55 protein-coding genes, 1 other RNA gene, 1 pseudogene and 1 riboswitch (2 of these 58 running past the window's edge) are annotated in these 57,671 nt (G+C 48.5%); of the genes and pseudogenes, 4 read left to right on the plus strand and 53 right to left on the minus strand.

The window, feature by feature from the left end; translation table 11 throughout:
• The 25 genes from nusA to B9Y55_RS00730 form a co-directional block, all read right to left on the minus strand.
• Positions 1–937, minus strand: the 5' portion of a protein-coding gene (gene nusA, locus B9Y55_RS00610) for a transcription termination factor NusA (RefSeq protein WP_085543412.1). The gene continues 161 nt to the left of window position 1, outside the view; the window shows 937 of its 1,098 coding nt (coding positions 1–937); its start codon is at positions 935–937; the stop codon falls past the left edge of the window.
• 1 nt (position 938) lies between these two features.
• On the minus strand, positions 939–1,469 hold the full coding sequence (locus B9Y55_RS00615) for a ribosome maturation factor RimP (RefSeq protein ID WP_085543413.1): 531 nt from the start codon (positions 1,467–1,469) through the stop codon (positions 939–941).
• A gap of 130 nt (positions 1,470–1,599) precedes the next feature.
• Positions 1,600–1,794 (minus strand): hypothetical protein, encoded by a 195-nt coding sequence (locus B9Y55_RS00620; RefSeq protein WP_085543414.1) that lies wholly within the window; start codon positions 1,792–1,794, stop codon positions 1,600–1,602.
• Between the two features lie 18 nt (positions 1,795–1,812).
• Positions 1,813–3,282, minus strand: coding sequence for an IMP dehydrogenase (gene guaB / locus B9Y55_RS00625; protein ID WP_200806593.1), 1,470 nt, complete (start codon positions 3,280–3,282; stop codon positions 1,813–1,815).
• Positions 3,283–3,332: 50 nt separating this feature from the next.
• The gene (gene ispF / locus B9Y55_RS00630) at positions 3,333–4,457 is read right to left on the minus strand and encodes a 2-C-methyl-D-erythritol 2,4-cyclodiphosphate synthase (RefSeq protein WP_234986062.1); all 1,125 of its coding nucleotides are present in this window, start codon (positions 4,455–4,457) and stop codon (positions 3,333–3,335) included.
• A gap of 23 nt (positions 4,458–4,480) precedes the next feature.
• Entirely contained in the window at positions 4,481–5,638 is a 1,158-nt protein-coding gene (locus B9Y55_RS00635; RefSeq protein ID WP_085543417.1) for a PIN/TRAM domain-containing protein, read from the minus strand.
• Positions 5,639–5,665: 27 nt separating this feature from the next.
• Complete coding sequence (gene recR / locus B9Y55_RS00640) at positions 5,666–6,268, minus strand: recombination mediator RecR (protein WP_085543418.1); 603 nt, start codon at positions 6,266–6,268, stop codon at positions 5,666–5,668.
• Position 6,269: 1 nt separating this feature from the next.
• Positions 6,270–6,584, minus strand: coding sequence for a YbaB/EbfC family nucleoid-associated protein (locus B9Y55_RS00645; RefSeq protein WP_085543419.1), 315 nt, complete (start codon positions 6,582–6,584; stop codon positions 6,270–6,272).
• A 16-nt stretch (positions 6,585–6,600) separates the two neighbouring features.
• Positions 6,601–7,068 carry a 23S rRNA (pseudouridine(1915)-N(3))-methyltransferase RlmH gene (locus B9Y55_RS13690; RefSeq protein ID WP_085543420.1) on the minus strand — a complete coding sequence of 156 codons (468 nt, stop codon included), beginning with the start codon at positions 7,066–7,068 and terminating at the stop codon, positions 6,601–6,603.
• Positions 7,065–7,688, minus strand: coding sequence for a V-type ATP synthase subunit D (locus B9Y55_RS00655; RefSeq protein WP_085543421.1), 624 nt, complete (start codon positions 7,686–7,688; stop codon positions 7,065–7,067). The genes B9Y55_RS13690 and B9Y55_RS00655 overlap by 4 nt, the downstream gene beginning before the upstream one ends.
• Positions 7,689–9,059, minus strand: a complete 1,371-nt coding sequence (locus B9Y55_RS00660; RefSeq protein WP_085543422.1) for a V-type ATP synthase subunit B — start codon at positions 9,057–9,059, stop codon at positions 7,689–7,691.
• Complete coding sequence (locus B9Y55_RS00665) at positions 9,046–10,812, minus strand: V-type ATP synthase subunit A (protein WP_085543423.1); 1,767 nt, start codon at positions 10,810–10,812, stop codon at positions 9,046–9,048. The genes B9Y55_RS00660 and B9Y55_RS00665 overlap by 14 nt, the downstream gene beginning before the upstream one ends.
• 280 nt (positions 10,813–11,092) lie before the next feature.
• Positions 11,093–12,031 (minus strand): V0D/AC39 family V-type ATPase subunit, encoded by a 939-nt coding sequence (locus tag B9Y55_RS00675; RefSeq protein WP_234986064.1) that lies wholly within the window; start codon positions 12,029–12,031, stop codon positions 11,093–11,095.
• Positions 12,032–12,086: 55 nt separating this feature from the next.
• Complete coding sequence (locus B9Y55_RS13150; protein ID WP_159448173.1) at positions 12,087–12,707, minus strand: V-type ATP synthase subunit E; 621 nt, start codon at positions 12,705–12,707, stop codon at positions 12,087–12,089.
• Positions 12,708–12,714: 7 nt separating this feature from the next.
• The gene (locus B9Y55_RS00680; RefSeq protein ID WP_085543426.1) at positions 12,715–12,933 is read right to left on the minus strand and encodes an ATPase; all 219 of its coding nucleotides are present in this window, start codon (positions 12,931–12,933) and stop codon (positions 12,715–12,717) included.
• Positions 12,933–14,828 carry a V-type ATP synthase subunit I gene (locus tag B9Y55_RS00685; RefSeq protein WP_085543427.1) on the minus strand — a complete coding sequence of 632 codons (1,896 nt, stop codon included), beginning with the start codon at positions 14,826–14,828 and terminating at the stop codon, positions 12,933–12,935. The genes B9Y55_RS00680 and B9Y55_RS00685 overlap by 1 nt, the downstream gene beginning before the upstream one ends.
• Positions 14,825–15,073 (minus strand): hypothetical protein, encoded by a 249-nt coding sequence (locus B9Y55_RS00690; RefSeq protein ID WP_143340758.1) that lies wholly within the window; start codon positions 15,071–15,073, stop codon positions 14,825–14,827. The genes B9Y55_RS00685 and B9Y55_RS00690 overlap by 4 nt, the downstream gene beginning before the upstream one ends.
• A 109-nt stretch (positions 15,074–15,182) precedes the next feature.
• Positions 15,183–15,659, minus strand: coding sequence for a CBS domain-containing protein (locus B9Y55_RS00695; RefSeq protein ID WP_234986066.1), 477 nt, complete (start codon positions 15,657–15,659; stop codon positions 15,183–15,185).
• Positions 15,628–17,364 (minus strand): WecB/TagA/CpsF family glycosyltransferase, encoded by a 1,737-nt coding sequence (locus tag B9Y55_RS00700; RefSeq protein WP_085543430.1) that lies wholly within the window; start codon positions 17,362–17,364, stop codon positions 15,628–15,630. Before B9Y55_RS00700 ends, B9Y55_RS00695 begins: the two co-directional genes overlap by 32 nt.
• A 128-nt stretch (positions 17,365–17,492) precedes the next feature.
• Positions 17,493–18,770, minus strand: a complete 1,278-nt coding sequence (serS, locus tag B9Y55_RS00705) for a serine--tRNA ligase (protein ID WP_085543431.1) — start codon at positions 18,768–18,770, stop codon at positions 17,493–17,495.
• 4 nt (positions 18,771–18,774) lie between these two features.
• Positions 18,775–19,254, minus strand: a complete 480-nt coding sequence (gene ribH, locus B9Y55_RS00710; RefSeq protein WP_085543432.1) for a 6,7-dimethyl-8-ribityllumazine synthase — start codon at positions 19,252–19,254, stop codon at positions 18,775–18,777.
• A 13-nt stretch (positions 19,255–19,267) separates the two neighbouring features.
• Complete coding sequence (locus B9Y55_RS00715) at positions 19,268–20,518, minus strand: bifunctional 3,4-dihydroxy-2-butanone-4-phosphate synthase/GTP cyclohydrolase II (protein WP_085543433.1); 1,251 nt, start codon at positions 20,516–20,518, stop codon at positions 19,268–19,270.
• Positions 20,512–21,162 carry a riboflavin synthase gene (locus tag B9Y55_RS00720; protein ID WP_085543434.1) on the minus strand — a complete coding sequence of 217 codons (651 nt, stop codon included), beginning with the start codon at positions 21,160–21,162 and terminating at the stop codon, positions 20,512–20,514. The genes B9Y55_RS00715 and B9Y55_RS00720 overlap by 7 nt, the downstream gene beginning before the upstream one ends.
• Complete coding sequence (ribD, locus tag B9Y55_RS00725) at positions 21,126–22,166, minus strand: bifunctional diaminohydroxyphosphoribosylaminopyrimidine deaminase/5-amino-6-(5-phosphoribosylamino)uracil reductase RibD (RefSeq protein WP_085543435.1); 1,041 nt, start codon at positions 22,164–22,166, stop codon at positions 21,126–21,128. The genes B9Y55_RS00720 and ribD overlap by 37 nt, the downstream gene beginning before the upstream one ends.
• Positions 22,159–23,616, minus strand: a complete 1,458-nt coding sequence (locus tag B9Y55_RS00730; RefSeq protein WP_085543436.1) for an excinuclease ABC subunit UvrC — start codon at positions 23,614–23,616, stop codon at positions 22,159–22,161. Before B9Y55_RS00730 ends, ribD begins: the two co-directional genes overlap by 8 nt.
• Positions 23,617–23,734: 118 nt before the next feature.
• On the opposite strand from B9Y55_RS00730, the gene cysS reads away from it, so the two are divergent.
• Together cysS and clpB are read left to right on the plus strand one after the other, a co-directional pair.
• Positions 23,735–25,141 carry a cysteine--tRNA ligase gene (gene cysS, locus B9Y55_RS00735; protein WP_085543437.1) on the plus strand — a complete coding sequence of 469 codons (1,407 nt, stop codon included), beginning with the start codon at positions 23,735–23,737 and terminating at the stop codon, positions 25,139–25,141.
• Positions 25,142–25,246: 105 nt separating this feature from the next.
• Positions 25,247–27,844, plus strand: coding sequence for an ATP-dependent chaperone ClpB (clpB, locus tag B9Y55_RS00740; RefSeq protein WP_085543438.1), 2,598 nt, complete (start codon positions 25,247–25,249; stop codon positions 27,842–27,844).
• Between the two features lie 216 nt (positions 27,845–28,060).
• Positions 28,061–28,198, minus strand: a riboswitch (FMN riboswitch).
• 122 nt (positions 28,199–28,320) lie between these two features.
• Here clpB and tpiA read toward each other — a convergent pair.
• From tpiA to rnpB, 21 genes are all read right to left on the minus strand, one after another.
• The gene (tpiA, locus tag B9Y55_RS00745) at positions 28,321–29,064 is read right to left on the minus strand and encodes a triose-phosphate isomerase (RefSeq protein ID WP_085543439.1); all 744 of its coding nucleotides are present in this window, start codon (positions 29,062–29,064) and stop codon (positions 28,321–28,323) included.
• Positions 29,065–29,074: 10 nt separating this feature from the next.
• Positions 29,075–30,265: a phosphoglycerate kinase gene (locus B9Y55_RS00750; protein WP_085543440.1), complete on the minus strand. Its 1,191-nt coding sequence runs from the start codon at positions 30,263–30,265 to the stop codon at positions 29,075–29,077.
• Positions 30,266–30,268: 3 nt separating this feature from the next.
• Positions 30,269–31,288, minus strand: coding sequence for a type I glyceraldehyde-3-phosphate dehydrogenase (gap, locus tag B9Y55_RS00755; protein ID WP_085543441.1), 1,020 nt, complete (start codon positions 31,286–31,288; stop codon positions 30,269–30,271).
• Between the two features lie 33 nt (positions 31,289–31,321).
• Positions 31,322–32,080: a DNA-binding protein WhiA gene (gene whiA, locus B9Y55_RS00760; protein WP_327078424.1), complete on the minus strand. Its 759-nt coding sequence runs from the start codon at positions 32,078–32,080 to the stop codon at positions 31,322–31,324.
• A gap of 135 nt (positions 32,081–32,215) precedes the next feature.
• Positions 32,216–33,316 carry a gluconeogenesis factor YvcK family protein gene (locus B9Y55_RS00765; protein ID WP_085543443.1) on the minus strand — a complete coding sequence of 367 codons (1,101 nt, stop codon included), beginning with the start codon at positions 33,314–33,316 and terminating at the stop codon, positions 32,216–32,218.
• A 13-nt stretch (positions 33,317–33,329) separates the two neighbouring features.
• Entirely contained in the window at positions 33,330–34,205 is an 876-nt protein-coding gene (gene rapZ, locus B9Y55_RS00770) for an RNase adapter RapZ (RefSeq protein WP_085543444.1), read from the minus strand.
• A gap of 12 nt (positions 34,206–34,217) precedes the next feature.
• Entirely contained in the window at positions 34,218–34,715 is a 498-nt protein-coding gene (locus tag B9Y55_RS00775; RefSeq protein WP_159448175.1) for an SPOR domain-containing protein, read from the minus strand.
• A 183-nt stretch (positions 34,716–34,898) separates the two neighbouring features.
• Positions 34,899–36,083 (minus strand): cell division protein FtsZ, encoded by a 1,185-nt coding sequence (gene ftsZ, locus B9Y55_RS00780; protein ID WP_085543446.1) that lies wholly within the window; start codon positions 36,081–36,083, stop codon positions 34,899–34,901.
• A 27-nt stretch (positions 36,084–36,110) separates the two neighbouring features.
• Positions 36,111–37,406: a cell division protein FtsA gene (gene ftsA, locus B9Y55_RS00785; protein ID WP_085543447.1), complete on the minus strand. Its 1,296-nt coding sequence runs from the start codon at positions 37,404–37,406 to the stop codon at positions 36,111–36,113.
• Between the two features lie 31 nt (positions 37,407–37,437).
• Entirely contained in the window at positions 37,438–38,175 is a 738-nt protein-coding gene (locus B9Y55_RS00790) for a hypothetical protein (protein ID WP_143340760.1), read from the minus strand.
• A gap of 56 nt (positions 38,176–38,231) precedes the next feature.
• Positions 38,232–39,626, minus strand: coding sequence for a UDP-N-acetylmuramate--L-alanine ligase (murC, locus tag B9Y55_RS00795; RefSeq protein WP_200806594.1), 1,395 nt, complete (start codon positions 39,624–39,626; stop codon positions 38,232–38,234).
• 63 nt (positions 39,627–39,689) lie between these two features.
• A complete protein-coding gene (locus B9Y55_RS00800) occupies positions 39,690–40,721 on the minus strand; it encodes a UDP-N-acetylglucosamine--N-acetylmuramyl-(pentapeptide) pyrophosphoryl-undecaprenol N-acetylglucosamine transferase (RefSeq protein ID WP_085543450.1) in 1,032 nt (343 codons plus the stop codon).
• Positions 40,718–41,794, minus strand: coding sequence for an FtsW/RodA/SpoVE family cell cycle protein (locus B9Y55_RS00805; RefSeq protein WP_085543451.1), 1,077 nt, complete (start codon positions 41,792–41,794; stop codon positions 40,718–40,720). The genes B9Y55_RS00800 and B9Y55_RS00805 overlap by 4 nt, the downstream gene beginning before the upstream one ends.
• Entirely contained in the window at positions 41,791–43,152 is a 1,362-nt protein-coding gene (gene murD / locus B9Y55_RS00810; RefSeq protein ID WP_085543452.1) for a UDP-N-acetylmuramoyl-L-alanine--D-glutamate ligase, read from the minus strand. Before murD ends, B9Y55_RS00805 begins: the two co-directional genes overlap by 4 nt.
• Positions 43,153–43,164: 12 nt before the next feature.
• Positions 43,165–44,115 carry an MraY family glycosyltransferase gene (locus B9Y55_RS00815; protein ID WP_085543453.1) on the minus strand — a complete coding sequence of 317 codons (951 nt, stop codon included), beginning with the start codon at positions 44,113–44,115 and terminating at the stop codon, positions 43,165–43,167.
• Positions 44,112–45,473: a UDP-N-acetylmuramoyl-tripeptide--D-alanyl-D-alanine ligase gene (locus tag B9Y55_RS00820; RefSeq protein ID WP_085543454.1), complete on the minus strand. Its 1,362-nt coding sequence runs from the start codon at positions 45,471–45,473 to the stop codon at positions 44,112–44,114. Before B9Y55_RS00820 ends, B9Y55_RS00815 begins: the two co-directional genes overlap by 4 nt.
• Positions 45,470–46,957, minus strand: a complete 1,488-nt coding sequence (locus B9Y55_RS00825) for a UDP-N-acetylmuramoyl-L-alanyl-D-glutamate--2,6-diaminopimelate ligase (protein ID WP_085543455.1) — start codon at positions 46,955–46,957, stop codon at positions 45,470–45,472. Before B9Y55_RS00825 ends, B9Y55_RS00820 begins: the two co-directional genes overlap by 4 nt.
• Positions 46,958–46,961: 4 nt before the next feature.
• On the minus strand, positions 46,962–48,590 hold the full coding sequence (locus B9Y55_RS00830) for a peptidoglycan D,D-transpeptidase FtsI family protein (RefSeq protein ID WP_085543456.1): 1,629 nt from the start codon (positions 48,588–48,590) through the stop codon (positions 46,962–46,964).
• A 2-nt stretch (positions 48,591–48,592) separates the two neighbouring features.
• Positions 48,593–49,042, minus strand: coding sequence for an FtsB/FtsL family cell division protein (locus tag B9Y55_RS00835; protein ID WP_085543457.1), 450 nt, complete (start codon positions 49,040–49,042; stop codon positions 48,593–48,595).
• Between the two features lie 15 nt (positions 49,043–49,057).
• Positions 49,058–49,969 (minus strand): 16S rRNA (cytosine(1402)-N(4))-methyltransferase RsmH, encoded by a 912-nt coding sequence (gene rsmH, locus B9Y55_RS00840; protein WP_085543458.1) that lies wholly within the window; start codon positions 49,967–49,969, stop codon positions 49,058–49,060.
• A 195-nt stretch (positions 49,970–50,164) separates the two neighbouring features.
• Positions 50,165–50,498, minus strand: an RNA gene (gene rnpB / locus B9Y55_RS00845) — RNase P RNA component class A.
• Positions 50,499–50,640: 142 nt separating this feature from the next.
• Here rnpB and B9Y55_RS13660 point away from each other — a divergent pair.
• Together B9Y55_RS13660 and B9Y55_RS00850 are read left to right on the plus strand one after the other, a co-directional pair.
• Positions 50,641–50,811 (plus strand): annotated as a pseudogene (locus B9Y55_RS13660) (CheR family methyltransferase); the annotation flags it as partial.
• A 33-nt stretch (positions 50,812–50,844) separates the two neighbouring features.
• A complete protein-coding gene (locus B9Y55_RS00850) occupies positions 50,845–51,447 on the plus strand; it encodes a CheR family methyltransferase (protein WP_327078426.1) in 603 nt (200 codons plus the stop codon).
• A gap of 35 nt (positions 51,448–51,482) precedes the next feature.
• On the opposite strand, the gene B9Y55_RS00855 is transcribed toward B9Y55_RS00850, so the two are convergent.
• The 7 genes in view from B9Y55_RS00855 to B9Y55_RS00885 are tightly spaced (at most 30 nt apart) and all read right to left on the minus strand, a layout consistent with a single transcriptional unit that may run on beyond the window.
• The gene (locus tag B9Y55_RS00855; RefSeq protein WP_085543460.1) at positions 51,483–52,106 is read right to left on the minus strand and encodes a V-type ATP synthase subunit D; all 624 of its coding nucleotides are present in this window, start codon (positions 52,104–52,106) and stop codon (positions 51,483–51,485) included.
• A gap of 12 nt (positions 52,107–52,118) precedes the next feature.
• Positions 52,119–53,537, minus strand: a complete 1,419-nt coding sequence (locus B9Y55_RS00860; RefSeq protein WP_085543461.1) for a V-type ATP synthase subunit B — start codon at positions 53,535–53,537, stop codon at positions 52,119–52,121.
• Complete coding sequence (locus tag B9Y55_RS00865; protein WP_085543462.1) at positions 53,527–55,323, minus strand: V-type ATP synthase subunit A; 1,797 nt, start codon at positions 55,321–55,323, stop codon at positions 53,527–53,529. Before B9Y55_RS00865 ends, B9Y55_RS00860 begins: the two co-directional genes overlap by 11 nt.
• A gap of 22 nt (positions 55,324–55,345) precedes the next feature.
• Positions 55,346–55,681 (minus strand): V-type ATP synthase subunit F, encoded by a 336-nt coding sequence (locus tag B9Y55_RS00870; RefSeq protein ID WP_085543463.1) that lies wholly within the window; start codon positions 55,679–55,681, stop codon positions 55,346–55,348.
• The gene (locus B9Y55_RS00875; RefSeq protein ID WP_085543464.1) at positions 55,671–56,684 is read right to left on the minus strand and encodes a V-type ATPase subunit; all 1,014 of its coding nucleotides are present in this window, start codon (positions 56,682–56,684) and stop codon (positions 55,671–55,673) included. The genes B9Y55_RS00870 and B9Y55_RS00875 overlap by 11 nt, the downstream gene beginning before the upstream one ends.
• Positions 56,685–56,699: 15 nt before the next feature.
• Entirely contained in the window at positions 56,700–57,284 is a 585-nt protein-coding gene (locus B9Y55_RS00880) for a V-type ATP synthase subunit E (RefSeq protein WP_085543465.1), read from the minus strand.
• A 30-nt stretch (positions 57,285–57,314) separates the two neighbouring features.
• On the minus strand, positions 57,315–57,671 hold the 3' portion of the coding sequence (locus B9Y55_RS00885; protein WP_085543466.1) for a V-type ATP synthase subunit K. It continues 120 nt past the right edge of the window; only the last 357 of its 477 coding nucleotides appear in the window; its start codon lies beyond the right edge, outside the window; the stop codon is at positions 57,315–57,317.

Genomic DNA, 57,671 nt, shown 5'->3' on the forward strand with positions numbered 1-57,671 from the left:
CTCTGGCGGATTTTTCCTGCTCTAAGACCGGCTCAACACGAACGACCTTAGCGGGAGATAAGGCATTTCTGATATACAGCAATGGGTCTTCGCTCCATATCACGATGTCTATCTTCTCACCCGCAAGATCGTTGCTTATGTTTTTTATACGTGACCCTCCGTTGCCAACACAAGCACCTACAGGATCGACGTTTACGTCCAATGTATTAACCGCTACTTTAGCTCTAGCTCCAGCTTCTCTGACTATGCCATGAATCTCGACGACACCGTCGTTTATCTCAGGGATCTCCAGTTCCATCAGTCGCCTTAACAGTCCTGGATGGGTCCTGGACACCACTATCCTTGGACCTCTTGTGGTTTGGCGTACATCCAGGAGGTAGAACTTAAACCTACTGCCAAGGTCGTAGGTTTCCCCGGCTATACGCTCTTCTCTAGGCAACATAGCCTCAGTTCTCTCGTTTATCCTTACCAATATTTGATCGTTTTCCGACTTGAAGACGATTCCTGTAACGAGATCGCCGACCTTCTCCGCAAACTCGTTGAAGATAATCTCTCTCTCGGCGTCCTTAAGTCTCTGTATTATAACCTGTCTAGCGGTTTGGGCAGCTATACGTCCAAAACTTTCAGGAGCAGTTTCAATCGACGTCCTTATTACGTCCCCCTCGACCAACCCAAGATAGCCTAAGGCAGTTGCCTCCTCAGGAGATAACTCTGAATCAGGGTTTTTTACCTCATCTACGATTCTGCGAATCTCGAAGATAGAGATCTCCCCAGTCGATCCGTCGATACGTACCTCTGGATCGATATTTTTCTCCTTGAACTTTTTATAGGCAGAGGCAAGGGCCGCTTCTATGCTGGACAGAATAACCGATTCGGATAATTTCCTTTCTTCGGCCATTTGAGTTAGGGCACGAACAAAATCCAGTCCGAGCTGCATTTTACCGCTCCTCCTTTAAATCATTTTTTTTGCTCTTTTTTTGCCTTTGAGATCCACCTTTTTTCGGTTGCTTATCGGGCTTATACACGAGCTTTGCCGATAACAACAGCGAAATAGGGACCTCTAGAGGACCCTCATCAGAAAGGACAATTACCGTATCGCCCTCTACCGAATCTATTTTTCCGGTAACTCTCCTACGTCCCTCCAGAAGCTCTCGAAAGCGAAGAGAAGCGGTCTGGCCTTCAAATCGTCTAAAATCGTCGACAGTACACAGAGGACGTTCCAGACCTGGTGAGCTTACCTCCAGATAGTAACGTTCCTCTAGGAGGTCCTGTCCCCTTTCCTCCAGGGTTTTGTTGATTTTTCTTGCGACGATTTCACAATCCCTGACGGATATCCCGCCTAAAGAGTCAATGTAGACCCTGAAGAACGGAGAACCGGATTCTTTTTTTATCTCAAACCCCACAAATTCGTATCCAAGAGCTTCTACTATGGAACGAATTTCTTCGTGTGAGAAATGCTGTCCCTCCATGAATATACCTCGACTCCTTTAGCTTATGATTACATAAAAAACGAAGAGTGGGGAGCCCCACTCTTCTTTCTCCAGGATGATCGGCCCATTTTCCGACCAAGTATAACACGCATCGATAGACCCTACAACATCACTCCATCAGCTCCGACAGGAAATCTCCCCACCATAGGTCTACGGTGGAGATAAAATCCTCTTCCGGAGGAAGGCGAAGCTCTTGGTCGGACGTAACATCCTCTTCGAGGCTGTCCAAATCATCCAGCCCCATCCAGTAAGAGCATGTCACGTCGTTTAACCTCCTAAAGCACCTCGCTTTTTTGAGCGACATCGTAGGGCCTCCTATCGATCAGTCTACCCAGTAATTAGGGGCTTCCTTGGTGACAACCACATCATGAGGGTGGCTTTCTTTTACCGATGCGGAGGAAATCTTCACGAATCTAGCGTTACTATGGAGTTCCTCTATATCACCAGCCCCAACATAGCCCATACCGGAGCGTATGCCACCTATCATCTGGAAAATCATGTTGCTAGCCGATCCTTTGTAGGCAGCAAGACCTTCAATTCCCTCAGGGACAAGCTTGTTCTCCTTTGCCCCTTCCTGGAAATATCTATCCTTGCTACATCCGCCTTTCATAGCACCGAGAGAACCCATTCCCCGGTAGCTCTTGTAGGAACGACCTTGATAGATAATGACCTCCCCAGGACTCTCCTCTGTTCCAGCCAGGAGCGATCCTATCATCACACAATCCGCGCCCGCTGCCAAGGCTTTAACAGCATCACCGGAATACCTTATTCCCCCGTCTGCGATAACCTTTACTCCTTTAGGTCCTGCGACGGAGGCGACGTTGATAACTGCTGCTAGCTGTGGGACTCCTATCCCAGCGATTATCCTTGTGGTGCATATAGATCCAGGACCAACTCCTACCTTAACGGCATCTACGCCTCTCTCTATCAGAGCGAGGGCAGCGTCGGCGGTAGCTATATTGCCTGCGATCAAGGATAAATCTGGATGCCTTTTTCTTATTATATCCACAGTGTCAAGGACTTTTTTAGAGTGACCATGGGCGGTATCCACCACGATGACGTCGACTGAAGCCTTAACTAGAGCGTCTACCCTATCGAGGACGTCGGTAGACACACCTACAGCAGCGCCGACTCTCAGTCTTCCGTTTCCGTCTTTGGCTGCATCGGGAAAGTCCTTTACTTTTTGAATGTCTTTTATCGTGATAAGTCCCTTTAAGACACCGTTATCATCAACTATAGGTAGCTTCTCTACTTTATGTTTCATCAGTATCTGTTGAGCGTCCTCAAGGGTAGTCCCCTCAGGAGCTATTATAAGGTCTTTAGAGGTCATAACCCCCGATATCGGCTGGCTATAATCGTTGATGAACCTCAGATCTCTGTTGGTTATTATACCCACAAGCCTGTTGCTACCGTCGACTATAGGAACTCCAGATATATGGTAATGGGACATGAGCTCCTGGGCCTGAATCAAATTATCCTCAGGGTGCAGGAAGAAAGGATCGACGATAACTCCCGACTCGGATCTCTTAACCTTATCGACCTCTTTGACCTGCCCTTCTATCGAGGTGTTTCTGTGGACTATGCCAATTCCACCTTCCCGAGCTACTGCGATGGCCAACCTGCCTTCGGTGACCGTGTCCATAGCGGCACTACAGATTGGAATGTTCAACTTTATCTCAGGGGTAAGCCAGGTATCTACCTTGACATCTCCAGGAAGAATCTCGCTGTACCGGGGCTCGAGGAGAACGTCGTCAAAGGTAAATCCTTCGTAAGAAACAAATTTTTCGATCATATCAATAAGGGCCTCCTAACTTTTTTCTGTCCAGACATAAATTGTAAGCATTATAGACGATTTCTCCTGTAACGCAACCTGGATATTTTTTTTGCCGTAACAGATGCGTGACAGGTCATACAGAGACCTTCCCCTACAGCACCGACACCTTCACCAGATTTAATTTTTAAATTTATTTTATAGACATTTTTACCCCAGGCTTCGTTCAGTTTATCTTTTATCTCTTGAACCCTATTGCCTATTCTGGGAAGCTGGGCATTTAGGACAACATCGACCCACTGCACATCCCAGCCTTTATCGAGAGCCATAGCTATAACTTTAAGCAAAAGAGCGTAGCTGTCAGCATTCTTATAAGAGTCGTCGCTGGCGGGAAAAAGTAAACCTATATCGGGCAAACCAGCCGCTCCCAGGATACCGTCGGCGATAGAATGACAGATTAAGTCGGCGTCCGAATGGCCTGCGAGGCCGAGAGGAGAGTCAAACTCAATCCCTCCTAAAATTAGAGGTCTTCCAGGAACTAGTGGATGAACGTCAAACCCCAGCCCTATCCTTAGATCAGGACCAGAAACGATATCTTGAGCTATATTCCAGTCTTCTTCAGTTGTTATCTTAAAATTGCTTTTCTCTCCAGGAACAGTCACTATATTTCCCCCAGACTCAAGCCAAGCCTCTGCCTCATCCCTAAAACCATCTGCATTTTGCTTTAAAATATTTAACAAGGATAATCTATGAAAAACCTGAGGGGTCTGAGTCGCCAAAAGGGAATCTCGATTTACTGCGTCTAGAGAACCGTCGGAGTTTATCTTTTTTACAGCGTCGTCGATAGGCAATACAGGTATGGCCCCTTCGTCAGTAGAGACCGAATCCATCAGCGACCGACATAGATCCGATGATGCAAAAGGTCTTGCTCCATCGTGGATCAAGACCCAATCGGAACTACACGCCTCTAACCCTTTTATTACAGATAGCGCCCTAGTAGATCCACCTGAAGTTATAAAAAAATCTGAATTGTCGCCAGTCAAGATGTCTTCGCTGTCCTCGGGAAGGACGAGAACTATCTGGTCGATCGTAAGGGATCTAGCGAGATCCAACGACCACTCCCATACCTTTTTATGACCTAAAGAACGAAACTGTTTAGGGGTTCCTCCAAGTCTAGTCCCCTTCCCTGCTGCCATTATGAGAAATCCCCATGAACCACTCATTCGTCGACTTCCTTTCGGACCTTTCCAAAAACCATTCGACCGGCAGAGGTCTGAAGCATAGAGGTCACCACGACCTCGACCCTGTGACCTATATAGTCCGCTCCGTCCTCTACGACAAGCATAGTCCCGTTTTCCAGATACCCCACCCCTTGGTGGTATTCCTTGCCCTCCCTTATTACGTCTACAACAGCCACCTCTCCAGGCAGAAGCGAGGGCTTTAGGGAATTAGATAGGTCGTTGACGTTGAGAACGACGATATCCCTGATCTGGGCTACTTTGTTTAAGTTATAATCTGTAGTTAGTATTTTGCCGTCAATTTTTTTAGCCAAAGCGATAAGGCCGTTATCGACCAGATCGACATCAAGCTCCTTTAAACCGATTTCCATTATGGAAATGTCGAGGTGAGGTATTTTCTGGAGGGATTTTACTACGTCCAAGCCTCTTCTACCTCGAGTTCTCTTATTAGGATCCCTCGAATCGGCTACCGCTTGAAGCTCCGCCAGGACAAACCGAGGGAGGATTATAGGGCCCTCGAGGAAACCGGTTCTCGCTATGTCCAAGATCCTTCCGTCTATAATCACGCTTGTGTCTAAAATTTTACCGGACACAAACTCCATAGGAGATTCCTCCATACCATCGTCCGACCCACTGGAGGATCTGTCCTTTTTAAGGTTAAGTCTCTGTCTAAGCCCTATCACCAAGGAGAGAGCACCTCTTATATCGTGCTGACGCTGAACGAAAAGCCTAGCCAGAACGTATCCGATCACTAAGTTAAGGAAGACGGCTATATAGGGGCCAACGGGAAGGCCAGAGAAAGGCATTGCAACCAAATTAGCCAGAATAAGGCCGATAAAAAGTCCGGTCGTAGCAGCTGAAATATCCTGCCAACGGGTGCTTTGAAGGTGCTTTTCAAACAAAGTTCCGATAAGGCCGAGAATTCTCAAGAAGACAGGAGCGATAAGAAATCCCATAGAACCACATAAAAACACAAATACGCCACTTAAAATAAATTTGCTCAGGAGTCGCTCCGTTCCTATCCATTCGGAAAGATGTGGAACCATAGATAGAGCCAGCTGATATCCCGCTATTCCCCCAAGAAGGGCCAGCAAGACACGACATATAAATCTCATTATCTTGATAAGTCCATCGGTCATTTGATCACCCCTTTCCATTCGAAAGAGTTATTTTATATAAACTCGAGATTCCATCGCCGCATGGAGGGTTACTCTGTCGGCAAATTCGATGCTACCGCCGACAGGCAATCCGTAAGAGAGCCTGCTTTTTTTTACATCAGGAAACTCCCCTAAAGAGGACAAAACCGAATGATAAGTCATATCCCCTTCAATCCGTGGGTTTGTGGCTATAATAACCTCCTCTACTTTATTTTTTTTGATGGTAGATATCAACTTAGAGAGACTCTCCTCCGGTATATCAGTCCCGTCAAGCGGGGAAACCGTCCCACCAAGGACATGATATATGCCGTCAAAAATGCCAGCCTGCTCTATGCTGAGCAGGTCCTCTACCACCTCGACTATACAGAGAACCTTTTTATCCCTCATAGGGTCGGAGCATATATTACAAGGCTGTGAATCCGTTAGGTTTCCGCATATCTCGCAACTAAATAGATCTTTTTTTAAGCTCAACAAAGCTCCAGCCAAATCCGACGAGTAGCTTTCAGGGGCCTGAAAAGAGAAGAACGCCATCCTGCGGGCGCTCTTCTCTCCAACTCCTGGAAGTTTCTTTAAAAGGGCAACAAGTCGCTCAAAAGGAACGGGAAGAGACACTTTAAAGACCTAACCCTAAAGCCCCACCTAGTCCACCGGTAACCTGTCCCATCTTACTCTGGGCTAACTCTTGCCCCTTTCGAATAGCGTCTCCTACTGCAGCAAGGACCAAGTCCTCTAACATCTCGACGTCTTTAGGATCAACTACCTCTGGAGATATACGGACGGATATCAATTCCCCTTGACCGTTAGCCACGGCCTTAACCATACCACCACCGGCGTTTCCCTCGACCCTTTCGTCCGCCAAGGATGCCTGAATTTGTTCCATCTGGGCCTGCATCTTCTGAGCCTGCTTCATTATGTTATTTAACTTCATGTTATTTCCTCCAAGTCTATTTATGATGATAGGGAGAATTCTGTTTTATCATCGCTGCCCTATAGATTTGCTCGCACAAAAATAACAGACACATCTCGTGGGTCATAGTCATGCTGGAGAGCGATAGCTTTTCATTTGATCTAAGGTGAACCTCTTCCCCAACCCCGAAGGGACCGCCTATAACGAAAACAATCTTGCCAGGTGTTTCTTTCAGCTGTAAAAATAAGCGATCGGAAAAACTTTCGCTGGACAAACTGACACCCTTTTCGTCGAGAAGGATAACATGGTCTCTCGGGGATATAGCCTTCAAAAGGGATTTACTCTCAAGCTCAATAGCCTTGATGGCCCCTTTGCCTCTCGAGAAATCGGGCAAAAAATCGACGCCAGCGGATAAGCCCATCCCTAACCGCTGAAGATAAGACTCAGATTGCTTTTTAACAAACACATCTTTGGGCTTCCCTACGGCTAAGACCTGTATTTTCATGCTCTTCGCTTCTTCTTTGTTAGTTTTTTTATCGAAAATCGCTCTTGCCTTTCTCGTTCCGATATGGTTTCCATTATACGCCTTCTCTCCTGAATCAAGGAAGGCAACAGCGAATATTCTAACGTATTTATTTTTAAGTTGGTTTTTTTAAGCTCCCGCTCGAAAGCCTGTATTTTGCCTTTTAGGGTCACATATTCCCATAAAACCGATTCGCATTTAGAGATAAAGAACAGCAGTTCTTCCATGTAGATGGACACCAAAGCGGGGTCCATAGCCATCGACAGCTTTGTCCTCTCATCCAAAGATTTAGGAGAAAAGTCCGTATAGCTAAATCCTAAAATTGACTCTTTTACGGCGAAAAGAGTCAACGGGGAACGCTGTAACCCTAAGAGCTGTATCGCCTCCGCCCCATCGTAGGCCCTTACTAGACCGTAAAGGGTGGAGATTTGAGAGCACAGAAGATTAAATTCTTTCTTGATGGATTTAAATTTTTTCTTCTCTCCCTCCATCGATCTCATAAGAGCATCCCTTTTCTTCTCAAGAAGCCCCTTTCCAAAGGTAACATTCCCTATCTGAGAGGAAACCTCTAGAAGACGATCTCTTGTGGCGGAGAAGGACATTTACCTTGCCCGCCTAGAGACCAAATCGGAAGGAAGTTTAAAGAGCTCCTGATCTGGAAGGACTTTCAACGCGTCCCATGACCGATCAAAAGTCGACTCTATAGAGATATCCGAATCTCCTTGATCGATAAAGATGTCGTCAAAAAGCCTGCCGAACTCTATGTATTTATGCTCGAGATCGGTTAGCCCCTCATCTCCAACGATGAGCCTTAATTTCACAAGTTCTCTGGCTTTAGAGTACGATGCGTAAAGCTGATCGGCCATCGCTCGATGATAGCTAAAGGTCTTTCCTCTACCGATACCTTTATTCATGAGTCGACTCAGGCTGGGCAATACATCTACGGGAGGAAAAATCCCTTTGTCCGTCAAGTCTCTTCCCAGCACGATCTGCCCCTCGGTTATATATCCAGAGAGGTCTACCACCGGATGGGTCATGTCGTCATCAGGCATGGTGATTATCGGAATCTGGGTTATGCTTCCCGAATTACCCTCTATACACCCAGCTCTTTCGTATAGCTCCGCAAGGTCTGAATACATGTATCCAGGATATCCTCTTCTCCCTGGAACCTCCTCTCGAGCGGCACTGACCTCCCTGAGAGAGTTACAGTAGTGAAGCATATCGGTCATAACCACCAAGACATCGTAACCCTTTTGAAACGCAAAATATTCAGCGACCGTGAGGGCCATTCGAGGCGTCAAAAGCCTTTCCGCTGCCGAATCGCTGGCGAGGTTTACGAAGAAAACCCCCTTTTCCAGGGCACCGGTCTCTTCAAAGGAGTCCATAAAAAACTGGGCCTCCCTTTTGGTTATCCCCATAGCGGCAAACACCACGAGAAACTGTCTGTCCTTATCTAACGATCTGGCTTGTTTTACTATCTGAGCGGTGAGACGGTTTGCAGGAAGACCAGGTCCGGCGAAAACAGGTAGTTTTTGGCCTTTAACTAAAGTATTCATCATATCAATAGAGGATATACCGGTCTGTATAAAGGACTGGGGGCTGCTCCTTCTAGCGGGGTTGATAGGTAAACCAGAGACAGGTAGCCTGTCTTCGTAAAACAGGAGCTCCTTGCCGCTCCGATCCTGCCCTCTGCCGTTCAGTACCTTTCCTATCAGCCCACTACCGACAGGTACTTTAAATACGCTACGATCCATCCATACGGTAGTTCCTCCAGTACCTAACCCCATAGATCCATCGAATAGCTGGATAACGCAGAGATCTCCGTCTATCTGTAAAATCTGGCCTTGACGCTTTCGCTTGCTGTCCTCTATCGTTACCAATTCCCCATAACCGGCGTTCTGAACCCCTTCGACAAACAGAAGAGGCCCAGCCATTCCAGATATTTTAGAATAGCCCTCCCTATACAGTTTCATCGGAAATCACCACCGTAGAGCTCTTTATGTCTTCCTTTAGGCTATCAAGCCATAAAACAAAGCTCTGTCTAAGATCATTTGGAGTTAAACCTCTAAGGGATAACAGGTCTCTGATAATAGGTCTGTCGTAGACAAAATCACAGCTAAGCCCAGAGGATATCGCATCTAAAACGACCCTATCGAGATCCCTAAGGCAAGACATAAGAGCCTCTTGATTTTTTATAGAACAAGAGGCATCTGCAGGGTCGAAAGCGTTTTGCTGAAGGTAGACAGCTTTGATTATATCCACAAAAGCGAGAGTCCATTTGTCTCTCTCGGATAGGCCATCTCTGCCTACCAACTGGACCAAACTCTTAAGGGCCTTTTCGGATGAAAGTTTTTCCTTTAGAAAAGATCTGAGGGTGTGCCAATCGGGAGAGACTTCGCAAAAAAACGCCTCAAGCTCTTTATCATAAAGGCTGTAGCTTTGATTCCAGTTGATAGAGGGGAAGTGTCTTTGATGAGCTAGAGATTTGTCCAAAGCCCAAAAGGTACCGGAAAGCCTCAAGCTAGCTTGAGTAACAGGCTCAGAAAAATCACCTCCCGCCGGAGAAACAGCGTTTATAACCGTTATAGCCCCCTCTCGGTTAGGTTTTCCCAGAACCGAGGCCCTGCCAGCTCTCTCGTAATATTCAGCGAGCCTAGTGCCAAGATAAGCCGGATATCCCTCCTCCCCGGGCATCTCCTCCAGCCTTCCTCCTATCTCTCTGAGAGCCTCCGCCCATCTAGAGGTAGAGTCCGCCATTACCGCCACCGATAACCCCATATCTCGGTAATATTCAGCCACCGTCATACCAAGATAGACGCTGGCCTCTCGCGCAGCAACAGGCATATTAGAGGTATTTGCGATAAGGACCATTCTCTCCATAAGAGGAGCGTCTCTGTAAGGATCCTTCAAGGATGGAAACTCCTCCAGGACCTCGGTCATCTCGTTTCCTCTTTCGCCACAACCTATATAGACTATAACGTCTGCGTTGCACCACTTAGCTACCGATTGTTGGGTAACGGTCTTACCGGTTCCGAATCCTCCAGGCAAAACCGCCGCCCCTCCTTGAGCGACGGGAAAGAGGGTATCCAGAACTCTCTGTCCGGTTATCAAAGGACTGGACAAAGGGAGTCTTTCCAGTATAGGACGAGCCCTTCGGACATCCCATCTTTGAACCATAAAAAGGTTTATCTCATCGTATATAGCGACAGGATAATCCAGATCGTAGTCCCCTTCAGGAGCTATATAGGCCAGAATTCCACCGTTTTGGTCAGGTGGCACAGTTATTAAATTCTCAATCGCCTGACATTCTCTAACCACTCCGATAACATCCCCCGGAGAAACCCTATCGCCGGATGATACCATAGGTATAAAATGCCACTTTTTGCTATGATCTATAGAGGGAATTAATTTACCTCTTTCCAAAAAATCTCCATCAGCGCCTAAGGTCCTTAAAGGTCGTCCTATTCCGTCGAGGACGGAACCAAGGAGTCCAGGACCAAGCTCTACAGACAAGAGCTTTCCCGAAAACAATATAGTGTCCCCGACGGAAAGACCATCAGGGGTCTCGTAAATCTGTATGTCCACAAGCTTGCCTTTGACCCTGACTATCTCCCCTAGAAGCATCTGAGGACCTACGTAAACAACTTCATACATCAACACGGAAAAATCTACTATAGTCTTTACAACGGGACCGGCTATACCCCATATACTGGACTTATTGTTCATAGCTTTCCTCCTCGATCGAAAGGGTTGGAAGAGAAACCCATAGGGGACTCTCCATCTCCTCCAGCTTCTCCTTTAGCGGTAAAGGCAACTGCCGAAACCACTGATCTTCGACCATAACACAGCCGATATTTTTCCTTGAAAGAATTTCAGGGAGAATTCGAGGTAGTTCTAGTGGATCCTCACAGGGCATAGGTATTATCCCTAAGATACCCCAAAGGTCTATAAAAAATCGCCTTCCCAGGACAATCGCGGTTACTTCCTTATTGATAGCCGACATATCTTAAAGTCTCCATAGTAAATTCCTAATTCTATCGGGGGCAAGATTAGCTGATAGTCCAACAGCTAAGATCTCCATGTTACGCCACTCGAGAATTTGACGGGCCATATAGGCTATAGCCACCCCTATTCCTAAAATATCGAGTCGGAAAAGAGCTATCTGCCATTTCAAAAAGTCGAGTTGTAGCTTTCTACCAAGCTCGGGAAAAGACCGGCTAGATAGCTTTAACGAATCATTCCAGATAGTGTCGGACAAAAGGTCGGCAATAGAGCTAGATCTTTCAAAGATATCCGGGGTTATGGTTCCCCCATCGAGATAATCCCAGTGTTGACCTATATCTTTATTCCTGCTGAGAGATTTTCTAAACCATATTTGAATATTCCACAGATCTACAGATCTGCCGACGAACTCTCTAACCTTATCCTCTCCAGGAGAAAGGCCATTCAGCGGTTTTAAAGACCATGAAATAATCTCGGACATATAACATCTCTCTGCGATCATGAAATCAGAGCTTTCGATAAAGGCCTCAAGGGAATGGGCTAAAGGAATCGCCGTAGGCTCGCTGCTCGTATAGCACCTTTCCACCGCTTCCATCGGCGAAACGCATTCCCTCCATAGGGAATCGAAGAAAAAACTACCTAAAGGGCCATAATCGTGCCATTGAGGCTGACCGGAACGATTGTCCCTTTCGGTAAACCTGCGGAGCAATATCCTGGCGTTAAACATATCTCCTCTGACAGACAGAACCGGAATAAGCTCTTTCGCTTCTCCTGTCGAGAACTCGAAAACCGATCTAAGCCTCTCCGAAGCCCCAGACGTAGTCGCCCTCTCTATTCGTTCCAAAATAGATGATTTAGCGGTGACAAGCTCTCTCCTGTAATGGGAGGCATAAGGCCCCTTCAACATAACCTGTTCTAAGCCATAAAGATCCTCATCAGACATAGAGTCGAAAAAAGAGGGAGCGTAGAACGCTCCCCACCTTCCCCTAAGACGAGCATTAAGATATCCGTAATCTCTCTGAGATGAACTCGTGTTTTTCCAGTACCTCATCAAACATGATCGCCAACTCTCGAACGATTTCGGGGAAAAGCCTCTCGAGCCTTCCTCTATAGGTATTCTCAAAAATAGCTCCCCCTTCCTCATCTATCGCAATACAACCGCCCCATCGATCGAGAGTTCCTCCCTGTACCTTATATCCCTTTGAGGACAAGGATTCAACTTGGCTCGGAGGAACTACGACCGTCGAGGAAGCCCCGGCTTTTTGGACGACCTCGGAGAGCAACCTTTCTAACGAATCTTTATAGCTATCCGAGGCAAGCAACGAATCCAGCTTAGACTCTATCATTGACCTAACTCGATCGCAAAGCTCAAGCTGAAGCCCCTCTATTGCCTCAAGGATCTTTCCTCTGTGTTTTGACACCAGAAAAGCCTCTTCCTTTGCCAAAATCCTGGAATGCTGCTCCAAAATATTTCCGATCTCCAACTCCACTTCGTTCCTGCGGAGGGCTATCATGTCGGCTATTTGATCCTCAACCTGAACCTTTAGTTTCCTAAGCTCTTCTTCTCCTTCAGTTCTCAGAGATAGGATAAAAGCCTCCAGATCAGAACTTTTTTCCATTATGCCCTCAAGCAAGTTGCAGAATTATCATTATAGCCACAACGAAACCTAATATAACCATAGTTTCAGGTATCGCCTCAAGTATTATCATTGTACCCGATGTTTCTGGCTTCTCCGCTATAGTTCCAGCAGCAGCGCTTCCTATCTTAGCCTGAGCAAGAGCGGTAGCGATAGAAGGGACACCTACCGCTAGAGCTGCGGCAAAGGCTATAAGAGCTTTTTCCATCAATAATTCCTCCTTTTTTTGGAGAAAGGTTTATACTGATTGCCTCCTCCGGCGTAAAACTTCCCCATAAACTCAACGTAATGAAGCCTGGCAGAATGGAGCCCCGATTCCGCTGTGGCCAGTACGAAATTCAAAAGATGTATAGCTAGAGCTATAAAAATTCCCAGGAACGATACCCCGAGAACGTCCACAAATTTAGAGGCCACCATAGCCAGTATAGCGGAGGAGAGCCCGATAGCTCCTATCCTGACGTAGCTTAGGATACTCCCGAAGGAACTCATCGCCTCCACCGCTCCTCCAATACCTCCACCGACAACCAGGAGAGCTAAACCAACGATTAGCACCCCTATAGAAAAAGAAAAAAAAGCTTGGGGAATAACTCCCTTGATGGAGCAGAGCAAAACAACCATGGAAAGGATGATAATTCCGTTGCCGGCCTTCTCCATCCAGATATGACGATTATTGTTCTTAATCCCATCGATGACCCCTAGACCTAATCCTATGAGTATATGTCCTAAGCCTAATGCTATTGTGAAAGACAGAACAGGAATTACCGCATGAGATCTCTCGACCCACAACGGATGAAGGCCAAACACCCTGTAGGCAAAGTCACCGAAAAACTCGCCGTAGGCGACTCCCCATAATATGCTCCAGACAGACACAGAAAACAGTACGAAGGATAGGTCAGAAACTACCTTCTTTTTAGCCCTACTCCTTATGAACCATGACAATAACGCCAAAATTATACCGTATCCTCCATCTCCAACGATGCAACCGGCGAAAAAAGGGAAAAAAATACCTATCATAACGGTAGGATCGGTGCCTCTATAGTGAGGAGTCGGAACTAGCTTTAAAAATATCTCAAAGGGCTTAAAAATACTGGAATTATCGAGAGCGGTCGGCACTTTAAACCATTCATCGGAAGCGGGATATCTCCATCTTATAAGGACCTCATCGCCGAAAGTCCCCTTGATCCTCTTACAGAACTCATCTCTATCGTTCTCAGGAAGCCATCCCTCTAGCAAAAACGTTGACCCCATATTATAGGAGCCTTGTTCCGCTACTAGCTGCTCAAGCCTTTCGTCTATCAGTATAAAAAGACAACCTAACTTAGCCCCCCACTCGGATCTAACCCTATTTAGGGTGTCTTCGAATTCCTTTTGCCGAGCAGGGAGTTCTGAAATCGCTTTATCCATATTCTCCATGGACTTAAGGAGGCTATCGTTCTTACTAGAAACCGGAGGAGTCCACAAAAGCCCCTCCTTTGACATACATTCCGACATGATATCCCCTAGCTCTACAGGAACAGCCAAGGACAATAGCCCCTCTTTTTCTCCTACAGGAGAAAAGTGATGCCTTATATCGGGAACCCGTCCTATCCCTGTCCACATTCCGTTAAGAGCGACCTGCAATCGACCGATAACCTCTCCGACGGTATCGGATTTTACCCACCAAAGGGAGACACTACGATTTTCCCTCGAATGTTCCTCGATAAAGGATCTAAATTTAAAGGTTAAATCCTTGCTTTTCTTTAGTTTGTCCTTTAGCCTATCCAAGTCGTCTCTTTTGCTAAATAAATCTGAGAGTTGCGCCTTGAAGTGATCGAGGCTTCCGTCTATCTCCGATATTACCTCAGGGAAGGGCAGTTTTAGCTTGTCGTCGACGACTTTAAGGTCATCATCTTTTATCCGATCCCATCCGTTCCATTCGAGAAGCTCAATCATCCCCATCAGCTTAGCTCTAAGCAGTCTCAAGCTATCGGCGTCTTTTGCGCTTATCCTCGCAGAGTCGCTGTACTCCAGGTGTATGATACCTTCTTCGTGAAGAAAGGAGACTATCTCTCTCTGTTTTGACATAAGTCCCCACAGGGCAACTCTGACCATCTTCTTTATCAACGTCGCCCCTCCTCATCGACATGAAGCCCCGACAGGACGAGAAAAAACCTATCCACAACCCCATCTAAGGATAGCTCATCAAGTGAGTTTTTTAGTTTGTCTATCTCCGCTAAAGCCTCGACGTAGAGCTTTTCCTGGGCTATGGCCACCTGTTCCAGCTTATCGGGCAATTCCGCCTCTATTTTTTTAACGGTATTACAGGCCATTTCATCCAGTTTCTCTCTGGCCATATCTACCTCATTCATAATTTCCGATCTTCTAAGCTCAAACTCCAATGAAAGCTTTTGTTTCTCCTCCTCTAGCCGGATAGACTCCGTCCATTCTCTGTCGATATCGTTGGATTTAATACCTGGTTTATGCACCTTTAGAGCCACCTTCCATTAAAAACTCACAGAAGGCACCTCTTTCGATTACTCCAACCAGTTTTGACGAATCAACGACCGGAAGTCTCTTTATCTGTTTTCTTAACATTAGATCCGCCACGGTCATTATATTAGTTTGAGGAGACACAAATACAGGTTCTTTGTGCATAATGTCCCTAACCTGGGAATCCTTCATCGCACCAAATCGCTGAAATAAAATATTTTCCTCATTGCCTAAAAAAGAGCTCTGAGCCAGGATCTCTAGATAAGTTGGGATAGTAGGCCTCAGGATATCCGATTCGGAGAGATATCCTACCAATCTCCAATCTTCATCTATCACCGGCAACCCTGAAAGACTGTGGCTGTAGAGGACGTGAATAGCGTCCAAAAGCCTGTCATCCTCCATCATCGCCGTAAGGTCCCTGCTCATAATATCCTCAGCTACGAAGTTTTTCATCTTTTTTATCACCGTCCCCGAGACCTATTTTCTCCAAAAGAACCATAAGCACAAAAAGCCCTAAATCCAGATCCTGCCGAAGCCTTTTAGGCTCCTGGATAAGCCTATAAAGCCACTCCATACCGATTTTTTGCCATCCCGCTGGAGCTCTCTTGAGTCGCCCTGACACCACGTCTAGGCTTCCTCCAACCCCTACACCGACAACTCCATCCATATCAGGAAGATACTTGTCCAGCCAGACATCCTGTTTAGGCATGCCTAAAGCGACGAAAAGGACCTTCGCACCGGAGTCTTTGATCTCCTGAACTACATCAAGATCCTCTTCCTCGGAGAAATAACCATCCCTTGATCCTGCGACGACAAGGCCAGGATAAAGTTCAGTTAGCTTTCTTCCCGCTTCATCGGCTACTCCAGGCTTGCTCCCTAATAGGTAAACCGGCCATCCCTCAGCTGCCGACAACCTGCTTAATCCGTGCATAAAATCTATTCCTGCAACTCGTTCAACTACAGGAACCCCCAACAGTCTCATAGCCCAGACCAACCCAGCTCCATCGGGAAGAGTCAGCCAGGAACGTTTCACCACATCCCTGTATATTGGGTCTTTTCGAGTACGATAGAGGGATAGGGCGTTAGCGGTAACCACCATAGCGGAGGGCTCTAGGTTTATAATTCTGGATCTAGTCTTTGACAGTGCATAATTCATAGAGATACCGTCCATAGGTATTCCCCACATGTCCGACGAATCCCTGTAAGACCTAGCCCCTCTAGCGCAGGTGATTCCCACAAAAGAGGAAACTCCAAGGATAAACAGCAGAATTGGCTTATTACTATCGTCGATGCCCATCTGGACAAAGGACACAATCGCTCCTATGGAGAGACAGAGAAATGTGACGAACTTCACCGCTTTAGGGTGATCTATCCCTTTATCTATCATCCGATGATAGATGGAAATCCGCCCCCACCCCTTTACCGGAAGAGCCTGGGCTATGAAGCTCAGAGAGGCTTCCGCTATCGGCAGAGCGTAGAGCCCCATAGGTATAACCATAATAGCGGTAAAGGTCACGCCTTTCGAGACACCTACTAGAGATGCCCCTGCTACGATTATCCCCCAAAAAGCAGCTAGAGGCCGTCCTAACTGTCTATAGTTGTGCCCTAGACGACTCCAGAAAACGGCGGTAAATGAAAGTCCGGCAAGGGACATTAAAAAACCTCCCGCAAGAGACTGGCCGGACAGCGAAGAAACCAAAAGTGCTAGAGAGAACCCTACTCCAAGCAGATGGCCCGCCAATCCAGGAATATAATCCAGTTTCTGAAAAAGCAGAGGAAACAAGGTCACCCAAACAGCGGTCAACAGAAAAGAGCTGTAGTGCGAAAGATAGAGGTATTCACCGTTGGATAATCCTATAAAATAGATCCTAGGTCCCATAGCGGCAAAACATAAGCCAACTGCCCCAAGAAGCCAGGATAAATTTTTACCTGGAGATGTATGTTGAGCCATTCCAATGACCGCACCTAATGTGGCCATCGCAACCACTACTTTTATAGGTTCACTGCCCGACCAAAGGGCGAATAGAATCCACCCTGCGACCAAGGACAGGTCTCTCATGTAGAAATACCTCTCCCTCGACAAGGACCTTCTATATATTTTTTGAAGAAAAAAAGACGCTACGACCAAGCCCATGAGGGCAAATATAGCGTACGCAATAACATTATTCATGGCGAGTCCCTCCCTAAAATTCACAAGTAGGCACTAAAAAAAGACCTCCTCACCATGCCATTGTACCAGCGGATCTATCCTTTTTCCACAACGCCGCCGATCTAAAGGGATCGGCGGCGTTGTCCCCCTTAAAGCGGGGAAATCTCCTTTATCCCACCCATGTAGGGGATCAGGACCTCTGGCACCTCGATCGAACCGTCCGATCTCTGATAGTTTTCCATGACAGCGATCAAAGCCCTTCCGATAGCGATACCGGAGCCGTTGAGGGTATGGACAAACCGAGGCTTACCACCGTCGGAAGGCCTATAGCGGGTGTTCATTCGTCTCGCCTGGAAATCCTCGCAGTTACTGCAGGAGCTGATCTCTCTGTATCTATCCTGAGAGGGCAACCAAACCTCAATATCGTAGGTCTTAGAGGACCCAAAACCCATATCACCGGTACACAAGGTTATGACCCTGTAGGGCAGTTTTAGAAGCTGAAGGACCTCTTCGGCGTTGGCTGTAAGCTTTTCCAGCTCATCGTAACTTCCGTCGGGGGTGCTCAATTTGACCATCTCAACCTTCTCAAACTGATGCTGCCTCATTATTCCCCTGACATCCCTGCCGTGGCTCCCCGCTTCTTTTCTGAAACAAGGGGTATAGGCGGTATAGTAAAGAGGCAAATCGGACTCCTCCAGTATTTCCCCTCCGTGAAGATTGGTCAGAGGCACTTCGGCGGTAGGGATGAGCCAGAGATCGTCATCGGCAACTCGGTATAGATCGTCGGCAAACTTGGGCAACTGACCTGTTCCAGACATGGCTGCGGAGTTCACCATAAAGGGAGGATTTATCTCTTTATATCCGTGACGGTCGACGTGAAGGTCAAGCATAAAGTTCAATAAAGCCCTTTCAAGCCTAGCTCCAGCGCCAACCATAACGGTAAAACGGCTCTGAGCCAGAGATACTCCCCTTTTGAAATCCAGAATGCCCAGATTTTCCCCTAGATCCCAGTGAGGCAAAGGGTCAAAATCGAATGCCTTAGGGGTACCCCAACGGCGGACCTCAACGTTTTCCTCCTCGTCGGCTCCTACGGGAACGGAGGAATGAGGTTTATTAGGTATCTGAAGCATTATGCCCTCTAGGTCCGAGTCTATCTGGGTTACTTCCTGGTCCAGAGACTTGATCTCCTCCCCGATGGATCTCATTCTCTCCATAAGGGCAGAGACATCCTCACCTTTGGCTTTAGCGGCACCGACCTCCTTCGACCCGGCGTTTCGCTCCGCCTTTAGCTGTTCAACTTTCGAAATAAGCTCTCTCCTCTTTCCGTCCAGGGACAAAATAGAGCTAAGGTCAAAACTGTAGTTTCTGGCCTCTAGAAAAGCTCTCACCTGGTCCATATTTTCCCTGACGTATTTCACATCCAACATCGCTTCATGCCTCCTTGCCGGTCCTCATCTCTCTTATGAGATTGACCATCTCCAAGGCGGCGATTGCCGCCTCGGCTCCTTTATTGCCTGCCTTGCTGCCAGCCCTGAGAAGAGCCTGTTCCAGGTCGTCACAGGTTAAAACGCCAAAAGTCACCGGAATCCTTTGTTCAAGGCCTATATGGGCCAAGCCCTTTGAGACCTCCGAGGAAACGTACTCAAAATGAGGGGTATCCCCTCTTATGACCGCACCAAGGGCGATCAAACCGTCGTACTTACCCAAAAGGGACAGCTCCTTTACCGCAAGGGGGATCTCCCAGGCCCCAGGAACCCATACTACATCGATATCGTTTACCTTTACCCCATGGCGAAAAAGGGCGTCTTTAGCCCCTTCAAGAAGCTTTGACGATATGAGATCGTTGAATCGGGACACGACAATCCCGTATCTCCCTGACTGAGCGACTAACTTCCCTTGATATACTTTCATTTCCGTTACCTCCTTACTTGAGCAGATCTTTCAAGTGGAGCAGATGCCCCATCTGATCTTCTTTTGTGCTTAAATATCGCCTATTATACACGTTAGGTTCGATCACGAGAGGAACTCTTTCGGTTATGGTAATACCGTAACCCTCCAGCCCCACGACCTTAAGAGGGTTGTTGGTCAAGAGCCTTATAGAGGAAAGCCCTAAGTCCTGAAGAACCTGAGCGCCTATACCGTAATCCCTTAAATCTGGCTTATGACCTAAGGCAACGTTCGCCTCCACGGTATCCATGCCCTCCTCCTGAAGTTTGTAGGCTTTGAGCTTCTCCAGTAGACCTATTCCTCTGCCTTCTTGGCGCATGTAGAGGACCACCCCTTTTCCCTCTTTTTCGACCATGCTTAGTGCGGAGTGTAGCTGAGGCCCACAATCACATCTCAGAGAGCCAAACACGTCTCCGGTCATACACTCGGAATGAACTCTAACTAAAATCGAATCGCCTTCCCGAACATCGCCTTTTACCAAGGCGATGTGCAGACGATCTACCTGGTCGTCTAAAAGGCTCCTGTAGGCGTGGGCCTGAAAATCACCGTATTCGGTGGGAAGTCTTATTTCAGCGACCTTCTCGACTAGCTTGGTCCTGATCGTCCTGTGCCTTATAAGATCCTGTATGGATATGACCTTTAGACCGTGTTTTTTTGAGAATTCGATAAGATCTGGAAATCGAGCCATAGATCCGTCGTCTTTTATTATCTCGCATATAACACCTGCCGGCTCCAATCCCGCCATCGAGGCCAGGTCCACCGCCGCCTCGGTGTGTCCCGACCTCCTGAGCACACCACCGGATCTGGCCACCAGAGGGAATATATGCCCAGGCCTCATAAACATATCCGCAGAAGAACCTCTATCCGATAGAGCTCTGGCGGTCATAGCCCTTTCTTCCGCAGAGATCCCTGTAGAAGTACCCTCTTTTAAATCCACACTTACGGTAAAAGCGGTACCCTGACGGTCTCCACCTCGCTCCACCATAGGGGTAAGGCCTACCCTGGCAGCCTGTTTCTCGGTTATAGGGACACATACAAGGCCTCTGCCGTAACGTATCATAAAGTTTATCGACTGTGCCGTAGCGTATTGAGCGGCCATCACCAGATCCCCTTCGTTCTCTCTCTCCTCGTCGTCTACGACTATAACCATTTTACCCTGTGATACATCCTCTATAGCCTCATCGATAGAGGAAAGAAAGCTGTCTCTGGTCTCCACGATATTCACCATCCCATCTCTTTAAGTTGGTTCATCGAAATACCTTTTAGGGGATTATTACCTTCACTGCCTGGCCCAAGTAGAGACTCTACGTATCTGGCTATAATGTCCACCTCCAGGTTAAGACGATCACCTACCGTCGCCGTCCTCAACGTCGTTTCACCTATGGTAGTAGGTATCAAGGCGATTGAAAATTTACAGTCCTTTTTTTCAGCTACCGTAAGACTTACGCCGTCGAGGCAGATAGATCCTTTGGTAACCACGTATTTTTGCAGATGCTCAGGAACTCTAAAGGTCAGCCACCAAGATCTACCGATAACCTTTTTCCCGACAATCTCGGCGATACCGTCTACGTGGCCTGTCACCATGTGACCGTCGAGCCTGGAGGACAGGCACAGAGCCCTCTCCAGGTTTACCTCGCTGCCGGGCTTCATGGTCGAAAATTTTGTTTTACCCATAGTCTCGTCGGTCACCTCGACGGTAAAGGCTCTGTCGTTAAAGGAACACACGGTCAGACAGGCACCGGATAAGGCTACCGATTGGCCTAAGTACAGCTCAGGAGCTATCTCAGGAGATGTGACCGATAGGACATAAACCCCATCGCCTTTGGTTATTTTATCTATCCTTCCGACCGCTTCAACAAGTCCAGTGAACAAGGAAATACCCCCTCAAACCAAAGATCCTCCGACTGCCTCTTTACAGACAGGGTTCTCACGCCGAGGGCCTCCTCCATAGAGCCTATGGATAGACAGGAGGCAACGGAGACGCCTTCTCCCATTATCTTAGGGGCTATAAATAGCGATAGCTCGTCAGCCAGACCCTCACACAGAAAAGAGGATATCACCGCTCCCCCTCCCTCCACCATCAGCCGCCGAATCCCTCTTCGGTGTAGATCTAGGAGAATATTTTTCAGGCCCTCTCTTTTGATAAAACCATCGTCGTAGACGATGGTCCTGGAGTCGGACCGAATTTTGCGGTCATCCCCCACGGTCCCAAGTATCACCGGAACGGGAGAAGGCCCAGCGACCTCTCTGACCGTGAGGGAGGGGTCGTCGGATATAACCGTTCCCTTTCCAACCAGTATACCGTCGTTTTGGGACCTTAAGAGATGGGCCTTTACCCTGGAAAGCTCACCGGATATCCATCGACTTGATCCATCTTTAAGGGCGATTTTGCCGTCCAGGCCTACCGCCGCCTTTATGGTTACCCAGGGCATGGATGTGAGTGCGCCCTTTATAAATCCTCTGTTGAGCCATCTGGCCTCGTCCTCCAGTAGGCCTACCGAAACTTCGATACCGGAGGTCCTGAGCAAATCGAGACCTCTGCCCATTACCCTCTCGTCTGGGTCGACCGTGGCGACTACGCAACGGGATATGCCCCTTTCAACCAAAGCGGGAGCGCAGGGAGGGGTCTTGCCCCTATGGGAGCAGGGCTCAAGGGTCACGTACACCGTCGAGCCAAAGCTGTGATTGCCCGCCATGGAGAGAGCCTCTACCTCGGCGTGGGGACCGCCCCATCTTCGGTGGTATCCCTCCCCAACGACTATACCCTCTTTCACTATCACACATCCGACCATAGGGTTAGGCGAGGTGAAGCCCGTCCCTCTCATCGCAAGGCTCAAGGCCCTTCTCATATAGATTTGGTCGTCCACTCTAGTCATTATTCTCACCCCCAAGGTGCTTCAATATATTTTTAGCGTGTTTAGGTCCTATTCCCGATACCTGAGACAGCTCTTCCTCCGTAAGGGCGGATATCCTCTGGACGCTACCGAACCTTGCCAGGAGAGATGCGGCCCTGTGCTTGCCTATTCCTGGGATATCCTCCAGGGCCGACCTCTTGAGCCTTTCCTGTCTCTTGGATCTATGGGTTGTGATAGCGTACCGGTGAGACTCGTCCCTTATCCTCTGTAAGAGCCTTAGAACCGGATCGTTACGGTCTAGGGCTATAGGCTCGTCGGATCCCTGTCGAAAGATCAGCTCATCCCTCTTCGCCAAAGAGATCATTGGTATGGAGAGCCCTAGCTCGGCCAGGGCAAGTTCTGCGAACCTCAGCTGTTCTGGCCCTCCATCGATCAATATCAGCTGAGGAAGAGGGGATTCTCCCTTAAGGCACCTTTGATATCTTCGGAGAACCGTTTCCCTCATAGACCTAAAATCGTCTATACCCTGAACCTCTCTTATCGCAAAACGCCTGTAAAGGGATGGGTTGGATATTCCCTGCTCGAAGACCACCACTACCCCGTAGGTCTCATGTCCCGAGGAGTGGGATATATCAAAACCGTCTATCCTCCATGGAACGGTAGCAAGGCCCAGTAGCTCCTGAAGCCTGGACAGGACCTGCCATGTATCTTCGTCAAGATCGGAGGACAAAGTCGCCGAGACCTTCTGTCTTGAGAAACGCCACAAGGCCCGGAGCGTGTCCCGTAATCTGGCGGCCTCCTCAAAATCCATATTTACCGCGGCCTGGTCCATCCTCTTTCTCAGCCTTGTGGTCACGTCCAACGTCTGGCCTCTTAGAAGCAAAATGACGTCGTCCAGGACGTCGTTATAGCGGGATTTAGAGCACAGATTTGAACAGGGAGCGAGACACTTTCCCAAAGAATGCCTGATACAGGGCCTTTTCAGCCTCGTCTTCGTCAGGTCGTATTTACATATTCTTAAGGGAAAATACCTCTCCACCAGCCGTAAAAGGTGCCTGAGCTCCCCTGCGCTTATAAAGGGACCTATATGTGTCCCCTCCCCCTTTCTCAAGGTAACCACAAGCCTGGGAAAGGCCTCGTCGGTCACCTGGACGTAGGGATACCTCTCGTTCATCTTAAGATCGACATTAAAAAAGGGCATGATCTTCTTTATCAGCCTTGACTCGACTATGAGAGCCTCCGCCTCCGTCTCGGTCCTGACGGTGGAGATATCCTCGATGGATTCGACCAATTTTCTAAGCCTAGGCGAGGCAAAGCCGGAATGGCGGAAATAGGACGAAACCCTTTTTCTTAGAGATTTGGCCTTGCCGACGTAAATTACCTTTCCCGAAAAGTCGTGCATCAGATAGACCCCTGGCTTGTCCGGAAAGGTCTTTATCAGCGATTTCAGCCTATCAAGCCTGTCAATCATTGTATCCCCCCTAAAAGCTACTTTTTTGAAGAAGTGTCAAAACCTCAGATGGACAGTATAATCATGGCAACCAGGGAAATCCAGTTCCCCTAATCGATAAAGATGGAGGTTTAAAGCGATGCTCTCACTGTACAACGATTTAACTAGAAAAAAGGAGCCCTTCGTGCCCGTTCAAGAGGGAAAAGTGGGCTTTTATAGCTGTGGTCCAACGGTTTACGACTACTTTCATATAGGAAACGCCCGTCCCTTCATCGTATTCGACGTACTGCGCCGATACATGGAGTTCTCCGGCTACGAGGTTACCTTCGTTCAGAACTTCACCGACGTGGACGACAAGATGATAAACCGTGCCAACGAAATGGGCATAACCATGGCTGAGCTGGCCGACAAAACCATAGCGGACTATTTTGAGGACGCCGACGCCCTGGGAATAAAGAGGGCTACGGTCTACCCCAGGGCCACCGAACATATCGAAGAGATAATAGCCTTGGTTAAAAAGTTACAAGACACCGGCCACGCCTACGAAGTGGACGGGGTCGTTTACTTCGACGTGTCCAGCTTTCCGAGCTACTGCAAACTATCCGGTCAGAACCTGGAGGAACTTCAGTCGGGATCCAGGGTTGAAGTGAACAGCTTCAAGAAAAACCCCCTTGATTTCGTGCTCTGGAAGGCCAAGAAGCCCGGCGAGCCCTCATGGGATAGCCCATGGGGACCGGGACGGCCGGGATGGCACATAGAGTGCAGTGCCATGGCGATGAAATATCTGGGCAACACCCTGGACGTCCACTCCGGCGGCACGGACCTCATATTCCCCCACCATGAGAACGAGATAGCCCAGGCGGAGGCCGCCACAGGAGAGCCTTTCGTCAAATACTGGATCCACAACGAGTATATACTCATAGACAAGGAAAAAATGTCCAAATCTCTGGGCAACTTCATGACCGCAAGGGAGGCGAGAAAACACTACTCTCCCATGGCCATAAGGATGTTTATGCTGAGTGCCCACTACAGATCTCCGGTCAATTTCGGTCCCGATGGCATACAGCAGGCGGCGGCGGCCCTTGAGAGACTTCACAACTGCTGGAGCGACTTCACCTACGCCGTAGCCAACCGCCAGCAGAGCACAGGAGAGGTAGATATAATCCTCCAGTTCATGGAAAAGCACAGAGAGGATTTTATCTCCGCCATGGACGACGACTTTAACACCGCAGGGGCCTTAGGACACGTCTTCGAGGCCGTCTCCACCGTCAACGGATACCTCAAGAACTCCGATACTCTGGACAAAAGGGTTATAGACAAAGTGGATCGCTTTTTTAAAGACATAGACGAAGTAATGGGCCTACTGAGAATCGACTCAAAATCTGAAAGCGACGATTCGGAGATAGAGGCTCTGATAGCACGGAGACTGGAAGCCAGGGCAAACAAGGATTTTACGACCTCCGATGCCATAAGGGATCAGCTAGCCTCGAAGGGTATCATCCTTGAGGACACCCCTCAGGGAACCAAGTGGAAAAGGAAAATATAGCGACCTTAAAGCGGCTTCGGCCGCTTTTTTTTGTCAGAGCCATTGACTGACCAAAGCTGACCTTGTAAAATAGCGTCAAGATTGGTCAGAAAGGAGCTGTCCTATATGAACCTACAAAAAATGACCCTCAAATCCCAGGAATCACTGTCAGCCGCCAGGGATCTCTCTATTGCATACGGACATCAGGAAGTGGACGTAGAACATCTTCTCCTAGCCCTACTAAACCAGGAAGAAGGCCTGGTTCCCTCCATTTTGAGCAGAATGGGGATAGCTGAATCCGGACTTCGCTCAGCCCTGGAGGAAGATCTAGCTAGAAGGCCAAAAATATCCGGAGGAGGCTACGATCCAGAAAAAATCTATATATCCCAGAGGTTATCAAGATTTCTTATCTCCGCCGAGGAGAGGGCCAAAGAGCTTAAAGACGAATACGTATCGGTAGAACATATATTCGGAGCGATGATCGAAGGAGAGCCGGACAAAGTGGCGAAAACTTTGGTTTCCTGCGGCATCGACAAAACAAACTACCTGAAGACTCTCGCCTCGATGAGAGGAAACCAGAGAATAAGCAGTGCTACCCCAGAGGTCACCTACGAAGCTCTCAAAAAATACGGCGTGGACCTAGTGGACCAAGCGGAAAAAGGCAAGCTTGATCCGGTTATAGGTCGAGATGAGGAGATCCTCAGGGTTATAAGGATTCTATCCAGGAAAACGAAGAACAATCCTGTCCTGATCGGCGAGCCCGGAGTAGGAAAGACCGCCATAGCCGAGGGCCTGGCCCAGAGGATACTAAAAGGGGACGTTCCTGATGGCCTTAAAGACCACAGCGTTTTCGCCCTGGATATAGGGGCCCTTCTGGCCGGAGCTAAGTTCCGAGGTGAATTTGAGGAACGTCTCAAAGCCGTCCTGAACGAGGTCAGAGAGAGCGACGGCAGAATACTCCTCTTTATCGACGAGCTTCACACCATAGTGGGAGCTGGCAAGTCGGAGGGCTCCATGGACGCCGGAAACATGTTAAAACCTATGCTCGCCCGTGGTGAGCTTCACTGTATAGGAGCCACTACCTTGGACGAATATCGCCGCTATATCGAGAAAGACGCCGCACTGGAGAGACGTTTTCAGCCTGTAATCGTCGATCCCCCTTCGGTGGAGGACGCCATATCAATACTGCGGGGGCTCAGGGAAAGGTTCCAGGTCCACCACGGGGTTAGGATAACCGACAGTGCCCTTGTGGCCTCGGTCGAGCTTTCAGACCGATATATAACCGATAGATTTCTTCCTGATAAGGCAATCGACCTCATAGACGAGGCCTGCGCTATGTTGAGGACCGAGATCGACTCTATGCCCTCGGAGCTTGACTCGGTTATGCGGAGGCTTATGAGACTCGAAATCGAGGAAGCGGCCCTCATGAAAGAGAGCGATCACGCCTCCGCTGAGAGACTCTCAAACCTTCAGAAAGAACTCCAGGATCTCAAAGAGGAAGCCCAGGTCTTAAATTCCCGGTACGAGATGGAAAAGGAAAGGATAAAATCCCTTCGTTCCGTCAGAGAGCAGATAGAGAAAATAGGCAGAGAAATCGAGGAGGCGGAGAGAAACTACGACCTCAATCGAGCCGCCGAGTTGAAACACGGAAAACTTCCCTCCCTACAAAAAGAGCTAGTGGAGAGGGAAAAATCCATAGAGGACCTATCGGGCTCAAGGCTCCTCAGAGAGGAGGTCACCGAGGAGGAGGTCTCGGAGATCGTCTCCAAATGGACGGGCATCCCTCTATCCCGTCTAGTAGAGGGGGAAAGGGAAAAACTCCTCAGACTGGACGACATACTCCACCAGAGAGTGGTAGGCCAGGACGAGGCAGTAGAGCTTGTCACCGACGCCGTGATGAGGGCCAGGGCTGGAATAAAGGACCCCACAAAACCGATAGGATCTTTTATATTCCTAGGCCCCACAGGGGTTGGAAAGACGGAGTTAGCGAAGGCCCTGGCTCAGGCCCTTTTCGACACCGAGGACAATATAGTCCGTATCGATATGAGCGAGTATATGGAACAACATTCGGTGGCCAGGCTGATAGGAGCACCTCCAGGCTACGTAGGCTACGACGACGGAGGCCAGTTGACCGAAGCGGTGAGGCGAAAACCCTACAGCGTAGTCCTTTTCGACGAGATAGAGAAAGCCCACAGGGAGGTCTTTAACGTCCTGCTCCAGATCCTGGACGATGGTCGCATAACCGATAGCCACGGAAGGACGGTTGACTTCAAGAATACGGTCATAATAATGACCAGTAACATAGGCTCCGCCAGTCTTTTGGACGAACTAACCGAAGAGGGATCAATCCCATCGGAGACAAAGGCTTCAGTAATGGCCCAGCTGAGAGGACACTTCCGACCGGAGTTTCTGAACAGAGTGGACGACATAGTCATATTCTCACCTCTCTCGCTGAGACAGGTTCGAAGCATCGTAGGTCTTCTTTTGAAGGACCTCACCTCAAGACTTGCGTCCCGTGGGGTTGAACTTCAGATAACCGAACAGGCCATAGATAAAATAGCCTCCGACGGTTACGACCCTGCCTATGGAGCAAGACCTCTCAAGAGATATATATCTCACGCTCTGGAAAGCAAAATAGCGAGAGAGCTCATATCGAAGAACGAGGAAAAAATGACGGTAATCGTCTCGGCGGAGGACGGAGAGATCAGGATATCCACGAAATAGACCATACCTAGCGGGGGCGGCCGTCTGCCTCCGCTTTTGTATGCATATTTTTATGTTCAGCCAACAGCTCAGGGCCCCCCCTCCCCTATAGGAAATGAGACCATATCAACTAAAAAATTTTTTATCTGGTGTAGGTAACATGAAAGGACCTCCCGAGGGATAAGTTCGTCATCCTCGGCATCAAAGCAAAAGGGAAGGGAATGTATCTCTGTGGTGGTTCACCCTCTCTCTTCCGGACTGTAACCGTCGGCTCTGGATTCTAACCAGATCAGCTTCGTGGATGAAGCTCGCGGGCTTACCGATCACAGTCGGTTCACCGCCGGTGGGGAATTTCGCCCCGCCCTGAGAATGACGTTTGTGAGTATAGCATATCTTTGTTCGTTTTTCTATTTTCAATATAGATGTCCTATAATAATTACTATGTTGCTTTTAGGTCTTAAATAAAGATCCGGGATTCTAGAATCCCGGATCTTTATTTAAGGAATCATATCAAGAAATGATTTTGGATTTAAAGATGCCCCTCCAACCAGGGCTCCGTCTATATCCTCCGTGGAGAAGAACTCTCCGGCGTTCTCGGGCTTTACACTGCCGCCGTAGAGAACTGGGATATCCCTAACGTCATATTTTTTAGCCAACCAGTTTCTTATATCACAGCACATTCCCTGAGCATCCTCTTTAGACGCCGATCGGCCAGTCCCTATAGCCCAAACCGGTTCATAGGCTACAAGAAGGCCGGAGGGGTCGCTGAGATCCAAAAGCCCTTTTGACAACTGCTCTTCGACCACCGACCAGGCTAGGCCTTTGTCTCGGTCCTCTAAGGTCTCACCTACGCAGAGAACAGGTCTGAGTCCTTTCTGGAAACAGAATGAAACCTTTCTGCCGACGAACTCCGATGTCTCTCCGAAGAGGGAGCGTCTCTCGCTATGACCTAGTATTGCATAGGAGGCCCCTAGATCCAGGGCCATAGAGGGGGATATCTCCCCTGTAAAGGCACCTTTGTCCTCGTGGTAGACGTTCTGAACCCCTAGGGAGACCTTATCGGCTATCCCAAGCTCCACGATCGACCTACGAGATCTCTCTAGATAGACGGAAGGGGGGAAAACGGCCAAACAGAGATCAGGGGATTGGGTCAACCTCTCAGCCAGGATAGTAAAAAAACTGTCCGTTTCCTGGGAGAGCATGTTCATCTTCCAGTTACCAAAAAGATGTATTTTTCTCATGTTTTACGCCTTATTTCACTACGAGAGGAGCTACTCCAGGCAAAAGTTTACCCTCGCAGAACTCGAGACTGGCACCGCCTCCAGTAGAAACGTGGGAAACTCTATCAGCGAATTCCATAGAGCCAACGGCAGCTGCGGTATCTCCACCGCCTACGACGGAAAAGGCTCCTCTTTCGGTCTCCAACGCTACCGCCTGACATATCCCAAGAGTTCCAGATGAAAATGCCGGATTTTCAAAAACCCCCGACGGACCGTTCCACAGGATCGTCCTAGAACCTTCAATCGCTTTGGAGAACTGTGATACGGTCTCCGGTCCTATATCCAACCCCATCATCCCTTCAGGTATATCGTCCGAAGGGACCACCATAGAATCGGATCCCGAGGAGTCAGGGGAAGGCGCTGCCACTACATCAACAGGAAGGAAAACCGATACATTCGAGTTTTTCGCCTTGTCAAGCATCTCCTTTGCGAAGGTCAGGTTCCCCTCGTCGACTAAGGAGTTGCCTACAGAGCCGCCTTTCACCTTTAAAAAAGTGAAAGCCATTCCCCCACCGATGACTATAGACGAGACTTTATCCATGAGATTCTCTATAACCCCAATTTTATCGGAGACCTTGGCTCCCCCAAGTATAAGGGTAAAGGGCCTCTCAGGGTTATCTCTCACCTGAGAGAGGGAAGATATCTCGTCGCTAAGCAGCTTACCTCCATAGGACGGAAGGAGGCTTTGAACCCCTACGGTCGAACAGTGGGCTCTGTGAGCGGCGCTGAAGGCGTCCAGTACAAACAGGTCAAAAGGAGAGGCCATCTTCTTGGACAAATCTTCGTCGTTTTTTTCCTCCCCAGGGTGAAACCTGGTGTTCTCCAGCAGCAGAAGATCCCCAGGCTGAGCTTTTGTCACAGCTTCAGCCACCAAGTCGCCTATACAGTCCTCGACAAAGGAAATGGGCCCTAAAACCGACTCCACCGCAGGGACCAACTGTTTAAGGGAATATTCCTGATTAGGTTTGCCCTTAGGACGTCCCAGGTGGGAGACTAGGGCCACTATAGCCCCAGCGTTCTTAAGTGCCTCTACGGTCTCCTTGTGGGCTTTTATTCTGGTGTCGTCGGAAACCGATCCATTTTTGAGAGGAACGTTAAAATCCACCCTCACAAGGACTTTTTTGCCATGAAGATCACTATAGTCGATAGGACGAAGCTCCACCTACTACAGCCCCTTCCGGACGATGTAGTTTATGAGATCGAGACAACGGCAGGAATATCCCCATTCGTTGTCGTACCAAGCCAAAACCTTGACCATATTATCAACGACCATAGTATGCCTAGCGGCAAAGATAGAGGAACGATCGTCGTGGACGAAGTCCATAGACACACAGTCGTCGGTCTCATAACCTATGTAGGGAGCCATAGCTCCCTCGGCGTGAAGCCTTACCGCTTCGTTGATCTCCTCTTTTGTAGCTGCCTTGGACAGCTCTACCACAAGGTCAACCACCGACACGTTAGGGGTAGGCACCCTAAGGGCCATTCCGCTCAACTTACCCTTTAACTCGGGGATAACAAGACCTACCGCTTTAGCCGCTCCTGTCGAAGAGGGGACCATAGATACAGCAGCTGCTCGCCCCCTGTGGAACTTTTTGTGGGAGGAATCCACGGTGCTCTGATCCCCTGTATAGGCGTGTACGGTGGTCATGAGTCCTTTTACTATTCCGAACTCGTCGTTTATCACCTTGGCGATCGGGGCAAGGCAGTTAGTGGTGCAGGAGGCGTTAGATATAACGTTATGGGTTGAAGGATCGTAGCTATCTTCGTTTACCCCCATAACGAAAGTTCCAAGGCCATCCCCCGTTCCAGGGGCGGTTATAACGACTTTCTTTGCCCCAGCGTCCAGGTGAGCCTGTGCCTTAGCGGTATCGGTATACTTACCGGAGGCCTCTATTACTATGTCTATCCCTAACTCTCCCCAGTTAAACTGCTCTGGGGCAGAATGCTGGAGGGTTCTGATCTTCTTGCCGTCTACGATTATGTTTTCATCGTCGAAGGAAACCTCGCCATTATAGCGACGATGGACGGAATCGTACTTAAAAAGATAAGCCCTCTGTTCCGAGGTAGAACGACTGTTTGTGGCGACTATATCTATAAGACCTTCTTTGTCGTACTCGTAAAGGGCTCTAAGCATAAGCCTTCCTATGCGGCCAAAACCGTTTATAGCGACTTTGATCTTAGACATTAAATCTCCTCCTTAGTTTAGTTGTACAACACACTATTCCAGGGAAAATCCCTGAGATTCAGCTATGGCGGTGAGCTTTTTCCATCTATAAGTCACGGTACTCTTTGTAACTGGCACAGCCAAGTTGCAACCTAATTCTTTTAAACTCACGCTGGGATTGGCTAGTCTGAGGGAAATCAGCTCCATCAGCTCGGAGCTTAGCTCATCGATACATCCCTTTTCCATCAAAAAAGCTGCTACCTTAAGCTGCCGTCTAGCGGCATGCACCGATTTTCTTATGTTTGAGGCATCACAGTTTACAACTCTGTTAGCCTGATCCCTTATAGATCTGACGATGGCCCTTTCCTCGAGCCTGAGGGCAACCTCAGAAAGACCCATTCCGTTGAATAAATCGACTATCTGAGATTGATCTCTCACTATGACCTCCGTCGTATCTCCAACCAAACGACAGGAAGGGCATATATGATTTTTATCTAGGTGATCCAAAAGACCGGAAAGAATTCCCTTACTTAAAACCCTAAAAAGAAAATAATAACCTCTTTTAGGTTGATATAGCGCTCCTGTTACGCCAAAAACCCCTCTTATCCAGGACCAGCGAAGAAACGATCTTTCGTGCTCCTTCGACTCAATCGAAAGAAGGATATGGTGAGGTAAACTGATCGAAACACTCCCCCGATGTCTTCTGGGGACTTTAAGTATATCACCTATGTCCACTTGTAAGCTCCATCTGGTTTTAGGCCACAGCCTTCTTATACGACCGAATATCCACAATCGCCTGGAATAAAGCTGCACATTCCCATTAGAACAGTTTTTCCTTCGCAAGCAAGATACGATTCCCGACAGTTCCGACTCAGCTGATATAGCATCCAAAACAGGGGAAACAACCCATTCATCCCAAAGGGAGTCGGTTAAAGGCTCCAATATCGGTCACCTCAGATCTGACCCCAGAAAAGACAATATAGCCTCAGAGACCCTCCGACCATCGTGTCGAACGACGGTGGATCCGTTTACCGAGGATATTCTCAGAAAATTACCCCTTATCACGCCGCACCCCCGTTTAGACAGGGACGTCTCCTCTTCTTCGTCAAGCCCAAGAGGTACCGCTCCATCGGCTGTGTAGCGATCTAAAAGTTCATCGGGGATCCTTTGATCGTTAACAACGACGAAGTCCGGCAAACGTCCCACTATCTTATCCAACCAATCTAAATGATCCAAGGTAGACATTCCTTCCGTCTCTCCAGGTTGGGTCATCAGATTAGCGATATAAATAACCGGGATGGTTGTATTATAGAGTTTTTCTCTGAAATCATCCACAAGTAAATTAGGTATTACGCTGGTGAAAAGACTACCTGGTCCTAAGACGATCACATCGGCGTTCAAAAGAGAGTGAATAGCCTCGTTAACAGGCTTTATTCCTTTAGGCTCCAGCCAAATATTCCTTAGGTCCTTACCTCTGCTGGAAATAGCCAGTTCTCCTCTTAACATCTCTCCATCAGAGGCTTCAGCAAAAAGTACCATCGTCTCCGACGAGATAGGCAAAACCCTGCCTCTCATAGAGAGAAGGCGATTGACCCTTTCGACGGCTATCATAAAATCACCGTAAACTTCAGTAGCAGCCAATAATACTAAATTTCCCAAGCTATGACCGGAAAGATCTCCTTTGTCAAATCTAAAATCCATTATTTTTTTAAAATCATCATCGTTTTCGCTTAAAGCCACTATGCAGTTTCGTATATCCCCTGGCGGAAGTAATCCCCAGTCCCTAGTTAGCCTGCCTGAGCTACCTCCTTCGTCGGTAACGGTCACTATGGCTGTTATATTCTTGGTAAAGCTCTTTAATCCCACCAAAAAAGACGAAAGACCGGTACCTCCCCCGATAGCGACGATATAGGGCCCGGACGACAGGTGGGGATCCTCGTCTATCAGTGCAGACCTCCTGCCACTGCTGGATAAACCTCTTTTACTGGAAAGCAAGGAAGCTCCTACACCGACGATAACCCCAAATAGAAAAGGCCATAAGCTTCTCATAGGGTCAATCCGTTCATGACATACCGATATCTCTATGCCTAACCATCACGGATATTCCGTCATTCTTCAGCTTATCCTTTAGCCATTCCACAACGGAAACCGAGCGATGTCTCCCCCCGGTGCAACCGATAGTGATATGGACATTTCCTTTGCCAACCTTTTTATATTTAGGAATCAAAAAAACCAGCAAATCAAGCAATTTAGCCAAGAAGATATCTATGTCCTCAAACTTATCTCTAATATAAGTCTGAACATCTCCGTCTTCACCGGTTTTATTTCTTAACTCAGGACTATAGTAAGGGTTAGGCAAAAATCTCACGTCGACTACATAGTCACTGTCATGAGGAATACCGTGCTTAAAGCCAAAGGAGGAAAGAATCACCGATAGTTTAGCTTCACAGGAACCAATACCCTCAAAGACCTTTGTTCTAAAACCTTTAAGATCGAGACCAGTACTGTCTATGACCTTATCAGCAAGCTCTCTAACGGGATCAAGGAGAGCCCGTTCCTTAATTATTCCCTCTAAAATTGAAAGATGGTCCCCTAGAGGATGACTTCGTTTAGTTAAATTAAAACGTTGCACAAGAGCGTCGTCCGACGCATCGAGAAAAACCACGGAAAAATCCTCCATCTCCTCTTTCAGCTTAGAGGCCATGGAGACAAAACCACCTAGAAGCTCCCTACTCCTGACATCTACGACGACAACGACCCCGTTAGCTACGGCCGACTCGTGTGATTCCAGTAGATCAAGGAGCTGAGGCAGTAAAGCCACAGGTATATTGTCAACAGCAAATAGACCTTGATCCTCAAGTATGTTCAGCATACTTGATTTTCCACTTCCAGACATTCCTGTTACTACTACAAGTTTTTTTACCTTATAATTTCCCATACGCAAGCCCCTCTATTTTCTTGGAAAAATAAAGTAGGGATATCCCATGGAGCTCAGTTTTTCCCCAAGCGATTGAGCCTCAGGCCTGTTGTTTCCACCGGGTATTAAAACCCTGTAGTAAACAACTCCGTCGACATTTCCTCGACCGACGGTAACCTTAAAACCTTTCGATCTAACCTCGGAAGCCAGAGAGTCCGCCATGGATTTTTGCTTGAAAGAACCGATCTGAACCAACCAGCTAGTTCCCGTAGGGTTTGGTGCTGTCGAGGGAGTTTTTGCGGTGGGTGGACGAGTAGCCTGAGATGGATTTTTCTGAGGCTTTTGGGACGACGGCTGAACCATCTCAGGTTGGGACACGTGAGGACGTTTAGGATCAACTACGATAGGAACCGCCACTACACCCTCCTCTGGTACATCTTCCTCGATAACCTCTACGTTTGTAACCTTACCTAAAACCGGCGAGGCATTTTGCTCGACGTAGTCTAAAGAAGGACTTTCAGGTTTAGGCATAAAAAACAATTTTCCTCCCCAGAAGAGCAAACCTACCCCTATGATACCTATAAGAGGAATCATAAGGTAACCAAAAGGAAATAATTGTTTTTTTCTTCTATTTGATGATCTAGACACAATAACAACTCCCTTAAAAAGAAGCGGGACAGAACCTTTCGGCCCAGTCCCGCAAACGATCCGAGTCTATTTCTCTCGTCCTTTACGGACTTTTCTTATGTACGAGGGAACATCGTAGGAGTCCTTAGGCAATCCGGGAAGCTCGAACATATCAGGGGTATCATCATCCTGAGAGAGATCAGTAGGCTCTAGCTTGACCCCTGTGCTTTTTTTATCCTTTTTAACCGGCGTAAGAGTCTTTGCTCCACCGAAAGGCTTTTCTTTTTGCTTAATAGACCCATAATCGGAAAAGCCTGTAGCGATTACGGTTATCCGAATACGATCCTCCATCTCTGGATCGACAGCACTACCCCAGATGATATTGGCATCTTCATCGGAAGCCTCGTTTATGATTCTGGCCGCTTCATGGATCTCGAATATACCTACATCTGCACCGCCGGTGATGTTAAAGAGAACCCCTTTAGCTCCAGCCATCGGAATGGACATAAGAGGGCTGTTTATAGCGGCTTGAGCAGCCATAACCGCTCTGGTGTCCCCTCGTCCCTCTCCTATACCCATGATGGCCGATCCGGCGTTCTGCATGACCGACCGCACGTCAGCAAAGTCGACGTTAACGAGGGCAGGTCGCAAAATCAAATCGGTGACACCTTGAACCGCCTGACGTAAGACGTCATCGGCCATACGGAAGGCATCGGTTAAAACGGTGTTTTTGTCGGATATTTCCATGAGTTTATCGTTTTCTATAACGATGAGAGCATCGACCTTTTCCTGCAGGGTTTTTATGCCAAGCTCAGCCTGATCCCTACGTCTTTTGCCCTCCCAGAAAAACGGGGTCGTCACCACAGCGACGACGAGAGCACCGGTCTCTTTGGCTATTTCAGCGATAACAGGGCTAGCTCCTGTTCCGGTTCCTCCACCCATTCCTGCGGTCAAAAAAACCATATCCGCCCCGACGAGGACCTCTTTTAGCTCGTCAAAAGACTCTTTAGCCGCCCCATGTCCTATTTGAGGATCGGCACCAGCACCGTGCCCCTTTGTGAGCTCTTTTCCTAATATCAGACGAGTAGGAGCTTCAGATAGACTCAGGGAAGCCATATCGGTATTAACCGCCAAAAATTCCACTCCAGTAACGCCACTACGAATGATATTGTTTAAAGCGTTGCCCCCTCCGCCACCGACGCCTATTACCTTTATAACCTCCCTGTGAGGGCTTGTCTCAGGGTTTATTTTAAAGACTCCGTTCATGTCCATATTACGACCTCCCCGCAGCTGGCTTTTCTAAAACAAATCTTTAAAGGCCCGTTTTATGGAGTCAAAAACCCCTGTGACGTCTTCACCTTTAGGGAGACGACGAGGTGTTTTACCCCTGATGGAAACATATCCTCCCCCACGAAGAACGTCTATAGGGGTCTCCATATATCTGTATCTGTGGCGATCTTTCTCGACTAAGTATCGTACTATACCCGCCAAAGAAGCATACTGGCAGGAACTAACGCCTGGAGGCATCTGATGAGACACCACTGGAATACCCACCCTGACCGGCAACCCCATTACGTCGGAGACAAAACCCTCCAACCCCTCGGTTAGAGCGACCCCTCCTGTTATTATTATACCTGACGGGAAAGCGTGATAGTTCATGCCATCCAAGATCGATCTTACGTGATGAGAAAATAATTCCTCCATTCGGCAGGAGATAACCTCAATCAGGGCATCGGCAGGCAAAACTTTGGTCTTGCCCCTTATAACGATCTCAAACTCCTCATCGTCGGAGGAAGGCTCCAAGGATAACCTTTTTTTAAGCTCCTCTGCGACGCTTATAGGTATTTTAGCGACATAGGCCAAGTCGTTGGTTATATGGTCGCCACCTATGGGAATAACCGAGAGTTTTACAGGTCGACCGTCTATAAAGATAGCTACCCCTGTGGTCCCTCCTCCGATGGAAATCACCACAGCCCCGGCGGTCCTTTCCTCCGTCGACAGAGCCCCTAAGGCCGCCACTAATGGCTTAACGACCAGACCGGTGACAGCGACCCCAGCCCTCTCGACACAATTTACCACGTTTTGAAGCGCTGTGGTAGAGACCACCACCGACTGTAGCTCAATTTCGAGCCTTATTCCCGTCATACCCAGAGGATCGTCTATTCCGGTGTTTCCATCGATGGAATATTTAACCGGTATAGTGTGAAGGACACACCGATTGGAGGACACGGCGAGCTCGCTTTGAGCTGTCTCTATTACCCTCTCCACATCGTCCAAATCTATTTGCCTAGGGGTTCTCCCCAAAGAAACCATGCCATGAGAGACGACACTGTCTATTTCCACCCCGCTGAAAGCCACTGTAACCTCGTCCAGGGGAAAGCCCACCATGGTTTCCGCCTCTTTCAAGGCTCGACGGACCGACAATACCGCCTGTTCGAGGTTCACTATCATGCCCTTTCTTATTCCTGCGGAGGGAGCCTGTCCAACACCTATTATCTGGGCCTCGTCGGAACGACTATCACGCTCCGCAACGACTACTGACACCTTTGAGGTGCCAAGATCTAGGCCTACAAACATGTCAGGCTCTTTTTTCACGAACCCATCGCTCCCTTCCCGCATAATAGATCTAAGAATCTCTAGCGATAATCTTATCTTCGTAAGATGTATCTATAACAGCTCCACTTTTACCGATGGCCCCAGAGTCCAAAAGGTCGCTCACCGCTACAGCCACACCGGACAAATCTCTTTCCCTATCCACTATAACAGAAAAAAATCCACCGTCATCTTTTCTTACATACAGAGAGGCAAGGTCAGCCCCTCCTTGTCTGTATAGCCTTACGGCTTCTATCTTTCCAGGCCATCTAATAGAGGGGGCTCTCTCGACAAACTCTATCAACTTTAGAACATCGGAGTCCAAACGATTTACCGGTATATCTATAGAGAGAGACAGAGAGACAGAATCATCCACAGTCACGGAAAATCCCAGCGAAGGGATCCCATAAAACTCTTCGTTTATGGGGTGATTTGCTGGCCAAGCGGTACCGTCTCTGGATAGATACCAGTCATCTCCTTTGTACTTAAAGATAAAAGCGATCTCGAGAGGCTTTATATCAAGCTCAACTTTTCCCCACTTTAGCTTGCGTCTTACATGGAGAGGCTCTACGTTTGATATCATATCATAAACAGAGTCCCCACCCTCTCCGATTAAAACGGGCCAAAAGCGCCAAGCTCGTTTATCTATGGAGGATAGAAATTTTCTCTCTACCCGCACCGAGGGGCAGGATCTTATCTCTATCTTCTTCAGCCTAAAGAAATGAGAATATCTCTCCATCCTTATTGGGAAAGCGGATAAAAAGGATATCAAAAGGAGGAGAGGTAAAAGTCCTTTTCGTCTATCTCCCACAGGAGATCACCACATTATCATGCTCCTAAGGCAACAGACCTAGGGAGTATTTCTTTACGGGCGATCTCTTTTATGAGGACATCGCCCATATCGGAGACATCACCGGCCCCAACGGTTAAGACAACGTCTCCGTCGTCCACTAAAGACAGAATACTGTCAAGGGCGTCCTCTCGCCGTTCGACCATAGAAAAACAGGTGTGACCTGATTTAATCAGAGGATCTCCTATCAGTGCGGACGTAACCCCATCGATAGGAGGCTCATCGGCAGCGTAGATAGGCAGTAAAACCACCTTGTCCGCCTGTGCCAGAACTCTGGCAAAATCGTCGGCCATAGCCGCAGTTCTCGTGTAACGATGGGGCTGAAATACTATAAAGATCTTTCTCCCAGGGAAACTCTGACCTACCGCCTTTATAGTGGCCTCGACCTCTCTAGGATGGTGCCCGTAATCATCGTAAACGTCGACGCCCTCGGTTCCTCCTTTAAACTGGAGTCGCCTCTTCGCCCCGGAAAAATATCGAAGATTATCGCAGGTAACCTGAAAAGGTATCGAAAGAAGATCGGCTACGACACAGGCGGCCAGGGCGTTCATAACGTTGTGGTCACCGGATACAGCTAGAGTTATCCTACCTAGACTTCTACCGTGCTTTAAGACTTTAAAGGATACCCCACCTCCGTGGTTATACTCAACCTCAGCAGCTCCCCAATCCCACTTTTTACCCCATCCGTAGGTCAGGTTAGGAAACTTTTTTCTAGATTCCCTGAGAAGCCTCCGCACACCGGGATCCTCGCCACAGAGAACGGTAATACCTCCCTCTCGAAGATTCCCGGTAAAAGAGGAGAATGACTCCAAAACAGAGTCAAAGTCGGGATAATAGTTGACGTGATCCCAGTCTACGTTGGTTATGACCGAAATGGTCGGATGAAAGTGCAGAAAAGATCCGTCGCTTTCGTCCAATTCAGCTACCATATGAGGGCCCTGTCCAAGCTTTGCGTTACAGCCGATATCACAGAGCTCTCCACCGATAGCTACCGTAGGGTCCAGTCCTGCACCTCCGAGAACCATGCTTATCATCGAGGATGTGGTAGTTTTGCCGTGAGTTCCAGCGACACCTATCCCATATCTTACATCAAATATAGCACTGAGCATCTGGGCTCTCTTGGCGACCTTTACTCCTAGAGACCTAGCGGCACAGAGTTCTTCGTTATTCTCCGGTATAGCACCGGTATAGACCACTAGATCGGGCTTAAACTTATCCAGATGATCAGGGCTATGACCTATATTAAAGTCTATTTCTGCGTTAGTCACTTTATCGACGTAAAAACCGTAGGACATATCACAGCCACTTACCTCAAAGCCTAGCTCTTTTAACAAAAGAGCTAGGCCGCTCATGCCAGCACCGCCAATGCCCATTAAATGTATATGACGTACTCCATCCAAGTTGATATCTGTCAGTTCCAAAGCTGGACTCTCCCTTCAAATATGCGAAAGAATCAATCGCCATAATCTAGAAGCGGACTCACAGTCAGCAGAGCTCGATGACCGAGAGAGAGACGATAGTTTATTTATCAAAAAAAATAGACGTTGATAACCTTCGCTTTCAAGCCATACCCCTACTTTTGACGAAGATTCAGCGACAAAAGATATAGCGTTGGCTTTCTGGTGACCATCTGCAGAGTTCATCCACGGAACAACTATAGCTGGCAAGCCGTAGCAAGAAAGCTCCGCTAAAGTCGCTCCACCTCCTCTACATATCACCAAATCGGACGCAGCGTAGATCGCGGACATATCCCAACTCTGCCGCACAGCTAACATCCCAGGTGGGCACAAAGCAACGTCCCTAGTAGGATATAAGTAAATATACCCAGAGGATTCTACCATAAATGGACGACGTAAAATCGCCTTGACCACAGATAAACCGCCTAAAGATCCTCCGATAACGGAAATTATCTTTCTGTCCTCCAGAGACTTATAATCTATTCCAAGTTCCTGTAGAGCCTTATCTCTGGTGATAGGTCTAATCCTTCGAACAGGAGTCCCTGTATACGTTCCATCGACGGCTTTACACCTTCTCCAGCCGGTAGCGATAGGGACGCCTAGGATATGTGCTAAACGGGTTATCTTTCCTGCCACAGCGTTCTGTTCGTGAAGGACAATTTTTTTACCCATTACAAATCCTACTATTAGGGCTGGTAGGCATATATAACCTCCGAACAGTATCACTACCTCAGGGGCCTCCATCTTAAATAGCCTCGCGACATCGAAAAAAGATCGTGCAATAGCCCAACATCTCTTAAGAGCTACAAGAGGATCTTTAGTTCCTAAAGGAGAGCCCTCCAGGGCAAGGGCATGAGGATCTATACCATGATAAGAGTATAACTCCAATTCAAGGGGCCTGTTGCCACATAGATAATGAACCTTATCCCCTTGACCTTTCCTCCACTCCCCTAAAGCTATTGCCGGAGTTATATGTCCTCCAGTCCCGCCAGCGACCATCAATAACCTCAAAGAGAGTCCCCCATTTCTCTAACCGCCCTTATAATCAAGCCCGTCTTCAACCACGCCACAACCAGAGCACTTCCGCCGTAACTGACAAAGGGCAAGGGCATGCCGGTCATAGGGATAAGGTTAGTTATACCGGCCACGTTTATGCTTAGTGGAACGGCGACGGACAGAGAAAGCCCCCAGAGGACAAGACATATCCATCTATCATCACAACGTCTGAAATGGATATATATCCTCAAGAACCACAACAGGAAAAGCGACAAAACCCCTATACTGCCCCAAATACCCAACGTTTCCGACAGTGCGGCAAATATAAAGTCAGTATGAGCGGCGGGCAAAAAACGACTTCTTTGAATTGCCCTCCCCAGCCCGGTCCCCCAAAGACCTCCGTTAGCAAAAGCAACAAACCCCTGAATTGCCTGATATCCTGCATCCGCAGGATCGGACCATGGATCTATCCACGCTACAATTCGCCTTTGGCGATAGCCCCTCTGGGCAAAAAAAACGAAAAGAGGGGACAATAAAACCGCCGCGGACAGGGGCAGTAGAAACCCGTAAGCACCTACGTACATTCCCATCGCCAAAAAGAAAAGCAACAAGGTTCCTCCTAGGTCGGGCTGCAAAAGGACAGGCACAGATAGAACCCCAACCAACAGCAGAGATAGTATAAAAGCCCTAAAAGGCTTTAGCTCTCCTCTACCGTAAACCCCGCAAAGATGGATCACGAGAAAAAACGCGAGCAACTCCAGTGGCTGTATCGTTATCGGGCCTATCTTCAGCCACCTTAGCGATCCTCCACCTCCTACCCCCAGACCGGGAATAAGAGGCAACCAGACGAGAAACCAGGATATCCCTAAAAAGATGCCGCTTCTGTTCCTCCAGAAAGAAAGAGGTATGGCCGATCCAACTATCATCACCGTCCATGCGAAAAACATCCACTGGGCTTGTTTTTTGCCCAAGGAAAAGGAGAGAGATCCATCGCTAAGCCTGACGGACGTAAGAGAGAGGATAACGACTATTCCAAGAGCGGACAACATCAAAGGTATTATCCATATAAGCGGATCTTTTCTGTTCACCGCTTTAAAATTTTTTCCTGCATCTCCAAAACGAGCCGACAGAAGTGATCGCCCCTCTCTACGTAGCTCCCGTACATATCCCAACTGGTACAGGCAGGAGACAATAGGACCGTATCGTCAGGCACAGAGGATAATTGAGCCGCTGAGACCGCCTCCTCCATATCGGCGGCGAATATCCAGTCAGAAAATCCGACCAAGTCGAGAGCCCTACTTATAGGTTCTTTTTCCTCCCCTATAAGGATGGCCCTTCTACAGTTATCCTTCACAGCTACGGCTAGAGAATCGTAAGATTCACCTTTGCCTCGCCCGCCTAAAATAACGACTTTACTGCCCTTAATGGATTCTAAAGCGGTACAGGTGGAGGCTACGTTAGTTCCCTTAGAATCGTCTATGTAGGTAACCCCGTTTATAGAGGTAATAAGCTGACATCTATGGGACGGAGGCCTATAATCAGCCAGAGCGCTACTCCATCCCTCTCCCACGCAACCTAAAGCCACACAGCCACCTAAGGCCATAGCGGCGTTTTCCATGTTATGAAAGCCTACCATAGGGACTTGATCGTAGGAAAAAAGCTTTTTCTTTAGCCCATCTAAGACGATCCAAGCACAGTCGGACCCCATGTATATGCCAGGAAAATCCGATGGCTCCGTGACCGCCAGAGGCAGTATAGAGAGGTCACCGGTCACCTGGAGCTTTTCAAGATCCCTTTTTTGGACTATCCCCCAAGCTCCATCTCTCCGTCTCTTCAATGCCTTTGATTTTGCCTCTACGTATTTTTCCAGTCCATCATGCCAATCCAGATGATCAGGCGCCAGGTTAGTGACCATAGATAGGTCGAAAAACGCCTTTTTAGTCCAGTAAAGCTGAAAGCTACTCAGTTCTACCACAAAAAAATCGTGGTGCTCTCTTAACGCAGTTCCTAAAGGGGTTCCGATGTTCCCTACTGCTACCCCATCGTAACCGGAAGCGAGAAGCATATGGGCTGTAAGAGAGGTAGTCGTCGTTTTTCCGTTTGTTCCGGTAATAGCTATTACCTTACCGTTCAATCTGGGGAGGACAAAATCGACCTCACCTTCAACGGGAATAGAGCTACTTATTGCTTTTTGAATAATTTTAGAATTTGGAGACACCCCAGAACTCAAGACCATAAGGTCGCAATCCAAAGCCTTATCGCTGTTTACGCCGACTTCCCAGCGAATTCCTGCGCCATCGAAGCTATCCAGCACATCTTTTGATAGATCACTACGGCTTTCGGATATAAAGACATCTGCTCCTAAATCGCAGATAGCCATGGCTAAGGCCTGACCACTCAAGCCAGCACCTAGAACAGTTACCCTTTTCCCAATCAGATCCTTCACGTTTGAATCCCCCTAGAAGATCGATGGCAGAAATGACCCCAACCACAACATAGACACGATACCCAGCAGGTGGATAAGCCAAAATCTGAGGACGATCTGTACCTCGCTCCAGCCTAAAAGCTCGAAATGATGATGAACAGGGCTCATCAAAAAAAACTTTTTACCGAAACACCTTATCGATATTATCTGTATAGCCACAGATAATATCTCCAGACCAAAGAGCGCTCCTACAGGAACGACATAAAGAACCCCACCTCCACAGGCAGCGATTGCCACCAGTAAACCACCTAGAAAGTGGGAACCGCAATCTCCCATAAAAACCCTAGCAGGATAGGCATTATGCCATAAAAAAGCAACAGATAGGCCTAAACCGACTGGAATAACCTCAAGGCCTCTTGAGACGAGAAAAGCCAAAGCGACGAGAGACAATGAGGATGTACCAGCAGCAAGGCCGTCTAATCCATCGGTGACGTTCACCGCGTTGAGCATAGACACTATAATAAAAGAAGTTATAACTACGGTCCATAAGGGGGATAAAATAAAATGAGGAGACAAGTCCAGATATCCTGCCTTCAAGGCAAGGAGGGACCAGAACAAAGCGACAAGAACCTGGAATATCAGCTTTTCCAGGCTTCTTAGGCCTTCACTCGATCCTCTAAGTAACTTCAAAAGATCGTCCAGTAGACCGATTAAACCAGAAAAAAAAGGGAGAGCCCAAAGGACGACATAGAAGGTCAGAGCCTCGCTTCCTAACACCCAGCATAGAAGGACTCCAGGGAGGGACATAGCCATAAAGATTACACCGCCAAGGGCTGGCGTCCTCCCTTTGGACGGCATTCTTTGAGGACCGTAGGACTTCTGAACCTGCCGCACCCGACGAGACCTAAGCCAATCGATCCACCAGGATTGGCTCATAAAGGAAAGACAGAAAAACAGTAAAAACAAAGACAATATATCTATCATCGCAAAAAACCCCAAATACGTTCTAACCCATTTGACCTTGACCCCTTAACCACGAGGAGATCTCCAGGAGAAAGTCTCCCCTTCAGATAGTCCCCAAGGAACTTCAAATCGCTCCAAACCGGATAATCATGGGCGAAAGAACTCCAATTAGATCCAAAAAGCAATATATTTCCGAGGAGAGCGGCCCTGTTTAAAATTTTTTTATGGTATTCCTCCGAACTGTCGCCTAGCTCTCCCATCTCCCCGAGGAGGATAAACCGCCGGTCAATCGGAACAGGAGACGACTCCACCGCTGAAAGCAAGGCCATCATCGATTCGGGGTTAGCGTTATAGGACTCGTCTATCAGGATAACACCGTTATCTTCGCTGATCCTCCCTCTGCTATCGAAGGCCTTAAAGGAGGAAAGTCGCTCCGCTATTACCTGAGGATCTTCCCCCAGCTCAGCGGCAACCCCAAAAGCTAAAGCGAGCAAAAGGGAATTATGCTCCCCAAAAACGTCAGCTTTTAACTGAATCTGACCCCCTGAAAACTTTAAATCACAAAAAACGCTAGGGACAGGGTTCCAAGAAAAACCTTTATTTATTATTTCGTAATCAAAGGCCCCTTCGCCAACAGAAACCATGTCCCAGTGTTTATCTCTAGAGAGGTCACCTGCTTTATCGATCAGAGAGAGATTCTCCGCACCTATAATAGCTTTTTTAAGTGCCCTTGACCTCAGGATCTCCATCTTTGCCTCTATTACCCCTTCGAGTCCTCCGAGCCCCTCTAGATGGGCAGGGGCAACTTTGGTGATCAGCGCCATATGGATAGGAAAAAAATCGACCATCTGAGCTATTTCTCCTGGATGATTGGTGCCCATCTCAAGGATAACCCCCTCCGTATCTATAGGCATTTCCGAGAGGGTTAAGGCACAGCCTATCAGGGTATTGTGGCTATTTCTAGCTCGATATACCCTAGAGTCGGAGGAGAGGGCCTTATAGACCATCTCTCTCACCGTGGTTTTTCCGACGCTTCCGGTTATCCCTAAAGCCCACCTAACCTGAGATAACCTCTTCTGCGCTAGAGAGATCAATCCCTGTTCTACATCCTCAAACAATATATAATTACGGGACTTATTATATTCCCTCTCGGAAAACCAACGACTATCGACAAAAGCCCCTACAGCTCCCCGGTCAAAAGCCTCCGAAATATGGGAATGACCGTCGGAGACCTTGCCGGCGAGAGCGACGAAAATATCCCCAGGCTGGATTTTTCTGCTGTCGACCTGGAAGAATCCATTAAACTCCCAGTCACTGCCTACAAGCTTTCCGCCGGACCACTCAGCTAACTTAGCTCCCCCGATAAAATCGTGATTCATCGCCAATCTCTCTTTCTACTCCCCGCCCAAGACACGACGGCCTGGGAGTCGGAATAGGGTATTTTACGACCTTTTATGAGTATATAGCTCTCCGGTCCCTTCCCGGATATGGCCACTATATCCCCTGCCCCTCCTAGATCAAGAGCGATTTGAACCGCTTTTTCCCTTTCTATAACGATTTCAAAACTAGCGTCAGGAATTTTTCTAACGCCAGTAAGAATGTCCTCTACTATATCCTCAGGATCCTCTCCTCTAGGATTATCCATAGTCAGCACAAGATGGTCCGCCATTTTTGCGGCGATTTCCCCCATGGTCCACCGGTTGTCTCGGAATCTCTCACCGCCTAGTCCAAAGACGCTTATAAGTTTTCCCTTGCAGAGTTCCCTCAAGGACCTCAAAAGGTTCTCAAGAGCATCGGGAGAATGGGCGTAGTCAACTACCGCACACAGGCCGTTATCGAAGACAAACCGTTCCATTCTCCCAGGAACGGCTGGTAACATCTCCAGACCTGTGACGATCTCTTCGCGGGAAAAGCCAATAGACCAGCACGCCGCAGCGGCAGCTAAGGCATTGCTGACGTTGTATCTGCCTATAATGGGAATCCTGACAGGAGAGGTAGAGCCTTCGATTGTCAGGTCAAAGCCTATCCCATCGACCCCTAAAGAAAGGTTATCCGCCCTTACATCTGCGTCGGATGCGATACCGTATGATATTCCATCGGGAAATCTGGAGTGTAGAGCTCTGCCGTAGCGATCATCTAAGTTGAATATTTTTGAGCTATCGTCCTTCATGTAGGAATCGAAGAGATCGGTTTTAGCCTTAAAATAACTCTCCATATCTCCGTGATAATCCAGATGTTCCTGAGTCAAGTTAGTGAATACCGCTACGTCAAAGGAGAGACCCTCCAGTCTTCCTTGGGAAATACCGTGGGAAGATGCCTCCATAACACATCCGTCGCAACCGGAGACGACCATACGGCCCAGCAAGGCCTGAATGTCGGGCCCTTCTGGGGTGGTTCTATCGGCTTTAAAGGATCGATCTCCATCGTGATACTCTATCGTACCGAGAAGCCCCACCTTTAGACGCTGAGACATGATAGATCTTATCATATAGGTCGTGGTGCTTTTCCCGTTCGTTCCGGTAACAGAGACAAGGGTCATCGAGCGACAAGGATCCCCTTCCAGTAAAGAGGAGACCAATCCCATAGCTCTTCTGACATCCTCGACCAGCAAGACAGGGACGCTCACCGAAGTCGGAATACGACTGCACATGAGGGCCACAGCACCGGATCTAATTGCGTCCTCGGCAAAAAGGTGGCCATCCGTATTATCCCCTACGACACAGCAAAAAAGATCTCCTTTTTTGAGATTACGGGAGTCAAAAGCGACCCCTTCGATAATCGTTTGCTCGTCTCCGACGATATCCTTCAGAAAACCTTTTATCTTTAGACCTTCAGCTACAGTCTTTAGGCTCTTTTTATTCATAAGGTCACTCTCCAGATTGAAGTCGCTCGATATCCTCTACTATCGATCTAAACAGAGGAGCTGCCAGTTCACCGCCGTAATATCGACCGCCGCCAGGCTCTCCTATCACCACAAGCATCGTGTATTTAGGGGCATCGTAAGGCCAGAAGCCTATAAAAGAGCCCACCATTCGCTCTTTGACGTATTTCCCTTTTACGGCGACCTGAGCGGTACCGGTCTTACCTCCTACCTTTACGGCACCGACCTCCGCTCTTTTTCCCGTTCCGTCGGTGACAACCTCTCTCATGGTCTTTCTAAACCAATTCACGTAGAAAGGGGATATCAATTCCCTTACGACCTCTCTCTGAGATCGATAAATAGGGTTTCCGCGGTGATCGGTAACCTCTTCCACAAGGTGGGGCCTGAGCAAAGCGCCACCGGCGACTACGCTGTTAAAAGCCATCGTAAGTTGAAGAGGGGTAACCGCTATTCCCTGACCTATCGCCACGTTGGCTGGGATCACACCGTACCATCTCTCAGGGGGGAGCAAAAGGCCGGTTTCCTCTCCGTTCAGCTCTATTCCTGACTTAGAACCAAAACCCCACGTCTCAAGATCCTTATGGGCTTCGTAAGGATTCCATTTCATGCCTATTAGGGCCATCGCAACGTTCGAGGAATAGATTAAAACCTGAGATAGATCGATATCTCCCTTTCCAACGCCGTGAGAGTTCGAAATCCACCCATCTGCGACCTTTAGCCTTCCTCGGTCCATAAACCTGGAGTTTCTGGAGATCAGCCCCGACTGCAAGCCCATAGCGATAACTATAGGCTTAAACGTAGAGCCCGGTTCGTAAACTCTGCTCACGCAATTATTGACCATATTCTCTTCCTTAGTCATAGATTCTCTAGCGTTACCGTCAAAAGTAGGCCAGCTAGCCATGGCAGCTATATTGCCGGAGAAAGACTCAACGCATATAGCGGCAGCCCAGTTTGCCTTTTCCTCCTTGGCCACCTTGGAAAGATGCTTTTCAACTATAAATTGAATTCTACGATCTATGGTCAAACGAACAATCCCTCCATCGGCGATCGATTGGGGGGATTGTTTTATCCTAGGGGCAACCCTTCTCTCCGACGGGACGAAAAGAGCATCGTTCCAAACCATCTCCAAACCGGCCAATCCAACTCCATCGATATCACAAAAGCCAAGGACATGGGATAACAGAGATCCACTTGGATAAATTCTCTTGCTTTCAGTCAAGCCATGGACGCCTTCAAGTCCTAAATCCAGTATCTCCTTGGCCTTTGGACTGTCTAACTGTCTTAAAAGCCAAAAGAAACGCCCACCTTGAAGTTTTTTTAACGACTCAAGTCTGTCCTTGGGTAGATACTTGGCTATTTTATCGATATCCCCTTTATCCCATTCTTTGGGATCGACGTAAAGGCTGGTTACAGGGACAGATACAGCCAGGGGCTCTCCTTTTTTATCGAGGATAGGCCCTCTCATAGGGGAACTTTGAACAACAGAGGTGGATTGGAGACCAAGTCTATCTAAGACCCTGAGATCTGGGTATAGCTGCAAAGAACAGGCTCTAAATATAAAGAGCAGGAGGATAAGGAAGATCAGAAACCACGGAAGGTGTTTTTTGCCTGTCATAACTATCTTGCACCGTCAACGTTCAACTTTATATCGAGACCACCTTTTAGTGGCGGAAGGGAACCACTCCACTCTCCAACTTTACCCTCTGGAATAACTGAGGCTACCTCTCCATCGCTGTATCTAACCTTTATGGTACCGGCCACCGAGCCCTGAGTCATTCCCAGATTATCAAAGGCGTAACCGTAAACCGCCGAGGGCGCTCCAAGGGCAAGGGTGGATTTTTTCAGATCCGACAGAGATCTCTCTAAATTGTTTTTTTCATAAGACAGACGGTCCAGTTCAGCGTCAAGAGCCAAGGCGTATATTCTACAGTGGACCAAAGAAGAGGTTATTACCATGATTAAAAGGATACAAAAGACCATAATCGGTCCCATACGACGACGTAGACCGCTTCTCTTTACGTTATGCTCTTTAGAGATTTCTCGATCCTGAAAGCGTCGAGATGACACCGAAAGACCTCCTTCCTACATAGGTATATTGGCCATAAAAGCCCGAAGTTTAGCGCTCCTTGATTTAGGATTTCTCTCCACTTCCTCTTCCGAAGGTAGCAAAGCTTTCCTGGTCATTATAGTACCTTCAGTCTCATCTTTCCATTCTCTAAATTTCCACTTAACTATACGATCCTCCAGAGAGTGATACCCTACCACAACAATTACCCCTCCAGGGGAAATGACCTCAATAGCTCCGTCTAGACCTTCTTTCAGGGCCTCCATCTCACCGTTAACCACGATTCTCAATGCCTGAAAGACCTTTCTAGCAGGATGGCCCTTAGCCTTTCGCATTGCGGGGGCGGGGAGAGAGCTTCTTATGGCCTCCACGAGGGAAAAGGTATCGAGAATAGGGCCAAATTTCTCCCTAAATCTCACTATGCCCTTGGCTATCATCCAAGAATGACGCTCCTCACCATAAACCCTAAAGATATCCGAGAGCTCTGGAGCGGAGAGTTGGTTGATCATCTCGCCGGCGGATATACCGTCTTGCCTTCCTCCGTCCATTCTCATATCCAGAGGGCCATTTTCTCTGAATGAAAAACCTCTCTCAGGGACGGTAATCTGCATATTGGATATGCCCAAATCGAAGACTATACCGTCGACATGGTCAAACCCTAAACCTCCGACTATACCGGATATGTTAGAGAAATTATCCATCACCGGGATAAATCTATCGCCAAACCTCGCAAGCCTGGAAGAGGCTATCTCTATAGCGTAAGGATCTTGATCGACGCCGATGACCCTGACATCCTGAAACCTATCGAGAATTGCCTCTGAATATCCACCAAGCCCTAGAGTTCCATCCAACAGAAGTTCAAAACGATCTATTGAATCAAACTGTTCAAGTACCTGATCTATCATTACCGGGACATGTTCTATCGTCAAATCTACGCCTCCAGATCAAATTAGAGATAAAGCCTAATTCCCCACGGTACAACCTTACATTAGGACGAAAGCCCAAACCAGTCAAGAGCCAGAGGAACTCTTATGCCCTTGACAAGACGGAAAAAGGGACCTAAGACCACCTATATAAGGTCTTAAGTCCCACATAGGAGCTTTTATACAACATCCTGAACAAAGATGAAGAGCCTTCCTGTAAGCCGGGTTTTGTCGTGGATAGTCATTTATCTAGGGTATACCTCACGATATACCTCAAGCGACCGTACCCGAAGGTCGGCGAGCAGCGTCATCCCTTCCTATTCGGTCTTGCTCCAGACGGGGTTTACCTGGCACGACAGTCACCTGCCGTCCGGTGGGCTCTTACCCCACCTTTTCACCCTTACCTCTAAGAGGCGGTATATCTCTGTGGCACTGGCCTGTGGCTCACGCCAACTGGGCGTTACCCAGCGTCCTGCTCTTCGGAGCCCGGACTTTCCTCTCCCGAAAAATCGGCAGCGACTATCTAGAAGACTCTTCTCAGGAAGTATAGCATATTTTCAGCTAAACTGGGACATGGTATGATATGGTGTACCCAGAGAGGGAGAGATAATAGGGTTACCTCTTGGCAACTAAGTCTGGTATACCTATCTAAAAAATAGAAAGGCAGGGATGGTCCATTGACAGCCGTCGAAAAAGACTACGATTCCCCCGAATACACTAAATTCAAAACACAGGTGAAGGTGCTTACCGGACTGGATCTCAATTCTTACAAAAACCAGATCCACAGAAGAGCTCATATGTTAATGAGCCGATGGAATATAACTAGCTACGATGTCTATCATCAAACTATAAAGGAAAATGAGGACAAATTAAGAGAATTCTTGGATTACCTCACGATAAACGTCTCTGAATTCCTAAGAAATCCTCCTAGATGGTGGGACCTTAAAGACCACGTCATACCGGACCTTATAAAGATAAGGGGAAACAAAAAGCTAAGACTTTGGAGTGCAGGTTCCGCCACCGGGGAGGAGCCCTATTCCCTTGCGATGCTATCTTCCGAGTGCGGCCTATCCTCCCCTCCTATGGTAGAGGCCAGGGATATAGACTCAGGAGCGATAGCGATAGCCCAAAAAGGCGTCTATCATAAAAGACAGCTTGTAAACGTACCACCCGATTGGTTGAGCCGATATTTTTCAAAGATAGACGAGCAAAGCTACCAGGTAAAGGATGATCTGAAGAAACGGGTCTCTTTCTCAAGGCTTAACCTGGTAGAGGACAGGTTCGACACGGGATACGATCTAATACTTTGCCGAAACGTGGTTATATATTTCAGGCCAGAGACTAAGGCCGCCCTGTACCAAAAGTTCTTCGATGCCTTGAAACCAGGTGGCTATCTTCTTGTGGGGTCTACCGAGCAGATCTTCGAGTATAAATCCTACGGCTTTGAATCGTCAAAACCGTTTCTCTACAGGAAACCACTTTAAAAAGCAGGACAAGGCAATTGCCTTGTCCTGCTTTTTTAGTGCGATCGAACAATATCTTTGATCTTCATTATGCGACTTAAAGCCGAACGTTCCTGCTCTTCCAGCTTCATAGTGATGTACTTTATGGTCTCGATAGTAGCAGGAATGAGAACGTGTTCTAGAGCGTTGACCCTTCTTCTGGTCTTCTCTATCTCCGTGGACATGAGAGCTATAGCCTTCTCCTCCGCCGCAAGCTCTATCAGCTTTGGCATAATGGTGGAGAATCGCTCCAAAGAGACATCAAGACTTCCAAGGGTGGTGGCAAATCCGTAATTGAGCGACTTACCCTCCTGGTTTACACCGTACTCAGGGACGACGACGCTCATAACGTTTCGATGAGACACCGAAACCCTACATATTGCACCAGGGACCATAAGGGCCTGTTCCAGCATGGCCGGCAGTGTCTGAGCCCTGGCCAGCATAAAGCTCTCGTAACAACGACGAAGCTCTTCCTCTATGGCCTCTCTCTGTTCCTTAACCTTTCGAGCCTTCTCCAGGAAGGCCTTGATAAGGGCATCCTGTTTATCCTTCAGGAGTTTATGTCCCCTCTTTGCCACTATGAGGTTTTTCTTTAGCTTGGACAACTCCATCCGGTTGGGGTTGACGTTCAGGCGAGCCATGACATCACCTCACTAAGCCTTGACGGACTCTTTTACGGAGCTCTCCTGGTTATCCTTCAGAGGCTTCAGATACTTCTCTATGTACTTGTCCTTGATTCGCTTCAGCTCTTTGACCGGAATCTCAGTTAAGAGCTCCCATCCCAGCTGGAGTGTCTCCTCGATAGTCCTGTTCTGGTACTCTCCCTGACGGACGTACTCGTCCTCGAACCTGTCGGCAAAGGCGGCAAAAGCCTTATCGTCCTCGGACAAAGCACCCTCTCCGAGAATGACCGCAAGCTCCTTGGCCTCTTTACCTCTGGCGTAGGCGGCAAAGAGCTGGTTCATCAGGTCAGCATGATCCTCCCTGGTCTTGCCGTCTCCAATTCCCTTGTCCTTAAGCCTTGAAAGGGAGGGCATAACGTCAACAGGGGGATATATGCCTTTTCGGTGAAGGTTTCTGCTGAGGATAATCTGTCCCTCGGTGATGTAGCCCGTAAGGTCAGGGATCGGGTGGGTTTTATCGTCCTCAGGCATGGTCAGAATAGGCACCTGAGTTATAGAGCCGCTCCGGCCCTTTAACTTACCGGCTCTCTCGTACATTGTAGCAAGGTCGGTATAGAGGTATCCTGGATAGCCTCTTCTACCTGGAACCTCTTTTCTGGCGGCGGAGATCTCTCTCAGAGCCTCACAGTAGTTGGTAAGGTCGGTGAGGATAACCAGAACGTGCATATCCTTCTCAAAGGCCAGGTACTCCGCAGCGGTCAAAGCCAGACGAGGAGTGGTTATACGCTCTATCGCAGGGTCATCGGCGAGGTTTACGAACATCACCGTACGCTCCAGAGCACCGGTCTTACGGAAGTCCTCCATGAAGAAGGAAGCCTCCTCAAAGGTGATACCCATAGCGGCAAAAACAACGGCAAAAGCCTCGTGTCCGCTTATGACGTCCGCCTGACGGGCTAGCTGAGCCGCCATACGGTTGTGGGGAAGCCCTGCGCCGGAGAAGATAGGAAGCTTCTGCCCTCTGACCATCGGGTTCATGCCGTCGATGGTGGATATTCCCGTCTGAATGAACTCATCAGGGTAATCTCTAGAGAAAGGGTTGATAGGAAGACCGTTAACGTCGATGGTTTTATCGGCTATTATCGGCGCTCCACCGTCTATAGGTTCTCCTCTTCCGTTAAAGACCCTTCCTAGCATATCGGAACTAACGGGAAGGGTCAGCACCTTTCCGACAAACCTGACTTTAGTGCTTTCGATATCGATTCCATCGGTACCCTCGAAAACCTGGACAAGGGCGCTTTTAGAGTCTATCTCGAGAACCCTTCCTCGTCTGGTCTCGCCGTTAGCCAGCTCTATTTCCACTAGCTCGTCGTACTTTACGTCCTGGACCTTCTCCACCATAAGCAGAGGTCCCTGAAGACTGGTTATAGTTTTATACTCTCTAGGCAACATTCGATTCGCCTCCTGTAGGGACAAGTCTGGCGATCTCTTCCTTCATCTCCCTCTCCAGATCGTCAATCTGGGTGAGAGATTCCTCGGCGACAAGCCCCATTCTGGCAATTTTTTCCCGAACAGGAAGGTTGAAGAGCTCGTTTATGGGAGCACCGTTCTTGAGAGCCTCCATGCCGTAGTGATGGAACATAAGTATAGTCGACAGCATCTTGAACTGCTTCTGCATAGAGGTATAGGTATCGGTCTCGTGGAAAGCGTTTTGGTGCAGGAAGTCCTCTCTGAGGGACTTGGCCGTCTCCAAAATCATTCTCTCGTTTTTGGAAAGGGCGTCTACCCCTACCAACCTCACTACCTCTCTAAGCTTATCCTCCTCCTCAAGCAGGCTCATACCCTCGACTCTTGTATGGGTCCACTCATCGTCAAACTGGCTATCCCAATATTCATCCAGTTTGTTTGCGTAAAGAGAATAGCTCTGAAGCCAGTTGATGGCGGGGAAGTGCCGCTGATAAGCCAGCTGAGCGTCCAATCCCCAGAAAACCTTGGTAACCCTAAGGGTGTTCTGGGTAACAGGCTCGGAAAGGTCTCCTCCTGGAGGAGATACCGCTCCTATAACCGATACGGAGCCCTCAAGCTCTTCCTTACCGTGGCAGATAGCACGACCGGCTCTTTCGTAGAAAGAGGCCAATCTGGTACCGAGATAGGCGGGATAGCCCTCTTCACCGGGCATTTCCTCAAGGCGACCGGACATCTCTCTGAGAGCCTCCGCCCAACGGCTGGTCGAATCGGCCATAAGGGCTACAGAGTAGCCCATATCCCGGTAGTATTCCGCCATGGTGATACCGGTGTAAATACTGGCCTCTCGAGCGGCCACAGGCATGTTGGATGTATTGGCCAGCAGAACGGTCCTCTTCATCAGAGGCTCGCCGGAACGGGGATCCTCAAGATGGGGGAACTCCAGGAGGACGTCGGTCATCTCGTTGCCTCTCTCGCCGCAACCTATGTAGACGACTATCTGAGCCTCCGCCCACTTGGCTAACTGGTGCTGTATAACCGTCTTTCCCGAACCGAAAGGACCGGGGACACAGGCGGTCCCTCCTTTTGCGATCGGGAAAAAAGTATCAACTACCCTCTGTCCTGTGATAAGAGGGGTAACAGGAGGAAGCCGTTTAGCCACAGGACGAGGCTTTCTGACAGGCCACTTCTGGGCCATTTTAACGTCTACAGAATTCCCTTTATCGTCGGTTATCACCGCTACGACATCGTTGACAGTGAAACTTCCTTTGGTTATTTTTTTTACTACTCCGGCGACACCGGGGGGGACCATTATCTTATGTTCGACCAACACGGTCTCCTGAACTAAACCTAGGACGTCGCCGGTCGATACCTGATCCCCTTCTTTGGCTTTAGGCTCAAAATCCCACTTTTTATCGTAGTCGAGAGCAGGAACGTCGATACCTTTAGCTATATAAGGGCTATTAGCGACGTCCTCTATACTCTTAAGCGGCCTCTGAACTCCATCGTAAAACTGCTCAATCAGACCAGGTCCTAGCTCGACGCTAAGGGGTTCCCCGGTGCTTACGACAGGCTCTCCAGGCATCAGCCCGGAGGTTTCCTCGTAGGCCTGAATCGACGCAAACTCGCCTTTGAGCTCAATGATCTCACCGACAAGTCCAATTTCACCGATCCTAACCACGTCGTACATACTCGCACCGATCATTCCCTTTGCGACGACCAGAGGACCGGATATTCTTTCTATACTTCCCTTTATGACCTTATCCGTGGCCACTATGAATCGCCTCCAGACTTAACTATTTTTCAGCAAAAATATCCATACCTACGGCGCGCTCCACGTTTTTGCGAATCGCAGAGAGTCCGACGTTGAGGGATCCCTTTATGCCTGGTATAGGTATAATGCTGGCAGAGTGCTCTTGGTTGAGCTCCGATATAAGCTCCTGATGTTCCAGAAAAAGAGCCTCTTCCACAAAGACCACGGCATAACCCTCTCTGGCCAATCTCTCCAGAATAGATTTCGCCTCTAGGAGATCACCGGTCACAGGGAACGGTCTTACTCCTACCGCCTGAAAGGGAAGTACCGTATCGTAATGTCCTACAGCTGCCATAGGACGGGATGAACTATCCGACATTACGAATCAACCTCCTTACCCTTTCTTTTTCCGATCCATTCGTCAGGGAAACAAGGATAACCCTGAGATTTTTGACCTCCATCTCCTTCATCCACAGATACCTCAAAAAGTTACGAGGATCGGAGGCTCCATACTTGGCTCCATCCAGGGTTTTAGTAACATAATCGTCCAAGATAGTGTCAAATACCATAAGAATCGAATCGAGATCGGCACTATCCTGAACTATACCGAAAACGGAGCCAGCATCGGAAAAGGATAAAAGTCGTCCCCAACTCTCAATTGGCTCCGATAGGACCGATATCATCCTATCGGCGGAGATCCATCCTCCTGGATGGAGAAACTTGGAGGAGTAGGAGGAGTCCGCCCCTATTCTGTGGAGACGGATCAAGGTCCTTATGTTCTCGGCGTCAAGTTTTCTTTTAAACCACATCTCGACGTCGGGCATAGAAAGGGCCTTTACCATCTTCCACATAGCCTCGAACAAGGTAGAGTCCAAAAGACACTCCACCTCAACCATATCACGGTTCTGTTCCCACAGAGACAGGGCCTGAGGTATAACCCTGCTAAGACCATAGGGCAGAAGGCGATATTCCTCGCTCTCCACCGCCATAACCAACGAATCGGTCTCTATGTTTCCAAGAGGCGTAAGCAGATCAAAGCGACGCTCTCCTCCCTGTTTTGAGAGGACAGAGCTTTTAATCAAAACCTTAACGTTGTGAAAATCGTAAGGCATTCGACAGATCTGCACTAACCCCTCATCAGGGGCAAATCGGCTAACCTCGCTGTAAACGTGGTTTAGTTCCGACCCTAGAGCAGAGTCAAAATCCTCGTTTGACTTCATCTCCATAAGCCAAGGGGCGTAAACCGTCTCCCCAAGGACTTTTATGGCAGAGTCAAGACCATCGCTCTCTATTAATCTCTGGAAGAGGGCATCGTCAAGGAGCCGATTTTCCATCGCCCTCAGACGCGCGACCGAATATCCATATCGTTCCGCCGGGGCCATTTACTCACCGCCCAACTACTCAGAGAACAGCCGTTTTACAACGTCTGCCTCAAGATCGTCCCTTAGCCAGCGAACCAACATCTCAAATGAAGCGTTCTCGCTGACGTTATCGTGGCTGAGGATAAAACCACCTGAGATAGGGGCTTTTACGTCGGACAAAGAGATATTTGTCTTATGGCTTTCGTTATACTTTTTGAGCCAATCCTCAGTAATGTGTTTCTCTTTATGCCCTACGGTCAAAGATCCCTCCGAACCTGCTAGTGCGGAGCTATCCAACATGGCCTCCACGAAGGAAAGATACCTGTCCCCAGGGAGAGATGAGAGCTTCTCCAGGGCTCCTTTGTAAACCTCGTCTATAAGCTGCTGCCGGGCACCTAGGTCGATCTTTTTGACGTCGAGATTTGCGACGATCTCCCTGCGTCTCAGAATCTCCGGCTCCTCGGCTTTAAACCGCTCTTCGTAGGAGGTCTTGATCCTGTCTACCTCTAGATCGACCTCGGCAGCTATTTGGGCAGCTTGCTCTTTGGCTCGATCCAGAATCTTACGGGCCTCTGCACCAGCGTCAGCTTCGATTTTCTTCTTGATATCAGCAAGAGACATGCCGCTCACTCCAACCCTTCGGCCACAGGCCTAGGAAATCCCGTTCAACAAAAGGATGCTGACCAGAAGGGCAAGAACTGCGTATGTCTCCACCATGGCGGGAAGTATGACGGCTTTTCCGGTCTCTTCAGGGCGCTTGGCTATCATCTGGATACAGGCAGCGGAGGTCTTCCCCTGAGCTATGCCGGAGAAATAACCAGCCACAGCGATCGGAAGGCAGGCAAAAAGCACACCGAGACCGTTAAGCCAGGTGATGGCCATCGTAGGCTCTCCACCGATAAGGCCAGCTTTCAACATAGCGAAGAAAGCGATAAGAAGTCCGTAAATCCCCTGAGTTCCAGGAAGGGCCTGAAGCAGCAGCACCAGACCAAACTTACCGGGATCCTC

Source organism: Dethiosulfovibrio salsuginis (genome assembly GCF_900177735.1).
Taxonomy (GTDB): Bacteria; Synergistota; Synergistia; order Synergistales; family Dethiosulfovibrionaceae; genus Dethiosulfovibrio; species Dethiosulfovibrio salsuginis.

Coding starts and splice junctions, on each gene's coding strand:
- B9Y55_RS00615 (WP_085543413.1), bottom strand. CDS start 1,469: ATGGAGGGACAGCATTTCTCACACGAAGAAATTCGTTCCATAGTAGAA.
- B9Y55_RS00620 (WP_085543414.1), bottom strand. CDS start 1,794: ATGTCGCTCAAAAAAGCGAGGTGCTTTAGGAGGTTAAACGACGTGACA.
- guaB (WP_200806593.1), bottom strand. CDS start 3,282: ATGATCGAAAAATTTGTTTCTTACGAAGGATTTACCTTTGACGACGTT.
- ispF (WP_234986062.1), bottom strand. CDS start 4,457: ATGGCAGCAGGGAAGGGGACTAGACTTGGAGGAACCCCTAAACAGTTT.
- B9Y55_RS00635 (WP_085543417.1), bottom strand. CDS start 5,638: ATGACCGATGGACTTATCAAGATAATGAGATTTATATGTCGTGTCTTG.
- B9Y55_RS00645 (WP_085543419.1), bottom strand. CDS start 6,584: ATGAAGTTAAATAACATAATGAAGCAGGCTCAGAAGATGCAGGCCCAG.
- B9Y55_RS13690 (WP_085543420.1), bottom strand. CDS start 7,068: ATGAAAATACAGGTCTTAGCCGTAGGGAAGCCCAAAGATGTGTTTGTT.
- B9Y55_RS00655 (WP_085543421.1), bottom strand. CDS start 7,688: ATGTCCTTCTCCGCCACAAGAGATCGTCTTCTAGAGGTTTCCTCTCAG.
- B9Y55_RS00660 (WP_085543422.1), bottom strand. CDS start 9,059: ATGAAACTGTATAGGGAGGGCTATTCTAAAATATCTGGAATGGCTGGG.
- B9Y55_RS00665 (WP_085543423.1), bottom strand. CDS start 10,812: ATGAACAATAAGTCCAGTATATGGGGTATAGCCGGTCCCGTTGTAAAG.
- B9Y55_RS00675 (WP_234986064.1), bottom strand. CDS start 12,031: ATGTCTGATGAGGATCTTTATGGCTTAGAACAGGTTATGTTGAAGGGG.
- B9Y55_RS13150 (WP_159448173.1), bottom strand. CDS start 12,707: ATGGAAAAAAGTTCTGATCTGGAGGCTTTTATCCTATCTCTGAGAACT.
- B9Y55_RS00680 (WP_085543426.1), bottom strand. CDS start 12,933: ATGGAAAAAGCTCTTATAGCCTTTGCCGCAGCTCTAGCGGTAGGTGTC.
- B9Y55_RS00690 (WP_143340758.1), bottom strand. CDS start 15,073: ATGAATGAGGTAGATATGGCCAGAGAGAAACTGGATGAAATGGCCTGT.
- B9Y55_RS00700 (WP_085543430.1), bottom strand. CDS start 17,364: ATGAATAATGTTATTGCGTACGCTATATTTGCCCTCATGGGCTTGGTC.
- serS (WP_085543431.1), bottom strand. CDS start 18,770: ATGTTGGATGTGAAATACGTCAGGGAAAATATGGACCAGGTGAGAGCT.
- ribH (WP_085543432.1), bottom strand. CDS start 19,254: ATGAAAGTATATCAAGGGAAGTTAGTCGCTCAGTCAGGGAGATACGGG.
- B9Y55_RS00715 (WP_085543433.1), bottom strand. CDS start 20,518: ATGGTGAATATCGTGGAGACCAGAGACAGCTTTCTTTCCTCTATCGAT.
- ribD (WP_085543435.1), bottom strand. CDS start 22,166: ATGACTAGAGTGGACGACCAAATCTATATGAGAAGGGCCTTGAGCCTT.
- B9Y55_RS00730 (WP_085543436.1), bottom strand. CDS start 23,616: ATGATTGACAGGCTTGATAGGCTGAAATCGCTGATAAAGACCTTTCCG.
- cysS (WP_085543437.1), top strand. CDS start 23,735: ATGCTCTCACTGTACAACGATTTAACTAGAAAAAAGGAGCCCTTCGTG.
- clpB (WP_085543438.1), top strand. CDS start 25,247: ATGAACCTACAAAAAATGACCCTCAAATCCCAGGAATCACTGTCAGCC.
- tpiA (WP_085543439.1), bottom strand. CDS start 29,064: ATGAGAAAAATACATCTTTTTGGTAACTGGAAGATGAACATGCTCTCC.
- gap (WP_085543441.1), bottom strand. CDS start 31,288: ATGTCTAAGATCAAAGTCGCTATAAACGGTTTTGGCCGCATAGGAAGG.
- B9Y55_RS00765 (WP_085543443.1), bottom strand. CDS start 33,316: ATGAGAAGCTTATGGCCTTTTCTATTTGGGGTTATCGTCGGTGTAGGA.
- rapZ (WP_085543444.1), bottom strand. CDS start 34,205: ATGGGAAATTATAAGGTAAAAAAACTTGTAGTAGTAACAGGAATGTCT.
- B9Y55_RS00775 (WP_159448175.1), bottom strand. CDS start 34,715: ATGCCTAAACCTGAAAGTCCTTCTTTAGACTACGTCGAGCAAAATGCC.
- ftsZ (WP_085543446.1), bottom strand. CDS start 36,083: ATGGACATGAACGGAGTCTTTAAAATAAACCCTGAGACAAGCCCTCAC.
- murC (WP_200806594.1), bottom strand. CDS start 39,626: ATGGGCATTGGCGGTGCTGGCATGAGCGGCCTAGCTCTTTTGTTAAAA.
- B9Y55_RS00815 (WP_085543453.1), bottom strand. CDS start 44,115: ATGATAGATATATTGTCTTTGTTTTTACTGTTTTTCTGTCTTTCCTTT.
- B9Y55_RS00820 (WP_085543454.1), bottom strand. CDS start 45,473: ATGAATCACGATTTTATCGGGGGAGCTAAGTTAGCTGAGTGGTCCGGC.
- B9Y55_RS00825 (WP_085543455.1), bottom strand. CDS start 46,957: ATGAATAAAAAGAGCCTAAAGACTGTAGCTGAAGGTCTAAAGATAAAA.
- B9Y55_RS00830 (WP_085543456.1), bottom strand. CDS start 48,590: ATGACAGGCAAAAAACACCTTCCGTGGTTTCTGATCTTCCTTATCCTC.
- B9Y55_RS00855 (WP_085543460.1), bottom strand. CDS start 52,106: ATGGCTCGCCTGAACGTCAACCCCAACCGGATGGAGTTGTCCAAGCTA.
- B9Y55_RS00860 (WP_085543461.1), bottom strand. CDS start 53,537: ATGTTGCCTAGAGAGTATAAAACTATAACCAGTCTTCAGGGACCTCTG.
- B9Y55_RS00870 (WP_085543463.1), bottom strand. CDS start 55,681: ATGTCGGATAGTTCATCCCGTCCTATGGCAGCTGTAGGACATTACGAT.
- B9Y55_RS00875 (WP_085543464.1), bottom strand. CDS start 56,684: ATGGCCCCGGCGGAACGATATGGATATTCGGTCGCGCGTCTGAGGGCG.
- B9Y55_RS00880 (WP_085543465.1), bottom strand. CDS start 57,284: ATGTCTCTTGCTGATATCAAGAAGAAAATCGAAGCTGACGCTGGTGCA.